The organism is Klebsiella sp. HMSC16C06 (genome assembly GCF_001808325.1).
In the GTDB taxonomy this organism is placed as follows: Bacteria; Pseudomonadota; Gammaproteobacteria; order Enterobacterales; family Enterobacteriaceae; genus Klebsiella; species Klebsiella variicola.
The window spans coordinates 617,095-663,390 of the sequence record NZ_KV793012.1 but is presented as its reverse complement, the minus strand read 5'-3'; the positions used below and the strand labels follow the sequence as shown (position 1 = coordinate 663,390).

39 protein-coding genes are annotated in these 46,296 nt (G+C 62.0%); 15 read left to right on the top strand and 24 right to left on the bottom strand.

All coding sequences use genetic code 11. The features are described 5' to 3' along the window. Positions 1 to 51 precede the first annotated feature (51 nt). The 5 genes from HMPREF3142_RS21975 to HMPREF3142_RS21955 all read right to left on the bottom strand — a co-directional run bounded on the left by HMPREF3142_RS21975 (position 52) and on the right by HMPREF3142_RS21955 (position 5,115). Positions 52 to 756, bottom strand: coding sequence for an ABC transporter ATP-binding protein (locus tag HMPREF3142_RS21975; protein ID WP_022064788.1), 705 nt, complete (start codon positions 754 to 756; stop codon positions 52 to 54). Beyond that, positions 743 to 1,579, bottom strand: a complete 837-nt coding sequence (locus HMPREF3142_RS21970; protein ID WP_060619275.1) for an ABC transporter ATP-binding protein — start codon at positions 1,577 to 1,579, stop codon at positions 743 to 745. The genes HMPREF3142_RS21975 and HMPREF3142_RS21970 overlap by 14 nt, the downstream gene beginning before the upstream one ends. Continuing rightward, on the bottom strand, positions 1,572 to 2,405 hold the full coding sequence (locus HMPREF3142_RS21965) for an ABC transporter permease (RefSeq protein ID WP_008805558.1): 834 nt from the start codon (positions 2,403 to 2,405) through the stop codon (positions 1,572 to 1,574). The genes HMPREF3142_RS21970 and HMPREF3142_RS21965 overlap by 8 nt, the downstream gene beginning before the upstream one ends. Then, positions 2,405 to 3,427 (bottom strand): ABC transporter permease, encoded by a 1,023-nt coding sequence (locus tag HMPREF3142_RS21960; RefSeq protein WP_008805559.1) that lies wholly within the window; start codon positions 3,425 to 3,427, stop codon positions 2,405 to 2,407. The genes HMPREF3142_RS21965 and HMPREF3142_RS21960 overlap by 1 nt, the downstream gene beginning before the upstream one ends. A gap of 119 nt (positions 3,428 to 3,546) precedes the next feature. Continuing rightward, positions 3,547 to 5,115, bottom strand: coding sequence for an ABC transporter substrate-binding protein (locus HMPREF3142_RS21955; protein WP_008805560.1), 1,569 nt, complete (start codon positions 5,113 to 5,115; stop codon positions 3,547 to 3,549). A gap of 205 nt (positions 5,116 to 5,320) precedes the next feature. Between HMPREF3142_RS21955 and HMPREF3142_RS21950 the strand changes: the two genes are divergently transcribed. Beyond that, positions 5,321 to 6,016: a GNAT family N-acetyltransferase gene (locus HMPREF3142_RS21950; protein ID WP_008805561.1), complete on the top strand. Its 696-nt coding sequence runs from the start codon at positions 5,321 to 5,323 to the stop codon at positions 6,014 to 6,016. A gap of 120 nt (positions 6,017 to 6,136) precedes the next feature. Here HMPREF3142_RS21950 and betA read toward each other — a convergent pair whose 3' ends face one another. From betA to betI, 3 genes are read right to left on the bottom strand one after another with little or no spacing between them, the layout of a single operon-like run. Beyond that, a complete protein-coding gene (gene betA, locus HMPREF3142_RS21945; RefSeq protein ID WP_048267632.1) occupies positions 6,137 to 7,801 on the bottom strand; it encodes a choline dehydrogenase in 1,665 nt (554 codons plus the stop codon). 13 nt (positions 7,802 to 7,814) lie between these two features. Continuing rightward, positions 7,815 to 9,287: a betaine-aldehyde dehydrogenase gene (betB, locus tag HMPREF3142_RS21940; protein ID WP_032729569.1), complete on the bottom strand. Its 1,473-nt coding sequence runs from the start codon at positions 9,285 to 9,287 to the stop codon at positions 7,815 to 7,817. A 13-nt stretch (positions 9,288 to 9,300) separates the two neighbouring features. After that, positions 9,301 to 9,888 carry a transcriptional regulator BetI gene (gene betI, locus HMPREF3142_RS21935; RefSeq protein WP_004151671.1) on the bottom strand — a complete coding sequence of 196 codons (588 nt, stop codon included), beginning with the start codon at positions 9,886 to 9,888 and terminating at the stop codon, positions 9,301 to 9,303. A gap of 128 nt (positions 9,889 to 10,016) precedes the next feature. Here betI and betT point away from each other — a divergent pair, with 128 nt between their 5' ends. Beyond that, entirely contained in the window at positions 10,017 to 12,050 is a 2,034-nt protein-coding gene (gene betT, locus HMPREF3142_RS21930; protein WP_008805564.1) for a choline BCCT transporter BetT, read from the top strand. A 46-nt stretch (positions 12,051 to 12,096) separates the two neighbouring features. Here betT and ivy read toward each other — a convergent pair whose 3' ends face one another. Next, positions 12,097 to 12,543 carry an Ivy family C-type lysozyme inhibitor gene (gene ivy / locus HMPREF3142_RS21925; RefSeq protein ID WP_023322205.1) on the bottom strand — a complete coding sequence of 149 codons (447 nt, stop codon included), beginning with the start codon at positions 12,541 to 12,543 and terminating at the stop codon, positions 12,097 to 12,099. A 224-nt stretch (positions 12,544 to 12,767) separates the two neighbouring features. On the opposite strand from ivy, the gene HMPREF3142_RS21920 reads away from it, so the two are divergent. Beyond that, positions 12,768 to 14,024, top strand: coding sequence for a mechanosensitive ion channel family protein (locus HMPREF3142_RS21920; protein WP_008805566.1), 1,257 nt, complete (start codon positions 12,768 to 12,770; stop codon positions 14,022 to 14,024). On the opposite strand, the gene HMPREF3142_RS21915 is transcribed toward HMPREF3142_RS21920, so the two are convergent. Continuing rightward, a complete protein-coding gene (locus HMPREF3142_RS21915) occupies positions 14,021 to 14,914 on the bottom strand; it encodes a LysR substrate-binding domain-containing protein (protein ID WP_023322206.1) in 894 nt (297 codons plus the stop codon). The genes HMPREF3142_RS21920 and HMPREF3142_RS21915 overlap by 4 nt on opposite strands. A 253-nt stretch (positions 14,915 to 15,167) precedes the next feature. On the opposite strand from HMPREF3142_RS21915, the gene HMPREF3142_RS21910 reads away from it, so the two are divergent. Next, on the top strand, positions 15,168 to 15,773 hold the full coding sequence (locus tag HMPREF3142_RS21910) for a glutathione S-transferase family protein (protein WP_048267636.1): 606 nt from the start codon (positions 15,168 to 15,170) through the stop codon (positions 15,771 to 15,773). Positions 15,774 to 15,825: 52 nt separating this feature from the next. Here HMPREF3142_RS21910 and HMPREF3142_RS21905 read toward each other — a convergent pair whose 3' ends face one another. The 8 genes from HMPREF3142_RS21905 to HMPREF3142_RS21870 form a co-directional block, all read right to left on the bottom strand. Further along, positions 15,826 to 16,611 carry an SDR family oxidoreductase gene (locus HMPREF3142_RS21905; protein ID WP_047666056.1) on the bottom strand — a complete coding sequence of 262 codons (786 nt, stop codon included), beginning with the start codon at positions 16,609 to 16,611 and terminating at the stop codon, positions 15,826 to 15,828. A 201-nt stretch (positions 16,612 to 16,812) separates the two neighbouring features. Further along, positions 16,813 to 17,610: an SDR family oxidoreductase gene (locus HMPREF3142_RS21900; protein WP_002893589.1), complete on the bottom strand. Its 798-nt coding sequence runs from the start codon at positions 17,608 to 17,610 to the stop codon at positions 16,813 to 16,815. Between the two features lie 60 nt (positions 17,611 to 17,670). Further along, positions 17,671 to 18,738, bottom strand: coding sequence for an ABC transporter permease (locus tag HMPREF3142_RS21895; RefSeq protein ID WP_002893591.1), 1,068 nt, complete (start codon positions 18,736 to 18,738; stop codon positions 17,671 to 17,673). Between the two features lie 17 nt (positions 18,739 to 18,755). Next, positions 18,756 to 20,300 (bottom strand): sugar ABC transporter ATP-binding protein, encoded by a 1,545-nt coding sequence (locus HMPREF3142_RS21890; RefSeq protein WP_070612586.1) that lies wholly within the window; start codon positions 20,298 to 20,300, stop codon positions 18,756 to 18,758. 1 nt (position 20,301) lies between these two features. Further along, entirely contained in the window at positions 20,302 to 20,922 is a 621-nt protein-coding gene (locus HMPREF3142_RS21885; protein WP_004176927.1) for a DUF2291 family protein, read from the bottom strand. Positions 20,923 to 20,965: 43 nt separating this feature from the next. Further along, positions 20,966 to 21,901, bottom strand: a complete 936-nt coding sequence (locus tag HMPREF3142_RS21880; protein WP_004176926.1) for a D-ribose ABC transporter substrate-binding protein — start codon at positions 21,899 to 21,901, stop codon at positions 20,966 to 20,968. Between the two features lie 159 nt (positions 21,902 to 22,060). Continuing rightward, positions 22,061 to 23,581, bottom strand: a complete 1,521-nt coding sequence (locus HMPREF3142_RS21875) for an FGGY family carbohydrate kinase (RefSeq protein ID WP_070612568.1) — start codon at positions 23,579 to 23,581, stop codon at positions 22,061 to 22,063. 349 nt (positions 23,582 to 23,930) lie between these two features. Next, positions 23,931 to 24,881, bottom strand: a complete 951-nt coding sequence (locus HMPREF3142_RS21870) for a sugar-binding transcriptional regulator (protein WP_002893602.1) — start codon at positions 24,879 to 24,881, stop codon at positions 23,931 to 23,933. A 374-nt stretch (positions 24,882 to 25,255) separates the two neighbouring features. On the opposite strand from HMPREF3142_RS21870, the gene HMPREF3142_RS21865 reads away from it, so the two are divergent. Together HMPREF3142_RS21865 and HMPREF3142_RS21860 are read left to right on the top strand one after the other, a co-directional pair. Continuing rightward, a complete protein-coding gene (locus HMPREF3142_RS21865; RefSeq protein WP_008805574.1) occupies positions 25,256 to 26,086 on the top strand; it encodes a transketolase in 831 nt (276 codons plus the stop codon). Further along, the gene (locus tag HMPREF3142_RS21860) at positions 26,079 to 27,014 is read left to right on the top strand and encodes a transketolase family protein (RefSeq protein WP_070612566.1); all 936 of its coding nucleotides are present in this window, start codon (positions 26,079 to 26,081) and stop codon (positions 27,012 to 27,014) included. The genes HMPREF3142_RS21865 and HMPREF3142_RS21860 overlap by 8 nt, the downstream gene beginning before the upstream one ends. 36 nt (positions 27,015 to 27,050) lie before the next feature. Here the strand turns inward: HMPREF3142_RS21860 and entD are convergent, their stop codons facing one another. Together entD and fepA are read right to left on the bottom strand one after the other, a co-directional pair. After that, a complete protein-coding gene (entD, locus tag HMPREF3142_RS21855) occupies positions 27,051 to 27,680 on the bottom strand; it encodes an enterobactin synthase subunit EntD (protein WP_070612564.1) in 630 nt (209 codons plus the stop codon). Between the two features lie 66 nt (positions 27,681 to 27,746). Beyond that, positions 27,747 to 29,975, bottom strand: coding sequence for a siderophore enterobactin receptor FepA (gene fepA / locus HMPREF3142_RS21850; protein ID WP_070612562.1), 2,229 nt, complete (start codon positions 29,973 to 29,975; stop codon positions 27,747 to 27,749). 259 nt (positions 29,976 to 30,234) lie between these two features. Between fepA and fes the strand changes: the two genes are divergently transcribed. From fes to entF, 3 genes are read left to right on the top strand one after another with little or no spacing between them, the layout of a single operon-like run. After that, entirely contained in the window at positions 30,235 to 31,443 is a 1,209-nt protein-coding gene (gene fes / locus HMPREF3142_RS21845; protein WP_016160464.1) for an enterochelin esterase, read from the top strand. A gap of 27 nt (positions 31,444 to 31,470) precedes the next feature. Then, positions 31,471 to 31,674, top strand: a complete 204-nt coding sequence (locus HMPREF3142_RS21840; RefSeq protein ID WP_004178967.1) for an MbtH family protein — start codon at positions 31,471 to 31,473, stop codon at positions 31,672 to 31,674. A 10-nt stretch (positions 31,675 to 31,684) separates the two neighbouring features. Continuing rightward, positions 31,685 to 35,566 (top strand): enterobactin non-ribosomal peptide synthetase EntF, encoded by a 3,882-nt coding sequence (gene entF / locus HMPREF3142_RS21835; RefSeq protein ID WP_070612559.1) that lies wholly within the window; start codon positions 31,685 to 31,687, stop codon positions 35,564 to 35,566. 64 nt (positions 35,567 to 35,630) lie between these two features. Here the strand turns inward: entF and fepC are convergent, their stop codons facing one another. From fepC to fepD, 3 genes are read right to left on the bottom strand one after another with little or no spacing between them, the layout of a single operon-like run. Continuing rightward, positions 35,631 to 36,425, bottom strand: a complete 795-nt coding sequence (gene fepC, locus HMPREF3142_RS21830; RefSeq protein WP_012542491.1) for an iron-enterobactin ABC transporter ATP-binding protein — start codon at positions 36,423 to 36,425, stop codon at positions 35,631 to 35,633. Then, on the bottom strand, positions 36,422 to 37,414 hold the full coding sequence (fepG, locus tag HMPREF3142_RS21825; RefSeq protein WP_040973839.1) for an iron-enterobactin ABC transporter permease: 993 nt from the start codon (positions 37,412 to 37,414) through the stop codon (positions 36,422 to 36,424). The genes fepC and fepG overlap by 4 nt, the downstream gene beginning before the upstream one ends. Continuing rightward, a complete protein-coding gene (fepD, locus tag HMPREF3142_RS21820) occupies positions 37,411 to 38,418 on the bottom strand; it encodes a Fe(3+)-siderophore ABC transporter permease (protein ID WP_023297205.1) in 1,008 nt (335 codons plus the stop codon). Before fepD ends, fepG begins: the two co-directional genes overlap by 4 nt. A gap of 112 nt (positions 38,419 to 38,530) precedes the next feature. Between fepD and entS the strand changes: the two genes are divergently transcribed. Then, the gene (entS, locus tag HMPREF3142_RS21815) at positions 38,531 to 39,772 is read left to right on the top strand and encodes an enterobactin transporter EntS (protein WP_008805583.1); all 1,242 of its coding nucleotides are present in this window, start codon (positions 38,531 to 38,533) and stop codon (positions 39,770 to 39,772) included. A 237-nt stretch (positions 39,773 to 40,009) separates the two neighbouring features. On the opposite strand, the gene fepB is transcribed toward entS, so the two are convergent. After that, positions 40,010 to 40,969: a Fe2+-enterobactin ABC transporter substrate-binding protein gene (fepB, locus tag HMPREF3142_RS21810; RefSeq protein ID WP_012542488.1), complete on the bottom strand. Its 960-nt coding sequence runs from the start codon at positions 40,967 to 40,969 to the stop codon at positions 40,010 to 40,012. A gap of 187 nt (positions 40,970 to 41,156) precedes the next feature. On the opposite strand from fepB, the gene entC reads away from it, so the two are divergent. The 5 genes from entC to entH are packed head-to-tail and all read left to right on the top strand — an operon-like array spanning position 41,157 to position 45,983. Continuing rightward, positions 41,157 to 42,332, top strand: coding sequence for an isochorismate synthase EntC (entC, locus tag HMPREF3142_RS21805; RefSeq protein ID WP_008805585.1), 1,176 nt, complete (start codon positions 41,157 to 41,159; stop codon positions 42,330 to 42,332). A gap of 9 nt (positions 42,333 to 42,341) precedes the next feature. Then, a complete protein-coding gene (entE, locus tag HMPREF3142_RS21800; protein WP_070612557.1) occupies positions 42,342 to 43,949 on the top strand; it encodes a (2,3-dihydroxybenzoyl)adenylate synthase EntE in 1,608 nt (535 codons plus the stop codon). Between the two features lie 13 nt (positions 43,950 to 43,962). Continuing rightward, positions 43,963 to 44,814 carry an enterobactin biosynthesis bifunctional isochorismatase/aryl carrier protein EntB gene (gene entB, locus HMPREF3142_RS21795; protein ID WP_012968725.1) on the top strand — a complete coding sequence of 284 codons (852 nt, stop codon included), beginning with the start codon at positions 43,963 to 43,965 and terminating at the stop codon, positions 44,812 to 44,814. After that, positions 44,814 to 45,569, top strand: a complete 756-nt coding sequence (gene entA, locus HMPREF3142_RS21790) for a 2,3-dihydro-2,3-dihydroxybenzoate dehydrogenase EntA (RefSeq protein ID WP_012068428.1) — start codon at positions 44,814 to 44,816, stop codon at positions 45,567 to 45,569. The genes entB and entA overlap by 1 nt, the downstream gene beginning before the upstream one ends. After that, a complete protein-coding gene (gene entH / locus HMPREF3142_RS21785) occupies positions 45,570 to 45,983 on the top strand; it encodes a proofreading thioesterase EntH (RefSeq protein ID WP_008805589.1) in 414 nt (137 codons plus the stop codon). It begins immediately after the preceding gene. Positions 45,984 to 46,296 lie beyond the last annotated feature (313 nt).

Below are 46,296 nucleotides of genomic sequence, written 5' to 3'. Positions count from 1 at the left end.
AGGTCGGGTAAGCGAAGCGCCACCCGACAAAACAGCGGGCATCCGCTGGCCTCACCTCATCCGGTGTTCTCCGTTGACCAGCGCTTCGCGATCGAAAAAGCGCTGGATCACACCCTCCGCCATAAACGCCGCCCGATCGGACATATGGGCGATGACGTCGGCATCGTGGCTCACCAGCAGATAGGTCATGCCGTGCTCCTGTTTCAGGCGGTTAAGCAGATTGAGAATTTCCGCCTGCACTGACATATCCAGCGCCGAGGTCGGCTCATCCAGCAGCAGGATCTGCGGGCGCAGCAGCAGGGCGCGGGCAATGGCCACGCGCTGCCGTTGCCCGCCGGAGAGCTGGTGTGGATAGCGGCGCACGGCGTCGGCGGCCAGACCCACCTGCTCAAGGGCGGTGGTCACCCTCGGGGCAACGTCGCGGATGCCGTGGATCTGCAGCGGCTCCGCCAGGGTGCGCCACAGAGTATGGTTGGGATGCAGCGAGGCGTACGGATCCTGAAACACCATCTGCACGTTGCGCCGCAGCTCGCCCTGAAAGCGGGCGCCCGGCGCGATGCCCTGGCCCAGCAGTTCTACGCTGCCGCGCCATTCGCGCTGTAATCCGGCGAGCACGCGCAAAATCGTCGATTTACCGCAGCCGGAGGCGCCGATCAGGCTGAAGGTTTCCCCGGCGTCGACACAGAAACTGGCGGCAGAGACCGCCGTCTTCGCGCCGAAAGTTACCTGCAAATCCTGAAGATTAACGATCGCCATGGGCCGTCTCCGTAAAGTCCTGGGTTCTGTCGAGGGTCGGCAGCATCTGGCCGTAGGTGTGCGCATTTGGCCGGCAGGTCCACAGGGTGCGGGTATAAGGGTGCGTCGCGCTCGGTAGCGCCCGCGCCGGCATCTCATCGACCTGTCTCCCCCGGTACATTACCAGCACGCGATCGCAATGCGCGGCCACCAGCGGCAGATCGTGGCTGATCAGTAGCATGGCCATCTGCCGCTGCGCGCACTGCTCCACCAGCAGCTCGAGGATCTGGTTACGCAGACGGGCGTCGAGGGCTGAGGTCGGCTCGTCGGCAATCAGCACTTTCGGGTTATTAAGCAGCGCGAGGGCGATCATCACCCGCTGCCCCATCCCGCCGGAGAGCTCGCCGGGATAGCGGCTGAGGACCGGCAGATCCAGACCGACGGCGGCGATGGCGTCTTTTACCGCCTCGGCGCGCGCGCGGCGGCTGAGACGCTGATGCAGGGTTAACGCCTCTTCCAGCTGCGTCTGAATGGACTGCACAGGATTTAGCGCATAGCGCGGATCCTGCAGCACCATAGCGATATCGTTGCCGCGCAGCGCGCGCCAGCCGCGGGCGCTGAGGGTTAGCACATCGCGCCCCAGCACCTCCAGCCGTTCGGCGCTCACCACCCCGGGCTTGCGCACCAGGCCCATCAGCGCCCGGGCGGTCATCGATTTGCCGGAGCCGGATTCGCCCACCAGCGCCAGCCGCTCGTTGCCGAGGGTGAAGCTGACGTTGTCCACCACCCGGGCGGTGGGGTAGTCGACGGCGAGTCCCTGGACGGTCAGTCGGATGTCAGTCATGTTGCGGCTCCAGAATATCGCGCAGGCCATCGCCCAGCAGGTTAAACGCCAGGCTGGCGAGCAGGATCGCCGCGCCGGGGATGGCAGCGATCCACCACTGGTCGAAAATCACCTGCATCCCGTCGGCAATCATCGCTCCCCACTCCGCCATCGGCGGGCGGGCGCCCAGGCCGAGAAAGCCGAGCCCGGCGGCGGCGAGGATAATGCCCGCCAGATCGAGCGCCAGCCGGACAATCGCCGACGGCAGACACAGCGGCAGAATATGGCCGATCAGCAGCCGCCAGCCGCGAATGCCCAGCATCTCCGCCGCGGCGAGGTAATCGCTATGGCGCAGGCGCTGAATTTCGCTGCGCGCCTGACGGGCGTAGGCCGGCCAGGTGGTCAGGGCTAACGCCAGCGCGCCGTTGACCAGCCCCGGGCCGAGCATCGCCACGAACGCGAAGGCGAGGATCAGCCGCGGCATCGACATCACCACGTCGGTAAACCGCATCAGTATCCGCTCCAGCCACCCGCCATAGTAACCGGAGAGGATACCTACCAGCAGCCCGACGGGCAGGGTAATGGCGGTCACCAGCGCCACCAGACCCAGCGCCGGGCGGGTGCCGTAGAGCAGGCGCGACAGCAGGTCGCGGCCGTAGCTGTCGGTGCCGAGCCAGTGTCCCGCCCCCGGCCCCTGCAGGCGGGCGGCGGCATCCTGCCAGTTGGGATCGTGCGGCGCCAGCCACGGGGCGAACAGCGCCGTCAGTACCAGCAGGATCACCAGGGTCAGGCCACTGAAGGCGGCGGGTGAGCGGCGCAGACGGCGTAAAAACAGATAAGTCGGCATCAGCGCACCCTCGGATCGGTTAACCGCACCAGCAGGTCGGTCAGGTTATTGATCAGCACAAAACTCACGCCAATCAGCAGCGTGCCGCCCATGATCGCCGTGGTATCCCCGGCGAACAGCGCGGTGGTGAGGTAGCGGCCGATCCCCGGCCACGAGAAGACGGTTTCGGTGAGCACCGCCCCTTCGAGCATGGAGGTCCAGGCGAGAGCGGTCACCGTCAGCAGAGTGCCGCGGATATTGGGCAGGACGTGGCGCAGCAAAATCGTCATCTCTCCGGCCCCTTTGGCCCGCGCCAGCAGAATGTACTCTTTGTTCATCTCGCTCAGGCAGGCGGAGCGGGTCAGGCGGGTGATGCTCGCCAGCGAGTAATAGGCCAGCACCAGCACCGGCAGCGCCAGATGGCCGATGGCATTTTTAAACGCCGCGGTATCGCCGGAGAGCCAGGTGTCGATCAGCGCAAAACCGCTGCGCGGCTCGACGGTATACTGATAAATATCGTCGAGTCGACCCGGGCCCGGCGCCCACTGCAGCCGGGCGTAGAACAGGGCCAGCATCAGCAGGCCGAGCCAGAATATCGGCACCGAGTTGCCCAACAGGGTAAAGGTGCGCACCGCAAGATCCCACGGCGAACCGGCGTAACGCGCGCACAGCACCCCGGCGACGATGCCCAGTACCGCGCCGACGATCAGCGCCAGGGTCGCCAGCTCAAGGGTCGCCGGGAAGACCGCCAGCAGATCGTGGAGCACCGGCTGGCCGGTGGCGCTGGCGATGCCAAGATCGCCATGAGCCAGGTTGACCAGGTAGTGCCAGAACTGCACCGGCAGCGGCTGGTCGAGACCCAGCTGATGGCGAACCTGGTCATAGGTCGACTGGCTGGCATGGTCGCCGACGATCTGCAGTACGCGGTCGACGGGCGACAGCGCGGAGAGCGAGAAGGTGACCAGCAACAGCCCGAACAGCGTGAGCAGCAGCGTCAACAGCCCCTGCAGCAGGCGGGTAAGGTGAGTGGAAAACGATGGCATGGAAAATGGAAATTCCTGGTATATCAACATGATTCCCGGCGGCGCGACGCCCGCCGGGCCCGGGTGGCGAAACGGTCATCCGGGCAGGCGAGGACGCTGTGCCCGGTGACATAACCCGCTTACTTGGTGACGTTATCGTACCAGACCATATCGGCGTTTAGCCCCTGCTGATAGCCCTTCACGTTGTCGCGCACCACGATCTGGGTTTTCCCCTGGTCAATAAAGACGTATGGCGAATGCTGCAGCAGGGATTCCTGCATCGTTTTGTACAGGTCGAGGCGCTTCGCCGGGTCCGGCTCCGCCACCGCGGCGAGGGTGGCTTTATTCAGCTCAGGGATCTGCCAGCCGTTGAGCCCGGCCACGGTGCTGGATTTACCATCGTTCCAGGCAAAAGCGCTGGCGTTGGAATGCGCATCAAAGTAGTCCGGGATCCACAGGCGGATCGCCGCCTGATGCTGTTTCGCGCGTACCCGGGCATAGACCTGGCTGCCGGCGGCCGGCAGCAGATCCACTTTCACCCCGCCCTGGGCAAAGCTGGCCTGCAGCGACTGGGCGATGGTGATAAACGGCGGTTTGTTCTCCACGTCGAGGGTGAAGTGGGCATCCTTAATGCCCGCTTTATCGAGGATAGCCTTAGCTTTTTGCGGGTCGAAGGTGAACGGATTGGTCTCCAGCGCCCCCGGCAGGCCGGCCGGCAGGAAGCTTTGGTGAATAAAGTACTGGCCTTTCAGCAGGTTTTTGGTGATGCCCTCATAATCGACCAGCCAGCGCGCCGCCTCCCAGAAGGCCGGATTATTCAGCAGCGGGTTGGCGCTGTTGGCGGTATTAAACACCAGATAGTTCTGCTCGGCGGACGGGATGCTCAGCACCTTCACGCCGGGTTTATCCTGCAGGGCGGCAATCTGGTCAGCGCCGAGATCGCGGGCCACGTCGGCATCCCCCTGCTGGATCAGCAGGCGGCGGGAAGCCGGGTCGGGGACGTTTTTAATAATGATGCTCTTGATCTTCGGCGCGCCGGTGGGGGAGCTGGCGTTGGCTTCCAGCACGATGGCCTGATGCGGCTGGTAGACGCGCATTTTATAGGCCCCGCTGCCCGCCGAGTGCATCTTCAGCCAGTCGTTGCCGAAGTCATTATTTTTCGCGTTCGGCGCCACCTGTTTTTCATCAACGATGGAGGCGATAGGGGTGGAGAGAATATTCAGCGCCACCGCCGGGCTGACGTCGGCGGTCCAGTGCAGCGTCAGGGTATGGTCATCAATCTTTTTCAGCTGGCTGGCGATGTTGTCCGGCTGCCAGCCGAGCACGTTGAGAATAAACGCCGGCGATTTATTCAGCGTCACCGCACGGGTGTAAGAGAAAATCACATCTTCCGGGCGCAGCGGATTACCGGAGGCGAATTTAGCATCCGGCTTCAGTTTGATGGTCAGGGTTTTCGCCGCCGGATCGGCCTGCCAGCTTTCGGCGAGGATCGGTACGATTTTTTCAGGGTTGTTGCGGTCCGGCTGCACCAGACGCTGATAGAGGCTGGGGACCGTCTGAATGCTGGAGAGTTCGTTCGCTTCCGCCGGGTCGAGGCTGACGATATCGTCGAGACCCTGGGCGACCACCAGCGTGTTGGGCGGTGTAGCGGCATGCGCGGCGGCGGTGAGCGCCGTCAATACCAGTAAAGGCAACAGTTTTTTGGTCATGTGCAATCCCTGAAAAATGGTTGTTTTAATTTTTTATGCCTCGCTACGTTAGGCCGCTTGCCAAAAGGCGTAAAGTCAAAATAAGGATATCCTTATGCTAAAAACGCATATTCAAGAACGACAGGTTATTGCCGGCCGCGCAGAAGCGTCTTTCTCCGCTTCTGGCTTCTTGCTATAACAAATCGTCTATTGCAAGGAGGTGGGTGTGCCGGAAATCAATGAGTTTGGCCAGCAGGTGAACGACCTTGTTCCTGGCTGGCAGGGGGCGCAAGTCCTGCGGCGGACGGCGTTAAATGGCCGTTTTTGTCGACTGGAGCCGCTGGACGTTGACCGTCATGCGGCGGATCTGTTTGCCGCCTATGCGCTCGGCGACAACAGCGACTGGACGTGGCTGGCGTCTACGCGGCCGGAGAGCGTGGCGGCGACCGCCCACTGGATCGCGGGTAAGGTGAATGATGATGCTCTGGTGCCGTATGCGGTGGTTGACCTGCGTAGCGAGCAGGCGGTGGGCATCGTCAGCTATATGGCGATCGAGCGGGAAATGGGCACGGTTGAGATCGGCCATGTCACCTGGTCGCGACGGATGAAAAACACCCCGCTGGGTACCGAAGCGGTCTGGCTGTTGCTGAAGAACGGCTTTGACCACGGCTATCGTCGGCTGGAGTGGAAATGCGATTCGATGAATGTCGCCTCGCGCCGGGCCGCCGAGCGGCTGGGCTTTAGCTGGGAAGGACGTCTGCGGCAGAGGCTGGTGCGTAAAGGGCGGACGCGCGACAGCGATATGCTGTCCATCATCGACGGCGAGTGGCCTGCGCGCGATGCGGCGCTGCGGGCATGGCTGGCGGCGGAGAACTTTACTGCCGACGGGCAGCAGATCAAACGCCTTGAGGCATTTCGCTAACATCAACCTATGTGGTCAAACCCCGGAACGGCACCCCGGTCGCGCTGCGCTTACCGGGGCTACGTTACATTGCCTCAGGGTAGGCCGGGCAAGGCGTAGCCGCCGCCCGGCATTGACCCGTTAACGGCGAACCGGCGCGTCGCCAGCGACATAATACGCCGCGGTGCTGCGCGGCAGCGGCTGGCGGCCACGGATAGCGTCAGCCATCTTCTCGCCGATCATAATGGTGGTGGCGTTGAGGTTGCCGGTGATGATCTGCGGCATAATCGAGGCATCGACCACCCGCACGCCTTCCAGACCGTGGACGCGGCCCTCGCCATCGACCACCGCCATCTCGTCGTAACCCATCTTACAGGTCCCGCACGGGTGGAACGCGGTCTCGGCGTGGTTGCGCACAAACTCATCCAGCTCGGCATCGCTCTGGCATTCTGTTCCCGGACTGATTTCGCGGCCGCGATACTTATCCAGCGCCGGCTGGTTCATGATTTCGCGGGTAATGCGGATGGCGTCGCGGAACTCCTGCCAGTCCTGCTCATGGGACATATAGTTAAACAGGATCGCCGGATGGGCGTGCGGATCGCGCGACTTCAGGCGCACGTGGCCGCGGCTGGGCGAACGCATTGAACCGACGTGGCACTGGAAGCCGTGCTCTTTCACCGCGTTGGAGCCATTGTAGTTAATCGCCACCGGCAGGAAGTGGTATTGAATATTTGGCCAGGCAAATTCTGCGCGGCTGCGGATAAAACCGCCCGCTTCGAACTGGTTGCTGGCGCCAATGCCGGTGCCGCCGAACAGCCACTCGGCGCCAATCTTCGGCTGGTTCCACCACTGCAGCGCCGGGTAGAGCGACACCGGCTCTTTGCATTCATATTGCAGATACATCTCCAGATGGTCCTGCAGGTTCTCACCCACGCCGGGGAGATCGTGCACCACCGGGATATCGAACTGCCTGAGCAGCTCCGGGTTACCCACGCCGGAGCGCTGCAGAATCTGCGGCGAGGCAATCGCCCCGGCGCACAGCAGCACCTCTTTGTTGGCCGTCGCTTTTGACGGGATCGTGCTTTCTCCCTCCAGCCACTCGACGCCCACCGCGCGCTTGCCGGCAAAAATAATGTGATCGGTCAGCGCATGGGTGCGGATGGTCAGGTTCGGGCGCCCTCGCGCCTGGTCGAGATAGCCGCGGGCGGTACTGGCGCGACGGCCCTGCGGCGTCACGGTGCGGTCCATCGGGCCAAAGCCTTCCTGCTGGTAGCCGTTGAGATCGTCGGTACGCGGATAGCCCGCCTGCACCCCGGCTTCAACCATCGCCTCGAAGAGCGGATTATTGCCCGGCTTCGGTGTCGTCACGCTCACCGGGCCATCGCCGCCGTGGTAGTCGTTAGGCCCGATATCGCGGGTTTCCGCTTTCCGGTAGTAGGGCAGGCAGTCGAGATAGCTCCAGTGTTCCAGACCCGGCTCTTTGGCCCAGTTATCCAGATCCATCGCGTTACCGCGAATGTAGCACATGCCGTTGATCAGCGAGGAGCCGCCGAGCCCTTTGCCGCGTCCGCACTCCATGCGGCGATGGTTCATGTACGGCTCAGGTTCGGTTTCGTAGGCCCAGTTGTAGCGTTTGCCCTGCAGCGGGTAAGCCAGCGCGGCGGGCATCTGGGTGCGGAAATCGAACCGGTAGTCCGGGCCGCCGGCTTCCAGCAGCAGGACGGTGGTGTTTGGATTTTCAGTCAGTCGTGTTGCCAGAACGTTGCCGGCGGAGCCGGCACCAATAATGATGTAGTCAAATTGCAAAAAAACCTCCCGGTTAAAATATGGACTGGAATTTACCCATCTCAACCTGGATGGACTTCACCTGGGTGTAACTCTGCAGCGTCATGACGCCATTCTCGCGGCCAATGCCGGAGTGCTTATAGCCGCCAACCGGCATCTCCGCCGGGGATTCACCCCAGCTGTTGATCCAGCAGATGCCGGCTTCCAGCTGGTGGATAAGACGGTGGGCACGGTTGAGGTTGGGCGTCACCACGCCGGCGGCGAGGCCGTATTCGGTGGCGTTGGCGCGGCGAATGACCTCCGCTTCGTCGGTATAGCTGAGGATCGACATCACCGGGCCGAAGATCTCTTCGCGCACGATGGTCATCTCGTCGTTACAGTCGGTAAACACCGTCGGGGCGACCCACGCGCCGTTATCGAAACCGTCGCCTTTCAGCGCCTCGCCGCCGCACAGCAGGCGCGCGCCTTCGCGTTTGCCGCTCTCGATATAGCGCAGAACGTTGTCGCGATGGGGGAAGCTGACCAGCGGGCCGAAGTTGGTGTCATCGGCAAACAGATCGCCGGGGCGGATGCGGCCCACGCGTTCGAGGATCTTGTGCTCGAATTCCGCCTTCTGTTTCGCCGGGACAAACACCCGGGTGCCGTTGGTGCACACCTGACCGGAGCTGTAGAAGTTGGCCATCATGGCGATATCGGCGGCGAGGTCGAGGTCGGCATCGTCGGCGATAATCAGCGGCGATTTACCGCCCAGCTCCATGGTGACCTCTTTCAGCGACGATGCCGCGGAGTTGGCCATCACTTTTTTGCCGCTGGCGACGCCGCCGGTGAAGGAGATTTTGGCGATACCCGGATGTTCAGTCAGGTACTGGCCGGTCTCCGCGCCGATCCCTGGCAGGACGTTAAACACCCCGTCCGGCAGGCCCGCTTCGCTGTAAATTTCCGCCAGCTTGAGGGCGGTCAGCGGGGTGACTTCGCTCGGTTTGAAAATCATCGCATTGCCAGCGGCCAGCGCCGGCGCCGATTTCCACAGGGCGATCTGGATCGGATAGTTCCACGCGCCGATCCCGGCTACCACCCCCAGCGGTTCGCGACGGGTATAGACGAAGGAACTATCGCGCAGCGGGATCTGGCTACCTTCCAGCGCCGGGATCAGCCCCGCGTAATACTCCAGCACGTCGGCGCCGGTGACGATATCGACGGCGGCGGTTTCGCTGAGGGGTTTCCCGGTATCCAGCGTCTCCAGCCGCGCCAGCTCATCGTTGCGCTGGCGCAGAAGGTCGACGGCGCGACGCAGGATGCGCGAGCGTTCCATGGCGGTCATCGCCGCCCAGATTTTTTGCCCACGCTGCGCGCTTTCAACGGCGCGGTCGACATCCTCGCGTCCGGCAGCCTGAACGGTCGCCAGCACCTCGCCAGTGGCAGGGTTGATGGTCTCGAAGGTACGACCGCTGGTGGCCGATGTATAACCACCATTAATATAAAGCTGCTGTTCTGCCATTCGGGACATAACGCCTCCTCGGTTATGGGTTCGGTAAATGCTGACGAATAAAGTGGCTGGTCAGCGACTGCGCCAGCGTCTTATCCAGCGGTTTTCCGCTGAGCGCCGCCCGCAGCCACAGGCCGTCTATCAGCGCCGCCAGCCCGTAGCCGGCCTCCTGCGCCTGCTCGCGCGGCAGCTCGCGGCGGAATTCGTACACCAGGTTCGACAGCAGCCGACGGCTGCTGACCTGCTGTAACCGATAAAGCATCGGCTGGTGCATGCTGCTGGCCCAAAAGGCCAGCCAGGCCTTCATCGCCGCGCTGCTGATCTGCGTCTCATCAAAGTTGCCGCCGACAATCGCCTGCAGGCGCTGGCTGGCGCTGCCGTCCGGCAGGGCGTGCAGACGGTTGAGTACCGCGTCGCGCAGCTGGCTGGTGATGTCGCGCATGGTCGCTTCCAGCAGACCATTTTTGTCTTTGAAATAGTGACTGATGATCCCCGTCGATACGCCCGCCCGTCGGGCGATCTGCGCGATGGTCGCGTCGTGCATTCCGACCTCATTTATTGCGTCCAGCGTGGCGTCGATCAGTTGCCTGCGCCGGATTGGCTGCATCCCCAGTTTGGGCATTTTTGCCACTCCATTCATCAGCGTTGGTTAACTATTAAAGCGGTTTTTGATTGGACGTTCAATATAAAATGTGTCTTAATTGTTACGTTATTGAATTTTAATAGTTACAAAAACAGTGGGGATACTGGATGACAGATCTTTCGCAAAACAGAGAAAAGGACAAAATCAATCCGGTGGTTTTTTATACCTCGGCCGGACTGATTTTGTTGTTTTCCCTGATGACGATCTTTTTTCGCGATTTTTCTGCCGAGTGGATTGGGCGCACCCTCAACTGGGTGTCGAAAACCTTCGGCTGGTACTATCTGCTGGCGGCGACGCTGTATATCGTCTTTGTCGTCTGCATTGCCTGCTCGCGCTTCGGCTCGGTGAAGCTCGGCCCGGAGCAGTCCAAGCCCGAGTTCAGCTTGCTGAGCTGGGCGGCGATGCTGTTTGCCGCCGGGATCGGTATCGACCTGATGTTCTTCTCGGTCGCCGAGCCGGTGACGCAATATATGCAGCCGCCGGAAGGGGCGGGGCAGACCATCGAGGCGGCGCGCCAGGCGATGGTCTGGACGCTGTTTCACTATGGCTTAACCGGTTGGTCAATGTATGCCCTGATGGGCATGGCGCTGGGATACTTTAGCTATCGTTATAATTTGCCGCTCACCATCCGCTCGGCGCTGTACCCGATTTTTGGCAAACGGATCAATGGACCCATCGGCCACAGCGTCGATATTGCGGCGGTGATCGGCACCATCTTCGGCATCGCCACCACCCTCGGTATCGGCGTCGTGCAGCTCAACTACGGTCTGAGCGTGCTGTTCGATATTCCGGACTCGCTGGCGGCGAAAGCGGCGCTGATTGCGCTGTCGGTGATCATCGCCACCATCTCGGTCACCTCCGGGGTGGACAAGGGCATCCGCGTGCTCTCCGAGCTGAACGTCGCCCTCGCGCTGGGGCTGATCCTGTTCGTGCTGTTCATGGGCGATACCTCCTTCCTGCTCAATGCGTTAGTGCTGAACGTCGGCGACTACGTCAATCGCTTTATGGGGATGACGCTGAACAGCTTCGCCTTCGACCGGCCGGTGGAATGGATGAATAACTGGACGCTCTTTTTCTGGGCGTGGTGGGTGGCCTGGTCGCCGTTTGTGGGCCTGTTCCTGGCGCGCATTTCGCGCGGGCGCACCATCCGCCAGTTTGTGATGGGCACCCTGATTATTCCCTTCACCTTTACCCTGCTGTGGCTATCGGTGTTCGGCAACAGCGCGCTGTATGAGATTATTCACGGCGACGCGGCCTTTGCCGAGGAGGCGATGGTCCACCCGGAACGCGGATTCTACAGCCTGCTGGCGCAGTACCCGGCGTTTACCTTTAGCGCGTCGGTGGCGACCATTACCGGTCTGCTGTTCTACGTCACCTCCGCCGACTCCGGCGCGCTGGTGCTGGGGAACTTCACCTCGAAGCTGAAGGACATCAACAGCGACGCCCCGAACTGGCTGCGCATCTTCTGGTCGGTGGCCATCGGTCTGTTGACCCTCGGGATGCTGATGACCAACGGCATCTCGGCGCTGCAGAACACCACGGTGATCATGGGTCTGCCGTTCAGCTTTGTGATTTTCTTCGTGATGGCCGGACTGTATAAATCCCTGAAAGTGGAAGATTACCGCCGGGTCAGCGCCAGTCGCGACACCGCCCCGCGTCCGATGGGCCTCCAGGATCGTCTGAGCTGGAAGAAGCGCCTGTCGCGGCTGATGAATTACCCGGGCACGCGCTATACCAAACAGATGATGGAGACGGTGTGCTACCCGGCGATGGAGGAGGTAGCCCAGGAGCTGCGGCTGCGCGGCGCCGCGGTGGAACTGAAGAGCCTGCCGCCGGAAGAGGGCGAGAACCTGGGCCACCTCGATCTGCTGGTGCACATGGGCGACGAGCAGAACTTTATCTACAAGATCTGGCCGCAGCAGTACTCGGTGCCGGGCTTTACCTATCGGGCGCGCAGCGGGAAATCCACCTATTACCGGCTGGAGACCTTCCTGCTGGAGGGCAGTCAGGGTAACGACCTGATGGACTACAGCAAAGAGCAGGTGATCACCGATATTCTCGACCAGTACGAGCGGCACCTGAACTTTATCCATCTGCATCGGGAAGCGCCGGGGAACAGCGTGATGTTCCCGGATGGCTAATCAGGGGAGCCCCCGTCGGGGAAAGGCTGACGGGGGCGACGGGCGGTTACGGGTAGTTAAAGGCGTCCGGATGGTTGTCGAGGCTGCCGCTGAGGGCGGCAAACAGCACGGTTTTGCCATCGATGGACAGGGCATCGCTGACGTTAAGCCAGGTCAGCTTCTCCTGGTCGGTTTTTTCATCGACCACCGAGTACACGCCGGACATCTGTTTGCTTTTCTCCGACCAGATCACCGCGATACGTTCATGACCGCAGTCGTGGGGTTTGCAGGCGCTTAACACCTGCCAGGATTCGCTACCCAGCTTCACCGTCTGCGCCGGTGAACCGGTGCCGCCGGTGGTTACCCAGGCGGGTAGCTGATGGCCTTTGACCATCTGGTTAAACGACGCCCGGGTGGCGGCATCGTGGGCCAGACTGTTCAACGTGACATCGCCTTGCGCCATGACGCTGGCGGAGGCGGCTAAGGTGATGATAGCGGTAAGCGCTTTAAACATGTTTCCTCCTGGACTTATTCCGTCCTCATAACAAGCCTCTTTATAGTGAGCGTAGGGAATGATTAATGCAAACTCTGACATATTTTCTGTGAATGATTAGAAGCGGTGCGCGCATGGACGTTACGCTAAGCGATATGCCATGATGCGGATAGATTTATTTTCCAAATATATGCCCTTGTGATAAAGCAGTCAGCGAAATGGCATAGTTATTCAGGCGATAAAGCATGGCGTATGTGAATCATCTACTGACGTTTATTGAGAGTAATCCGGCGCTGGCGGTGGGGTTTAATCTTATTCTGCTGCTGGTCTCCGGCATATTTGCCCATCTTTTATGCAAGTTCTTGCTGATTAAAGTGGTGCGTAAGGTCTTCTTTAGTAGCCACAAACAGGATGTGCCGCTGGAGAAGGATCGACGCATCGCCGAAAAACTGTCCAATTTCATTCCGGTTATTATCGTCTATTACGTCCTGCAGTTTATGCCGGCGATGCCGGCATCACTGGTGACGGCGATTAATACCATCTGCGGGATCTTGTTTTTTATTTTTATGTCGGTGTTTTTCAACGAGATGCTGGATATTGTCAACAGCTCTTATCTGCGAAAGACCAAACGTAAAAATCATTCCATTAAGGGCTATATCCAGATAGGCAAAATCTTAGTTCACATCCTGGCGGCGATTATGATCCTCGCCGTGATGTCGAACAAATCGCCGATCATTATTATCTCCAGTCTGGGGGCCGTGGCGGCGGTGCTGATGATCGTGTTCCAGCATACCCTGCTGTCGCTGGTGGCGAACGTTCAGTTGTCGTCTAACGACGTTCTCCAGCTGGGGGACTGGATTGAAATGCCTGACAAGAACCTCAGCGGTGAAGTGACGGATATCGCGCTGCACACCATTACCATCCGCAACTGGGACAATACCATCTCCCGCATCCCGACGAAGAATTTCCTCACCGAGACCTATACCAACTGGCAGGCGATGTTCTCCTCCGGGGCGCGGCGGATCATGCGCAGTATCGCCATCGATCAGCACTCGGTGCGTTTTCTCGACCAGGAGATGCTCTCCTCGATGCTAACCATCCGCGGGGTGAGTGAGCCTTTGGGCACGCTGCTTGACGGCCGGGATCCCGGCGGCGTGGCCGACCGCTGGTTTGTCGATAACGGGCTGACCAACCTGACCCTGTTTCGCCACTATCTGATGCACTATCTCGCCGAGCGACCGGATATTATTAAGGAGATGTACATTGTGGCGAGAACGCTGAAACCGTCGCCGTCGGGCATCCCGCTGGAGATTTACTGCTTCACCTCCTCGACGCTGTGGAAAGACTACGAAAACACCCAGTCGGCGATATTTGAGTACATTACCGCGGTGGCCGGACAGTTTTCCCTGCGACTTTATCAGTATCCCGCCGGGCACGATTTCTGGCGTCTCTCCCAGGAGCACGCCGCCCGGACGGGCCTGCCGCCGTCGGCCGAAGGCTAAGCGCTGATTTGCTGGCGCCAGAGGGCGATCTCCTCCCCCAGCCAGGCGATGAACCGGGCGACTTCCGGCCGGTTCTCCGCCTGCGGGGAGACGGTTAGCCAGTAGTGCCAGGGGTAGGGGACGGTGACGGCGGTGAGCTGCACCAGCTCGCCGCGGGCTATCGCCCCCGCCACCAGCGAGCGCCGCTCCAGCGCTACGCCGGCCCCCAGGCGGACCGCCTCCAGCACCAGATTGGAGTCGTTCAGACGCAGGCCCGCGGGGACGATCGGCTTTTCCAGTCCCGCCTGGCTGCACCAGGCATGCCAGGACTCCATGGAAAAAATAATATCGCTGGCGGCGATCGCCTGCGGGGTGGTCGGCAGGTCGCCGCTGCGATAGTGCGGCGCGGCCACCACCAGTTGTTCATCGGCAAACAGATGCCGGCTTTCCATCCCCTCCCAGTCGCCTTGCCCCATGCGAATGGCCAGATCAATACCCTCCTGTTGCAGGTTAACCACCGCCAGGCTGGTCAGCAGGCGCACCGCGATCTGCGGATGCCGCGCCTGAAAGCGCGCCAGCCGCGGCAGCAGCCAGTGGCAGCCAAAGGAGGGGAGCGTCGCCAGGGTCACTTCCAGGGTGCGGGGTTTGATCTGCACCATGCGCGTGGCGTCGGCGATGTGCTGTAACGCCTCGCGGATTTGCAGGGCATAGAGCCGTCCTTCTTCCGTGATGCGCACCCCGCGGCCGTGGCGGATAAAGAGCGTGACGCCGACCAGCGCTTCCAGCTGTTTGATGTGCTGGCTGACCGCCGAATGGGTCACGCTCAACTCGTGGGCGGCCTGCGTCACGCTGCCGAGGCGCGCCACCGCCTCAAAGCTGCGCAGGCTGGCGACAGGGGGAAAATCTGCCATGGTGGTTTCTCTGTCAGTGAGTCGATACGTTAACGTTACTACCGGGTTAGCGGTTTTTAAAGCCGCTGCAAACAGGCTGAAAAGGAGCCAAATGCTGCCTCAGTCGGTATAGCACAAGGGGAACTGGAGGGCTACCGCGAATCGCCAATCTGTTAGTTTGACTAACCATTGCGGTAAGTATCCCGTGATATTCGCGGCCTCGGTTTTCCAGTAAGGTAAAGCCGCAACCCCTTTATCGCAGGCAGGAGTGACGATGAAACTCATTGGTATGATGGATTCACCTTATGTAAGACGCGTGGCGGTTTCTCTGGCGCTCTATGGCGTGGAATTCGAGAGCCTGCCGCTCTCGGTCTTTAGCGGCTTTGACGAATTTTCCCGCATTAATCCGGTGGTCAAGGCGCCGACGGTGGTGCTCGATGACGGGACGCAGCTGATGGACTCCACGCTGATCCTCCATTATTTCGAAACGACCAATCCGACCGGGCGCCGGCTGCTTCCCGCGCAGCCTGACGCGCTGGCCCGCGATCTGCACCTGCTGGGGGTGATCCTCGCCGCCAGTGAAAAAGCGGTCCAGCATGTTTATGAGCACCGTCTGCGGCCGGAAGAGAAGCAGCATCAGCCGTGGATAGCCCGGGTGACCGGCCAACTGCTCGCCGCCTGTCGGGAATGGGACGCCCGGCTGGCAGACCGCGCCGCCGCCGCGCAGCCGGATCAGGTGCTGGTCACCAGCACGGTGGTCTGGTCCTTTATCCAGTTGATGATCCCGGCGGTGGTGTCGGCAGCGGCGTTTCCTCATATCCGCGCGCTGGCGGAGAAGGGGGAGGCGCTGCCGGCGTTTCAACAGTATCCGCTGGCTTAACGGCGGGGATGGAGAGGGGCGCCGCAGCGTGGCGCCCTGAAGCAGGAGAGGATCACCAGCAGACAAACCCGCCGTCGACCACCAGGTCTACGCCGGTGCAGAACGAGGCGGCGTCGCTGGCGAGGAACAGCGCCGGGCCGGCGATCTCTTCCACCTTCGCCATCCGCTGCATCGGCGTCTGGCTTTCAAACTCGCGGGTCTGGTGCACCATCTCCGGACGGGTATTCATCGGCGTGGCGGTATATCCCGGGCTGATGGAATTGACGCGGATCCCTTTGCCCACCCACTCCATCGCCAGGCTTTTCGACAGATGGATCACGCCGGCTTTGGAGCAGTTGTAATGTGCCTGGTCGAGGCCGCGGTTAACGATAATCCCCGACATCGAGGCGATATTGATAATCGACCCGCCGCCGGACTCCAGCATCAGTTCCGCTTCCGCTTTGCAGGAGTTCCATACGCCGGTGAGATTAATATCGATCACCCGCTGCCATTGCTCGCTCTCCATCTCCAGCGCCGGATTGGCGTTGGCGATCCCGGCGGCGTTGACGGCGATGTCGAGGCGGCCAAAGCGGTTTTTGGCCAGCGCGACGGCGGCGCGCAGGTCGGCAATCTGGCGGACATCGCCGGTATAAGAACAAGCCTGACCGCCGATGGATTCAATATGGCTGACCGTTTCCGCCAGCCCGCCGTCGTCGCGAAGATCAAAACAGACTACCCGCGCACCCGCGCTGGCGAGGCTGCAGGCGATGGTCTGGCCGATACCGCTGCCGGCGCCGGTGACGAAGGCGACGCGCCCCTGCAGGTTAAACAGCTGCTGTGCAAAATCTTTACCGATCATAATGTTTACTCTCTTCAATATAGTGTCGAACGTCGGGAGCCCTGTTTCCCGAATGGCGGCGCGTAGCGCCTTATCCGGGCAACCTTTCGGCGGTGTTACGTAGCCCCGGTAAGCGAAGCGCCACCGGGGGGCCGTCCCGGCGTGGTGGCGCCAATGCGGGACGCCTTATTCGGGCGATGGGGCCCGCTAACCCGCGGGGGATTACGACATAATCAAACCGCCATCGATATTGATGGTCTGCCCGGTGAGATAGCGCGCGTCGTCGGAGGCGAGGAAGGCCACCAGCCCGGCCACGTCTTCCGGTTTACCGGCGCGTTTCATCGGAATGCCCTCGACCCACTCGGCCATCAGTTCGCCCTTGCCGTAGCGCTTCTGCTCGGTGCTGAGAATTTCGCCCCACACGCGATCGTTGTAATCCCACATTTCGCTTTCAATAATGCCCGGGCAGAAGGCGTTGACGGTGATATTCCACGGCGCCAGCTCGTGAGCCAGGCTTTGGGTAATGCCGATCACGCCCATTTTGCTGGCGGCATAATGCGGCGTGTAGATAAAGCCCTGTCGCCCCTGGCCGGAAGAGGTATTGATCAGGCTGCCGTGATTCTGTTTCACCATATATTTGGCCGCCTCGCGGCAGCACAGCCACACGCCGGTGGTGTTGACCGCCAGCACTTTTTCGAAATCGGCTTTTGGCATCCGGTCGTAGTAATCGATGGTGATCACCCCGGCGTTCTGAATGGAGACGTCAATGGTGCCGAAGCGCGCGGCGGCCTGCTCATATAGCCCCTGAACCTGGGCTTCATCGGTGACATCGACCTGCAGCGATAAAATATCCGCCTGATAGCGCTGACGCAGGGTTTCGGCGGTCTCGTGAACGCGCTCGGCGTTGGAGACCATCACCAGATTCGCGCCGTCGCGGGCAAAGCGCTCCGCAATACCTGCGCCGATGCCGCGGCAGGCGCCGGTGATCACCACCGTTTTGTTCTGGAAATCTCGTTGCATATTTTTTCCCTTTCGCTGAGCCGGGCACCAGGCCCGGCGGAAGATGTGAATCGTTGCCGGTTAGCTGGAGGTGGCGCCGTTGGGGGGGATGGCGGCCAGTTTCTCCTCGTGGCGGCGCATCAGGATGACCTTGCTCTGCAGCTTCTGCTGGAACTGGTCGACGACCACAGCGGTGACGATCACCACGCCTTTAATCACCATCTGCCAGAAGTCGCTAACGCCCATCATCACCATGCCGTCGGCAAGGAAGACGATGACGAAGGCGCCGATAATGGACCCGGTTACCCGGCCGCGGCCGCCGGCCAGCGCAGTGCCGCCGAGCACGGTGGCGCCGATGGCGTCCATCTCAAACATGTTGCCGGTCATCGGGTGCGCGGTTTGCAGCTGTGATGCGACGATCAGGCCGACAAACGCCGCGCACAGGCCGGAGAAGGCATAGACGAATATTTTCGCTTTCACGATCGGCACGCCGGCGAGGCGGGCGGCAGACTCATTGCCGCCGATGGCGTAGATGTAGCGGCCAAGCGGCGTTTTGGTGGTCAGCCAGTAGCCCAGCACGAGGAAGCCGATCATCAGCCAGATCGGCAGATAGACGCCGAGCAGGGTGCCGGAGCCGAGGGTGGCGAAACCGGTGTTGCCCAGCGCTTCCATGCCGTTGAGATTCGGGTAGGTGCTCCCGTCGTTAAACAGCAGCGCGGAGCCGCGGGCGACGTACATCATGCCTAAGGTGCAGATAAACGGCGCCACGCCGAAGCGGGTGATCACCGCGCCGTTGACCAGACCGACCAGCACACCGAAGATCGCCACGCAGAGGATCACCTCCGGGACATTAAAGAAGAGGATATCGCCGTTCCACAGCGGCAGGCCGTTGGTCAGCAGCGCACCCGCCACCATGCCGCAGATCCCCGCCACCGCGCCGACGGACAAATCAATGCCGCCGGTGAGAATGACCAGCGTCATGCCGATGGCCAGCAGGCCGGTGATCGCCACGTGCTGGGTCATGATCAGCAGGTTAGAGGCGGTCAGGAAGTTGGGTACCATCACGCTGAAGAACGCGATCACCAGCAGGAGGGCGATAAAGGTGCGGGCCTTCAGCAGGTACATATAAATCATATATTTCTGGTTCATGATGGATTCCAGCCTGATTAATCTTGAGGTGTTGAAGCCGCGATTAACTGTTCGCGGGTCACCGCGTGACGCGGTAGATCGGCGGTAATGCGGCCATCGGCCATCACCAGGATGCGGTCGGCAAGGGCCATCACCTCATCCAGTTCCGAAGATGAGAACATCACCGCCAGCCCCTGCTGAGCCATTTTGCCGATCAGGTGATAGACGTCGGTTTTCGCGCCGACGTCGATGCCGCGCGTCGGTTCGTCGAGGAACACCACCTGCGGCTGGGTCATCAGCGCTTTACCCAGCACCACTTTTTGTTGATTGCCGCCGCTCAGCGAGGTGATGGGCAATGTGGCGTCGCTGACCTTGATCGCCAGCTGCTGGATCATCTCTTTCACGCAGGACTCTTCTTTCTGCAGATTCAACCAGCGCCAGGCGCGGCGGAACCCCTGCAGGCTGAAATCAGAGAGCGTCATGTTGGCCTGAATCGACATCATCTGCACCACGCCTTCGCCCTGACGGTCCTCCGGCACCAGCGCCAGCCCCTTTTTCAGGCGCTGTTGAAAGCGAGATTTGCCGATGCTTTCGCCGTTAAGATGCACCTCGCCGCGCTGGCAGGGCATCAAGCCCACCAGACCTTTAAACAGCTCGGTGCGTCCGGCGCCCAGCAGGCCGTAAATACCGATCACTTCGCCTTTGCTGAGGGTGAAGGTGACGTCATTGAGCTTGTAGCCGCCGCTCGGATGCAGCGCGGTCAGCCCCTTGACGTCAAGCACTGCGTCGCCTTTCGGCGCCGGTTGATAATCAAAGTGTTTTTTCTTATCACCGACCATCTGCTCGATGATCCACGGTACGCTGGCGTCGCTGACGTGACGCTCGCTGATAAAACGGCCGTCGCGGAAAATGGTGATGTTGTCGCCAATCTCCATCAGCTCTTCGAGGCGATGCGAGATATAGATGATGGTCACGCCGCGGCGTTTAAGCTGCGCGATCACCTTGAACAGCACTTTGACCTCAGACTGGCTCAGCGCCGAGGTGGGCTCGTCCATGATCAGCACCCGGGTGTCTTTCGACAGGGCGCGGGCAATCTCGACTAACTGCTGGTGGCCGATACCGAGTTCACCCAGCGGAGCGTAAGGATCGACATCCAGCTCCAGCCGTTCCAGCAGCGATTTGGCCAGCGCGTACTGGTATTTTTCGTTAATGCGTCCTTTCTGAAAGAATTCATTCGCCATGAAGATGTTGTCCATCACATTCATATTGGGGAATAAATTCAGTTCCTGAAAAATAATACTGATGCCCAGTTTTTCTGCCTGATGCGTCGACTGTAATGAAACCGCTTCGCCATCGAGAATAATTTGCCCGGAAGAGGGCGTTTCCACACCGGCAAGCATTTTCATCATGGTGGATTTACCCGCACCATTTTCTCCGATCAGCACGTTGACCTTATTTCGATAGACCCGGTAATTGACATTATCCAGGGCGGTCACGCCGGGATAGACGCGCGACAGGCCGCGGGTTTCGATAATCACTTCGGACTCAACGGGCTGGGGAGCGACGAGATCGTGCGGCGCCATATTATTGTCCCCCCGCATGAATGATTTTCGCCGGGGTAATTTCCGGGAGAGTTTGCGGAATATCCCAGGCCGAGAAGACGCCGTACACCTCCACGCTGTCGCCGGTTTTGACGTTGGCTGTCTGAATCATTTTGACCGCCTGACTGTTGATATTCTTGCTGTACTCGCCGAACAGCACCTGGTCATTAAAGTCCTGATAGCTGGCGCCGCTGTAGCCGTCGCGCAGCTGGGTGCCGCGCAGGGTAGGGCCAATCTGCACCGTCACCTTGCCGACGCTGGCGTCGGACAGGGTCATTTTGCCGCTGCGCGAGGCGGTATCGAGTTTGCTGACGGTGCCTGAAACCTTGACGTAGAAGATGCAGGGGTTTTCATCCTGCGCACGGTAGCCGAGGGTTTTACAGGCGCTATCAATGTCTTTTGCCGCCTTGAGCGCGCTCATCAGTTCCGCCGCCGGACGCGCTTTCGTCACCACCTGCGGTACGATGCTCTGCTGCCAGGTTTTATCCATATTCGCCATATGCGGGTTGGGCGGGGATTTCAGGTCTGCCAGCTCCTGCTGCGAGACGATGCGACAGCCCCCTAGCGCCAGTACGGCCAGCGTCAGACAGGTTTTCTTAAACATAATGCTCTCCTCTGCGCCCCCGCGGGGGCGCAACCACCCGAACTCAGGACTTAATGTTGAAATCCTGGACTTTATCGGCGTTATCCTGGGTAATCAGAATGCCGCGGAACATCACGCGCTGCTTCGCCGGCTTCTCGCCTTTTTGCAGGTAGTTATCCAGATCGGTGACGCCCTGAGCGGCGATGGCCTGCGCCTGCAGCATCACGGTTGCCTGCAGGGTGCCGGCTTTCACGGCGTCGCGCTCATCGTTGCTGCCGTCGATGCCGACGACGATCACATCGCTACGGTTGGCTGCTTTCAGCGCCGCAATCGCGCCGAGGGCTACCGGCCCGTTGCCACAGATGACGCCTTTCACGTCGGGGTGAGCCTGCAGGATGCTGTCCATGATGCGTTTGCCGTCGATCAGGGTGCCTTTGGCATCCTGTTTCGCCACGCTGACCATATCCGGATACTGGTCAATGACCTGATGGAAAGATTTAGAACGGGTGACGCAGTTATTATCGGCGAGGTTGCAGGTCAGCTCGGCGTATTTGCCTTTCTCCGCCATTTTTTCCACGAAGACGTTGGCGACCTCAGAGCCGGCCTGGAAGTTATTGTGGGTAATTTGTTCCAGCGCCACATCATCAACCGGAATTTCGCGGTTAATTAAGACCACCGGAATGCCGGCTTTTTTGGCTTTTTCAATGGCGGCGACGCTGGCGGTGGAATCAGCGTTATCGAGAATAATGCCCTGCACTTTTTTACCAATCGCGGTGTCGATAAGCTCATTCTGCTTTTTGACATCTTCGCCATGGGACAGCACGGTAGTTTTATAGCCGAGCGCCTGGGCTTTTTCGCTGGCGCCTTTGGCTTCCGAGGCGTAATACGGGTTATCCAGCGAGTTGACCATGATCATAATGGTGCCTTTCTCCGCGGCGTGCGCGGCAAAGGAGAAGGCGGTCAGGGTAGCAGCGGTTAAAAGGGTTATACGTAATTTCATGACTCTGTTCCTGTATTTTTATATTCGAACAAATGAGCCCCTGAGCGGGCAGGCTTTTACGGTCTGAAATTTCCCCTGATGTATTCAGGGATAGCGATATCGTTATGGGCCGGGTTTCTCCTGTGATAAGTGAATGCGTGTCGTCGCGCAGTCTGGCGGTCAGGCTGGCGAGTCCGGTTTCCATAATGTTCGGTCGACCGCATGGCGCCACTCCTGCCAGCGCGTTTGTAAACGCTGGTGGCGGGCCATGTCGGGCTGAAAGGTGCTGTGTTCGGTTAAGAAGGCCTGCAGATCGGCGGTCGACCCAGGATGGAGCGCTTTGCGCGCCAGCAACGCCGCGCCGATGGCGGACAGCTCCGGCACGTCGCTGCGCATCACCGGGCAGCCGAGCAGATCGGCCTGGTATTGCATCAGCCAGTCATTGTTGGTCGGCCCGCCGTCCACCATCAACGCCGTCAGGGTGAACTCCTCATGCTGACGCATCGCTACCACCACGTCGGCTATCTGATAGGTGATGGACTCCAGCGCCGCACGGATCAGATGCGCGCGTTTCACCCCGCGACTCAGGCCGCAAATCAAGCCGCGGGCGCTGTCGTCCCACCAGGGCGCGCCAAGACCGGTCAGCGCCGGCACGAAGTAGACCCCGAGGGTTGAGTCGACGGAGGCGGGGAGGGTATTCAGCTCATGGGCCAGCTCGGCGGCAGAGAGTTCGCTCAGTCCGGTGCTGTCCGCCATCCAGGCGACGGCATCGCCGGTGTGGGGAATATTCCCTTCCAGGCCCCACACCAGCTGGTCGCCATCGTGCCAGGCTACAGTGGTCGCCAGCGCGTCGATATCGCACTGGGCCGATTTGACTGGGGCCATGACCGAAGAGCCGGTGCCGTAGGTGGCTTTGACGCAGCCTGCCTCGCCGAGCGCGTGGCCGAACAGTGCCGCGTGGGAGTCGCCGATCATCGCCATGATCGGAATACCGTCCGGAATGGCGGCCAGTCCTCTGGTATGGCCGAAGAGGCCGCTCGACGGTTTAATGTCCGGCAACGCCGCGCGCGGAATGCCGAACAGCGCCAGCATCTCGTCGTCCCACTCGCCGCGGTGCAGGTTCAGCAGCTGGGTGCGGGCGGCATTGGAGTAGTCGCAGCAGAAGGCTTCTCCAGCGGTCAGATTCCACAGCAGCCAGCTGTCGATGGTGCCGAGGCAAATCTCACCGCGTTCGGCGCGCAGGTGGCCATCGACAGTCGCATCCAGCAGCCAGCGCATTTTGGAGGCCGAGAACAGCGGGGCGATTGGCAGGCCGGTGGCACGCTTAATGTGCTGTTCCTGACGATCGTGACGCAGTGTGTCGCAGAACGCGGCGCTGCGGGTGCATTGCCAGGTAATGGCCGCGTTAATCGGTTCGCCGCTGTCGCGATACCAGCCGATGGCGGTTTCCCGCTGGTTGCTGATGGCCAGCGCGGCGACGTTTTCCGCGCCAACGTGGGCCACCGCGCTGGCGATCACCGTCAGTGAGGCGGTCACCAGCGCTTCGCCCGATTGCTCCACCCAGCCGTCGCGCGGCGTTTGGATCGCCAGCGGCTGCGAGAATTTGACGATAACTTTGCCCCGGCTATCCAGCACCACCGCTTTGGCGTTGGTGGTGCCTTCATCCAGGGCAATGATGAACTCTTTTGCTGTCGCCTGCATCGTGCTCTCCTCGGTCACTCGGTGTCCTGGAACCGCGAAGACGAGGAATATCTCCCACCGTCTCCTGCGTCTGTGCAGGCCATGTTGTGACATTTCGTTATCATCTTTTTAATCACTGAATATATATTCGATAGTGATTATTTATTTGATACCTTAAGCCACAAACCCGGTGACGGGCTACCGGAAAAATCATCAATTGTGCTGGCAATCACATTTCGCCGATCGGCGAAAGCGGCAGTTGGCGGCTGGAGTGGCTGATTAACTGATTGAATTTAAATGTATTAATAGAGTCAGCCCTGAAGTTAAAAAAGCACGTCAGGGCGGCAGTGAGGAAAAGCAGCGCGGCAGGTTAGTCGCTAACCAGCATGCGAGCGGTAGGATAATCGGTGATTAAAACATCAATGTAGCCGCCGGTGAGGGCGCCTTTGATGGCCGCGACTTTATCGGTACCGCCGGCCAGCGCGACCACGTTCGGGCATTTTTTGACCTTCTCCAGCGCCATACCGATCACCGGATCTTCATCATCGCGTAACACCGGATGGCCGTTTTTGTCGTAGTAGTGCAGGCAGATATCACCCACCGCGCCGCGCGCCGCCAGCACCTGCAGCATATCTTCGTGATAGTAGTTACCGGAGGTTTTCAGCAGTTGGGAGGGTTCGAGAATGCCGATGCCGACGATGGCGATATCCACTTCATCAAAGCGCGACACCACGTCAGCGACATCTTTGCTGGCCAGCAGCCGGTTGCGCTCCTCCATGGATCCCTCGATGCTCTGTGACGGCAGCAGCCAGGCGTCGCAATTCAGGCGCTGGGCGAGGGTCTGGGTAAGAATCGTCGCCTGCACGTTACCGTTTGGCCCGACGCCGCCCAGCAGCTGGATCACGCCGCTGGCTTTCAGGTTTTGCGCATGAACTTCATCGACCATCGCGCGAATGGTTGAGCTCCACGAGGAGACGCCAATCAGATCTTTTGGCCGCAGCCGGGTTTCCAGATAGTGGGCGGCAGCGGAGCCAATCGCCCGCTTGATGGTATGATCGCTGGCCTCTTCCTCGGTATCCACCACCACCGCCTGCTTAAGGCCGTAGCGATCCTCAAGCCCTTTTTCGAGCTTCAGAAAGATGTTGGACGGCTGAACGACGCTGATCTTGACGACGCCTTCTTTCTGGCAGCGGGTAATGGCGCGGGAGACAAATGACTGAGACAGCGAGAGAAGTTGGGCGATATCAGACTGCTTTCGTCCTTCCAGATAGTAAAGCGTGGCAATCTTAACCAATAGCCGTTGTTCATCCTGCTTAGCCATATTAATCCTCGAAAATCATTTATCGCCTTTCTTCAGGCGGTTAGCTGCAGCCATTATCGTAGTGACTTTTATCATACGCGAAAAAAAATCAGACTTAAGTGTGACAGGCGTCTAACTTTTGCCAATCCTCAAAATCGACTATGGACAAAAACAAAACAGCCAGGCCATAATCGAATAAAGAATCATTATTGAATATATATTCAAGACGATTTCGAGTCAATGTGTTTATCCGGGCTTCGCCTGGAGCGGGAGGCAGAATGTTCCTGAGTAGGGCGCTGTGGCAGAAGGCTTACCACCCGGCATGGGGATATCTGGTTTTTTTAGTCCTTGCTGGAATAAATATTCCATGCTGAAAATAAATTCAGAGGTGTGAAATGAATCCCTACAGATATGATATTCAGACGCTGGAGCGTAAAGCCCGCGCGGTGCGGCGCCATATTGTGCGCTTAAACGCCAATAGTCCGGCCGGCGGCCACACCGGGGCTGACCTTTCGCAGGTCGAACTGTTAACCGCGCTCTATTTCCGCGTTCTTAACGTCGCGCCGGACCGGCTCGACGACCCGCAGCGCGATATCTACATCCAGTCGAAAGGCCACGCCGTGGGGTGCTATTACTGCGTCCTGGCGGAAGCCGGTTTCTTCCCGGTTGAGTGGCTGGAGACCTACCAGCATGCCAATTCCCATCTCCCTGGCCACCCGGTGCGGCAGAAAACGCCGGGCATCGAGCTGAACACCGGCGCGCTGGGTCACGGTTTGCCTGTTGCGGTGGGGCTGGCGCTGGCCGCGAAGAAAAGCAACAGCACCCGCCGCATTTTTTTGATCACCGGCGACGGCGAGCTGGCGGAGGGGAGCAACTGGGAAGCCGCCCTGGCGGCGGCGCACTACGGTCTGGATAACCTGGTCATTATTAATGATAAGAACAACCTCCAGCTGGCCGGGCCGACGCGCGAAATCATGAATACCGATCCGCTGGCCGATAAATGGCGCGCCTTCGGTATGGAAGTCAGCGAGTGCCAGGGTAACGACATGGCCTCGGTGGTCGCGGCCATCGAGGGGCTACAGCAGAACGGTAAACCGAACGTTATTATTGCCAACACCACGAAAGGCGCGGGGATCTCCTTTATCCAGGGGCGCCCGGAGTGGCACCACCGGGTGCCGAAAGGCGAAGAGATCGCTCTGGCGCTGGAGGAACTGAAAGATGAGTAATACAGAACACCTGGCTAACGTCATGGTCGAGGCCTTTATCGCCGCCGTGGAAAGCGGTGTCGATCTGGTGCCGGTGGTGGCCGACTCCACGTCGACGGCTAAAATCGCCCCCTTTATTAAGCAGTTTCCCGGTCGGCTGGTGAACGTCGGCATCGCTGAGCAGAGCATGGTCGGCACCGCCGCCGGTCTGGCGCTGGGCGGCAAAGTGGCGGTGACCTGTAACGCCGCGCCGTTTCTTATCTCGCGGGCCAATGAGCAAATCAAAGTGGATGTCTGCTACAACAACACCAACGTCAAGCTGTTCGGCCTTAACGCCGGAGCCAGCTACGGCCCGCTGGCCAGCACCCACCATGCCATTGACGATCTGGCGGTGATGCGCGGCTTTGGCAATATCCAGATCTTCGCCCCCTCCACGCCGCGCGAATGTCGGCAGATCATCGACTATGCTCTTGCTTATCAGGGCCCGGTCTATATTCGTCTCGATGGCAAGGCGCTGCCGGAGCTGCTTGACGAGTCTTATCGCTTTGTTCCCGGCGCCGTGTTGACCCTGCGCGAAGGCGAGGACGTCGCGCTGGTGGCCACCGGTTCGACGGTGCATGAGGTGGTGGAGGCGGCGCAGCAGCTTGCCGACCTCGGTATCCAGGCAAAAGTGGTCAGCGTGCCGTCGATCCGACCCTGCGATACCGCGGCGCTGCTGGCGGCGCTCCGGCCGTGCGGCTCAGTGATCACCGTCGAAGAGCATAACGTCAACGGCGGGCTGGGCAGCCTGGTGGCGGAGGTGCTGGCGGAAGCGGGGGTGGGCATTGCCCTGCAGCGGTTGGGGATCCCGGACGGGGAGTACGCCGCCGCCGCCGATCGCGGCTGGATGCGCCAGTATCACAGGTTTGATGCCGCCGCCATCGTTGCCCTGGTGCAAAAACGGGGCTGATGGCCTGAACGCCCGTCGCGTGAAGCGTGCGGGCGTTTACTGCTGCAATGCGCAAAGCGTGATGACCTGCTCCTCCGACGCTATCCAGTGCAAGGGATAGCGTTGCTCCGCAAACTTAAGCGCTAAGGTGCTTGACGTTATTTCCACGATCTGAAAATCGGCGAACCCCAGCGCGCGCTGATTTGCCGCAGGCGTCGCTTTAAACCCACTCTCTTTTGCCGAAAACGCCAGCGTCAGCGCCAGCGGGAAGGGCAGGCCGCTGCGCAGCAGCGCTGTTTTTTCCGCCGGACTGATAATGCTGTCCTCCAGCTCCGCCGCCATCTGGGGGGTAAACCGGCGCTCAATATCGACGCCCACCGGCCGATCGGCGATCACCGCCAGCGCGCGCTGGGCGCAGTGGCTGATGCTACCGAACCAGGGCGTGGGCCACAGCGGCTGGCGCTGGTCGCTGATGGCGGGAGGCTGTTTCTCCCCCACCTCGCGCAGGGCGTATACCGCGGCGATGCGTCCTGCCAGGTGCTCCGCCTGCCGCTTGCGGCCCCAGCCGGTCAGGCTGGCGTGATAGGCCAGCCAGAACAGATCTTCAGGCTGGAAAGTCGCCGGGTCGAATTCGACCTGCTGGATGGTATAGCCGGCCAGCGGCAAAGCGGTGTGATGGTGGCGCATAGGGTAAGGTTACCGCGGTTGGCCCCGCCCTTTGTCCAGCAAGGGCGGGGGAGGGAGAAGCCGCTATCAGAAGTGGGTGTTGACGCTCATATACCAGGTGCGGCCCGATTCGTTATAGGTCTCGGCGCCGGCACCGTACATCGTACCGGTGGCGCCCCCGGTGGTCTGGGCGTTGCCCGCGCGCCAGTGGCGCTTGTCGAAGACGTTATCCACGCCGCCGGTCAGACTGACATATTTGGTGACGTCCCAGGTCGCGCTCAGGCCGAGGATGCTGTAGGGGCTGACCTCGTTCTTCTCGCTGCCGGTGACCGGTTGACCCTTGTAGTTGTACTTCTTCGGCTCCTGCTTGCCGTACCAGGTGAAGGTCGACTGCAGCGAAACGTCATCGCGAACCTGCCAGCTCAGGGTGGAGTTCAGCGTGTATTCCGGGATAATCGACAGACGATCGCCGGTCTCTTTGTTCTTACTCTGCAGCATATAGGTGATGTTGTTGGTCCAGTTCACGGTCTCGCTCACCGGCACGTTCAACGTCCCCTCCAGGCCTTCCACCACCGCTTTCGGCACGTTTTCCCACTGGTAGAGATCGGTACCTTTATTGTTTTGATAGACCGGGGCATAGCCCGCTTCAATTTTGTTGCGGTAGTCGTTGCGGAACCAGGTGACGCCCGCCAGCCAGCCGTCGCGTTTAAACTCGAGGCCAATCTCTTTGTTGATGCTGGTCTCGGCTTTTAAATCTTCATTCCCCTGCAGATAGCAGCCGTCTTTACTGGCGTAGCAGCCCTGGCCTTTACTGTAGAGAATGTAGTTCGGGTTGGTCTGATACAGGCTCGGCGCTTTATAGGCGCGGGCGATGCCCATCTTCAGTGTGAAGTCGTCCCACAGGCCCTGCGACAGGTTGAGGGACGGGCTCCAGTTATTGCCGACGATGCTGTGGTGATCGAAACGCAGCGCCGGGGTCAGCATGGTGGTGTCGGTCAGCTCCATGTTGTTCTCAGCGAACAGCGAGAAGATTTCCGCCTGCGAGTACGGGCTGCGGCCAGTGCTGTCGTAGCCCGGGATGGTGCCGCCCGACAGCGCCTGGGTGTTGGAGGCGTTATCCTTCATCCGCTGCTGGTTCCACTCGCTGCCCAGCGTCAGGTTCTGATTAACCAGATAGTCGAACGGGATGCTGACTTCGCTGTGCAGCATCACATCCGCCAGATCGATATCCGTGAACTGGTTGCTGTTAAAGATCCCCTCGGTGCCCCCGGCCAGGCCTTCGCCTTTGCGCGAGTTGCGTGTGCGCTCGTACTGCGCCCAGTTGCTGGTGGTCACCCCGTTGTCCCAGGCGCCGTTCCAGGTGACCGAGTAGGTGTTACGGTACAGACGGTTGGTCTCTTTACCGTAGTTCTCTTTCACCAGGTCGTTGGAGTTGGTGTTCTGGGTGTCGCCGGCGTAGAGGTTGCCCTGGCGGCTGTAGCCGGCTTCAAACTCCAGCGACTGCATCGGGGCGAATTCCCAGCGCACCAGACCATCGATGTTTTTATTTTGTACCCCTTCGCGCCCGGCAGGCAGGGTGTCGGCATAGATCCCGGTACGTTCGGACTGATGGCCCTGGTTGATATCCCAGGCGTCGGCCTGCGTTTTGTCCAGGTTACCGAACAGACGGAAGCTGAAATCGCCGCCCAGCGGGCCGCTGAGGCTGAAGTTAGTGCGTTTGGTGGAGCCTTCATCCTTGTGCTCCGGAGCGTTCATATAGGTGTTCCATGAGCCGTGCCACTCATCGCCGGTTTTTTTGGTGATGATATTCACCCCCCCGCCGGCGGCGCCGTTGCCGTAGCGGGCGGCGGCCGGGCCGCGGATCACTTCGATGCGTTCGATCATCTCCGGCGGCACCCAGCTGGTGTCGCCGCGGGTGTCGCGCTCGCCGCGCCAGCCAAGGCGCACGGAATTGCGGCTGGTGACCGGCTTGCCATCGATCAGGATCAGGGTGTTTTCCGGACCCATGCCGCGGATATCAATCTGGCGGTTATTGCCGCGCTGGCCGCTGGTGGAGTTGCCGGTCAGGTTGACCCCCGGCATGGTGCGAATGATCTCCGAGACGTCGCGCGCTGGCGGGCGTTTGCGGATCTCATCGGCGGTGATGGTGGAGACGCCCGGCGCCTGCAGATTCTGCTCGGCGGCGGTGACCACCATGGTCTCTTCAGCAGCGCTGTTTTTATCGTCGGTGGCGGTTTCCGCTGCGCTTAACGGAAAAGCAACCCCGTAAATTCCCAGATTGACCAGCAAGGCCAGGGATTTGATCCTGTTATTCATTGTTATTCCTGCTCTTTAGTCGCCACGTTCCCCAAACGCCCCTTCCCACCGGGAGGGGAGGCGGCATAAATGTTGCCGGAAGAGGGCAAAGGCACTCCGTCGCTAGCTGAATAAGCTCTCTTCGACATGTTTTGTGAAAGACGCGCTTCCCACGGCGCGCTAATACGCTATTGCAAATGCAAATAGTTATCAATAATATTATCAATAAAGAATTACAATTAATTAAAAAAGTCACGCTATACATAGGGTTAATGACAGAATGTTAAGGACAGGAAGCGAGGAGTGGTGGCAAACCCTGCAGGGGCCGCAGTGCCGCGCAGTGGATGGCGCCATCGAGGTGACGTTCTGGTGGCGGGATCCGGCGGGGGATGAAACGCACTCTCCGCGCCGTCGGGTATGGCTCTATATCACCGGCGTGACCGACCACCATCAGAATGCGCGGCCGCAATCGCTGACGCGTCTGCCCGGGACCGACGCCTGGTCCTGGCGAACCACCCTGTCGCCGACCTGGCGCGGTAGCTACTGTTTTATTCCCTCCGACCGTGACGATGATTTTTCCCCTGAGGTGTTCAGCGCTGACGCGCCCGACCGCGCGCTGCTGCGCGAAGGCTGGCGCAAACTGCTGCCGCGGGCGATAGCCGATCCGCTAAACCCGCACAGCTGGCAGGGCGGACGCGGCCATGGCGTGTCGGCCCTGGAGATGCCGCAGGCGCCCGCGCAGCCCGGCTGGGACCAGTTTAATGAGGCGCATCCTCCCGCCCGATGCCTTGAGTGGCGCAGCGCGCGTCTGGGCAACCATCGCCGGGTCTGGATCTACACCACCGGCGAGGCCGTCGACCCGCAAACGCGGCCCCTGGCGATCCTGCTCGACGGCCAGTTCTGGGCCGAGAGCATGCCGGTGTGGTCGCCGCTGGCCGCGCTGACCAACGAGGGGAGTCTGCCGCCGGCGGTCTACCTGCTGATCGATGCGATCGACAACCAGCGCCGCGGGGTTGAGCTGCCCTGTCACCGCGATTTCTGGCTGGCGGTGCAGGAGGAGCTCCTGCCGCTGATCCGCGGCCATGCCCCGTTCAGCGACCGCCCGGAGCGGACAGTGGTGGCCGGGCAAAGCTTCGGCGGCCTGGCGGCGATGTTCGCCGCCCTCAACTGGCCGCAGCGCTTTGGCTGCGTACTCAGCCAGTCAGGCTCGTACTGGTGGCCGCACCGTGATGGCCGCGGGACGGGCTTTATCGGCGAACAGCTTCGCCAGGGTGAGGTGTCCGCGGCCGGGCTGCGCATCTGGCTGGAAGCTGGCCAGCGTGAACCGATTATTTTTCGCGCCAACCAGGCGCTGTTGGCGCAACTCACTACGACACAGCAGACGATTTTCTGGCGTCAGGTTGACGGCGGGCATGATGCGCTTTGCTGGCGCGGCGGGCTGACGGCAGGGCTTATCCAGCTCTGGCAGCCTCTGCTGTCGCACCCTTAGCACCGCGCTTTACGACAGGAGTTTGATATGCAATTCAGTAACCCCTTCGACAATCCGCAAGGGCAGTTTTACATTCTGCGCAATGATCAGCAGCAGTACAGCCTGTGGCCGGCGCACTGCGACCTGCCTGCCGGCTGGGCGGTGGTGTGCCCCCCGCAGTCGGCCGAGGCCTGCAACGCCTGGCTGGCGGCCAACTGGTCAACCCTGACCCCCGCCCATCATGCGTCATAAGGAGCTGACAATGACCACTCGTTTACCGCTGGTTGCCGCGCAGCCGGGGATCTGGATGGCCGAGCGCCTCTCCACTCTGCCAGGCGCCTGGAGCGTGGCCCACTATGTTGAACTGCGGGGCGCGCTCGACCCGGCGCTGCTGGGTAAGGCGATTGTCGCCGGTCTGCAGCAGGCGGACACTCTCAGCCTGCGCTTTGAGGAAGAGGAGGGGGAAGTCTGGCAGTGGGTGGCGGCCGACCGCACCTTTGGCGAACCGTCGATCATTGACCTGCGTACGGCGCCGGATCCGCATCGCGCCGCCACGGAGCGGATGCAGGCGGACCTGGCGCAGGATCTGCGTGTCGACGGCGGCAACCCGCTGGTGTGCCATCAGCTGCTGCGCGTCGGCGACGACCGCTGGTACTGGTATCAGCGATATCACCACTTGCTGGTGGATGGCTTCAGCTTCCCGGCGATAACCCGGCAGATCGCCGCCATTTACCGCGCCTGGCAGCGTGGGGAAGCCACTCCTGAGTCGCCTTTCACCCCCTTCGCCGAGGTGGTGGACGAGTACCAGCGCTACGCCGGCAGCGAGGCCTGGCAGCGGGATAAAGCCTTCTGGCAGGCTCAGCGCCAGGCGTTACCGGCGCCAGCCTCACTCTCTGCCGCGCCGCTGGGCGGACGCGCCGCCGGGAGCGATATCTGGCGGATGAAGCTGGAGATGAACGCCGACGCCTTCCGCCGTCTGGCTGGCTATGCGCCGCAGTGTCAGCCCGCTGACCTGGCGCTGGCGCTCACCACGCTGTGGCTGGGCCGCCTGTGCAACCGGATGGACTACGCGGCGGGCTTTATCTTTATGCGCCGGATGGGTTCAGCCGCGCTGACCTCGACGGGGCCGGTGCTCAATGTCCTGCCTCTGGCGGTGCATATTGACGCCCAGGAGACGCTGGCAGACCTGGCGATGCGCCTCGCCGCTCAGTTGAAAAAGATGCGCCGCCATCAGCGCTATGACGCCGAACAGATCGTTCGCGACAGCGGTAAAGCGGCAGGGGACGAACCACTGTTCGGTCCGGTGCTGAACGTCAAAGTCTTTGATTACCAGCTGGATATCGATGGTGTGCAGGCACTGACCCACACCCTCGCCACCGGCCCGGTCAACGATCTCGAGCTGGCGCTGTTCCCGGATGAGACCGGCGGGCTGTCGCTGGAGATCCTCGCCAACAAGGCCCGGTACGACGAAGCCGAGCTCCGTCGCCATGTGGCGAGACTGACCGCGCTGCTGGCGCAGTTCGCCGCCGATCCGGCGCTGCGCTGCGGCGAAGCAGAGATGCTCTCCGCCGACGAGCTGGCCCGGCTGGCGGCGGTCAACGATACCGCTGTGCCGCTGCCTGCCACCACCCTCAGCGCGCTGGTGGCCGACCAGGCGCGGAAGACCCCGGATGCCCCGGCGCTGGCGGACGCCCACTGGCAGTTCAGCTATCGCGAGATGCGTCAGCAGGTGGTGGCGCTCGCGCAGCTGCTGCGTCAGCGCGGCGTGAAGCCGGGCGACAGCGTGGCGGTGGCCCTGCCGCGCTCGGTGTTCCTGACCCTGGCGCTGCATGGCATTGTCGAAGCGGGGGCCGCCTGGCTGCCGCTGGACACCGGTTACCCGGACGACCGCCTGCGGATGATGCTGGAAGACGCCCGGCCGTCGCTGCTGATCACCTCGGAGGATCAACTGGCCCGCTTCAGCGATATTCCGGGGCTGGAAAGCCTCTGCTATCAGCAGCCGCTGGCCGCCGGGGATGACGCGCCGCTGGCGCTGTCAAAACCGGACCATACCGCCTACATCATCTTTACCTCTGGCTCCACCGGGCGGCCGAAAGGGGTGATGGTCGGCCAGACCGCCATCGTCAACCGCCTGCTGTGGATGCAGGATCGCTATCCGTTATCTGCCGACGACGTGGTGGCGCAGAAAACGCCGTGCAGTTTCGACGTGTCGGTGTGGGAGTTCTGGTGGCCGTTTATCGCCGGCGCGCAGCTGGTGATGGCCGAGCCGGAGGCGCACCGCGACCCGCAGGCGATGCAGCAGTTCTTCGCCCGCTACGGCGTGACCACCACCCACTTTGTGCCGTCGATGCTGGCGGCGTTTGTCGCCTCGCTGGATGCCGACAGCGTCGCTGCCTGCCGCACGCTGCGGCGGGTATTCTGCAGCGGCGAAGCGCTGCCGACGGAATTGTGCCGCGAGTGGGAGCGCTTAACCGGCGCGCCGCTGCATAACCTGTACGGCCCGACGGAGGCGGCGGTGGACGTCAGCTGGTATCCGGCCTGCGGGCCTGAGCTGGCGGCGGTGACCGGCAGCAGCGTGCCGATTGGCTGGCCGGTGTGGAACACCGGGCTGCGCATTCTCGATGCCGCGATGCGCCCGGTGCCGCCGGGGGTGGCGGGGGATCTTTATCTCACCGGCATCCAGCTGGCGCAGGGCTATCTGGGACGTCCGGACCTCACCGCCAGCCGCTTTATCGCCGACCCGTTTGCCCCCGGTGAGCGGATGTATCGCACCGGCGACGTGGCGCGCTGGCTGACGAACGGCGCGGTGGAGTATCTTGGCCGCAGCGACGACCAGCTGAAGATCCGCGGGCAGCGCATCGAGCTTGGCGAGATTGACCGGGTGATGTCGGCCCTGCCGGACGTGGCGCAGGCGGTGAGTCACGCCTGCGTCTTCAATCAGGCGGCGGCGACCGGCGGCGATGCCCGACAGCTGGTGGGCTATCTGGTCTCTGACTCCGGCCTGCCGCTGGATACCGCGGCGCTGAAAGCGCGGCTGGCGGAACAGCTGCCGCCGCATATGGTGCCGGTGGTGCTGATGCAGCTCGCCGACCTGCCGCTCAGCGCCAACGGCAAACTGGACCGCAAAGCGCTGCCGTTGCCGACCCTCGGCGGGGAGCGCAGCGGTCGGCCGCCGGAGCCCGGGATGGAAACCCTTGTCGCCACGGCCTTCAGCCAGCTGCTGGGCTGCGAGGTGAACGATATCGACGCCGATTTCTTCGCCCTCGGCGGTCATTCTCTGCTGGCGATGCGTCTGGCGGCACAGCTCAGCCGCCAGCTGGCGCGGCAGGTGACCCCGGGGCAGGTGATGGTGGCCTCGACGGTGGGCAAACTGAGCGCGCTGCTGGCTGCCGATCTCAGCGATGAGCAGGCCCGGCGCCTGGGGCTGGATACGCTTCTGCCGCTGCGCGAGAGCGACGGCCCGACGCTGTTCTGCTTCCATCCGGCCTCCGGCTTCGCCTGGCAGTTCAGCGTGCTGGCGCGCTATCTCAGCCCGCGCTGGTCAATAACCGGTATTCAGTCGCCGCGCCCGCAGGGGCCGATGGCCAGCGCCGCCAGCCTCGACGAGGTGTGCGAGCACCATCTGCGCACGCTGCTGGCGCAGCAGTCGCACGGCCCTTATTACCTGTTTGGGTATTCGCTGGGCGGCACCTTAGCCCAGGGGATTGCCGCCCGCTTGCGCCAGCGCGGCGAAGCGGTGGCCTTCCTCGGCCTGCTGGATACCTGGCCGCCGGAGACGCAAAACTGGGCAGAGAAAGAGGCCAACGGGCTGGATCCCGAGGTACTGGCGGAGATCGACCGCGAGCGCGAAGCGTTCCTCGCCGCCCAGCAAGGGCAAGCCTCCGGCGAGCTGTTCAGCGCTATCGAAGGTAACTATGCCGATGCGGTGCGGCTGTTAACCACCGCCCACAGCGCGAAGTTTGACGGCAAGGCGACGCTTTTCGTGGCGGAGAAGACGCGGCAGGCGGGGATGGATCCGCAGGTCGTATGGGGCCCGTGGGTGGCGGAACTGGAGGTGTTCAGCCAGAACTGCGCACACGTCGACATTATCTCCCCGCAGGCCTTTGAAGCCATCGGCCCGGTGGTCAGGGAGATTCTGGGGTAACGGTTGAGTTCGGGCTACAGCAGGTAGCCCGGCTCAGCGTAGCGCAAGCCGGCGAAAGAGGAGATTACCGGCGGCCCAGCGGGACCACCAGCGGCGTATGCGCCACCGGATCTTCAATGATCGTGCAGCGCAGACCGTAAATCCGTTCAATCAGATCGGCGGTGACGATCTCCTTCGGCGCCCCCTCGGCGACGATCTTGCCGTCGCGCAGGGCGATCAGGTGGGTGGCGTAGCGGCAGGCCTGGTTAAGATCGTGCAGCACCGCCGCCAGGGTATAGCCCTTCTCGCGATTCAGCTCACTCAATAGCTCCAGCAGATCGATCTGATGGCTGATGTCCAGCCAGGTGGTTGGCTCATCAAGCAGCATAATCGCCGTCTCCTGGGCCAGCACCATCGCAATCCACGCCCGCTGCCGCTGGCCGCCGGAAAGCGTGTCGACGCTCTGCAGCGCCAGATCGCTGATCCCGGTCGCCCGCATCGCCTTGTTCACCGCCTCTTCATCTTCTTTGCGCCAGCGGGTAAACAGCGGCTGGTGCGGATAGCGCCCACGGGCCACCAGCTCCTGCACCGTGATATCGCCAGGAGTGGTGGCATTCTGCGCCAGCAGCCCGATGCGGCGGGCAACCTCTTTACTGGCGTACTGCTGGATCTGCGCGCCGTCGAGCCAGACGTGGCCGCTGGCGGGCGTCATCAGGCGACTGAGGGTGCGCAATAGCGTCGACTTGCCGCAGCCGTTGGGGCCGATAATGGCGGTGAAGTGACCGTCAGGGATGGTCACGTTCAGCGACTCGGCGATGGTCTTGTTACCGTAGGCCAGGGTTAACTGCTCGCCGCGCAAACGGGAGGGGACAGCACTCATTTTTTGCGGGACTCCTGAATCAACAATGCAATAAGGTAAATACCGCCGAGGCTGACGGTTAACACGCCAACCGGCAGCTGCCACGGCATAAACAGCCGCTGGGCGCCGTAATCGGCCAGCGCCAGCAGCAGCGCGCCGCACAGGGCCGATTGGGTCAGTCCCCAGCGGGCCGTGCCGCTCAGGCGGCGGGCGATATGCGGCGCCACCAGCGCAATAAATGAGATCGGCCCGGCCAGCGCCGTCGAGGCGGCGGTGAGCACCACCGCCACCAGCATCAGCAGCAGGCGCGAACGCTCGACCTGCACACCCAGCGCGCAGGCGGTATCGTCGCCCATCTCCAGCAGTCGCATCCGGCGAACCAGCAGGGCGCTGCTCACCAGCATCAGCAGGATCAGCGGCGCCGACGGCCAGGTTTTACCCCAGGTCAGGCCGTTAAGCGATCCGGCGTTCCACAGGCCCGCAGAAAGGGCGGTCTCCAGCGAGGCGCGTAGCAGCAGCCAGGTATTGAATGCCACCAGCATGGCGCGCACGCCGATGCCGATAATGATCAGGCGGAAGGTCTCGATCCCGTTGCGCCAGGCCAGCAGCCAGACCACCAGCGAGGTCAGCACCCCGCCGGCCATCGCCGCCAGGGCAATCGCCGTCAGGTTCTGGCCGAAGAGGACCATCGCCACCAGCACGCCGCTCCAGGCGCCGGTGTTAAAGCCCATCACGTCCGGGCTGCCGAGCGGGTTGCGGGTCAGCGACTGGAAAATGGCGCCGCTGACGCCGAGCGCGGCGCCGATGAGCAGCGCCATTAACACCCGCGGCAGCCGCCATTCGTTCACCACCATCGCGACGTTGCGCGGCGCATCGCCGAACAGCGCCGAGAACACCTGGTCAATCGTCAGGGGCACCGGGCCTTGCGCCAGCCCGAGCAGGGAAATCAGCAGGCTGGCGGCCATCAGCACCAGGCAACTGGCTATCAGGCGGCGGGACGGGGCAATCACAGGCCACCTCCCCGCGGCTGGCGGCGCACCAGCCAGATCAGCACCGGCGCGCCGAGAAAGGCGCTCACCACCGATACCCGCAGTTCGCCGGGCACCAGCAGGCGGCCAATCACGTCGGCAAACAGCAGCAGGGCCGGGGTGGCGAGCAGGGTGACCGGCAGCGACCAGCGATGATCGGCCCCCACCAGCCAGCGCGCCATATGCGGCATCATCAGGCCGATAAAGGCGATGGGGCCGACGACGGCGGTGGCGCTGCCGCACAGGACGGTGATGACGATCAGGCCGATCAGCTGGGTGCGGGCGACGCGGCTGCCGAGGGCGGTGGCGGTATCGTTGCCGAGGCTCAGGCTGTTAAGCGCCCGGCTCAGCAGCAGGGCGGCGATCCCCGCTATCACCACCGGCAGCAGGACAATTTTCAGCGTCTGCAGGGTGCGGATATCCAGCGAACCGGCCTGCCAGAAGCGCAGCTGATCGTAGACGTCCGGGTTGAGCAGGGCGATGCCGTTGGACAGCCCCTCCAGCACCGCCGCAAGGGCGACCCCGGCGAGGGTGAGGCGCACCGGGCTCAGCTGGCCGCCGCCCTGACTGCCGGTAAAGGCCACCAGCAGCGAGGCGCAGAGCGCGCCGCAAAACGCCAGCAGCAGTTGCTCCTGCGGGGAGGTGATCCCGAACAGCGCCGCGCCGAGGACGATGGCGAAGCTGGCGCCGGAGTTGACCCCCAGCAGGCCGGGGTCGGCCAGCGGGTTGCGGGTGAGCGTCTGCATCAGCGCGCCGGCGAGACCGAGGGCGACGCCGGCCAGCAGACCGGCCAGGGTACGCGGCAGGCGCGCGTCCAGCACGATGGTGCAGTCGGCGCTTTGACAGGTTCCGCTGAAGGCGGTGAATACCGTGCCGATCGGCAACGATTTGGCGCCGATGGTCAGGCTAAGCGCGGCGGCTAAGGCGAGTAATAGCAACAATCCGGGCACGGCGACAGAGCGTACCGCGGTCGTAGAAAACGACATAACTGACATCCCTGATATGATAATGATAGTAATTATCGTTATCGATTTTATTCAGCTATGGTAGCATGACCCACAGTAAAAAGGGTATTAAAAATAACGACAAGGCGCTGTAATGAACCGACAATCCTGGCTGCTCAATCTCAGCCTGCTGAAAACTCACCCGGCGTTTCGCGCCGTTTTTATCGCTCGCTTTATCTCTATTCTGTCGCTTGGCCTGCTGGGCGTGGCCATTCCGGTCCAGATCCAGATGATGACCCATTCGACCTGGCAGGTCGGGCTGTCGGTGACGCTGACCGGCGCGTCGATGTTTGTTGGCTTGATGGTGGGGGGCGTGCTGGCTGACCGCTATGAACGTAAACGCCTGATCCTGCTGGCGCGCGGCACCTGCGGCGTGGGCTTTGTCGGTCTGTGTCTGAACGCCCTGCTGCCGGAGCCGTCGCTGGCGGCGATCTACCTGCTGGGGATCTGGGACGGGTTCTTCGCCTCGTTGGGGGTGACCGCGCTGCTGGCGGCGACCCCGGCGCTGGTGGGGCGGGAAAACCTGATGCAGGCCGGGGCCATCACCATGTTGACGGTGCGCCTTGGCTCGGTGATTTCGCCGATGATCGGCGGCCTGCTGCTGGCCACCGGCGGCGTGGCCTGGAACTTCGGCCTGGCGGCGGCGGGGACCTTTATCACCACCTTAACCCTGCTGCGTCTGCCGCAGCTGCCGCCGCCTCCGCAGCCGCGCGAGCATCCGCTGCGATCTCTGCTGGCGGGGCTGACCTTCCTCTGTCAGAGCCCGCTTATCGGCGGGATTGCGCTGCTTGGCGGTCTGCTGACCATGGCCAGCGCGGTGCGGGTGCTCTATCCGGCGCTGGCCGGGAGCTGGCAGATGTCGGCCGGACAGATTGGCCTGCTGTACGCCGCTATTCCGCTCGGTGCGGCGCTGGGGGCGTTGACCAGCGGCCAACTGGCCCAGACGGTGCGGCCGGGTGCGCTGATGCTGGCGACCACGGTGGGATCGTTTGTCGCCATTGCGCTGTTCAGCCTGATGCCGCACTGGGCGTTGGGCGCGCTGTGCCTGGCGCTGTTTGGCTGGCTGAGCGCTATTAGCTCGCTGCTGCAGTACACCCTGATCCAGACCCAGACGCCGGAAAATATGCTTGGGCGGATTAATGGTCTGTGGACCGCGCAAAACGTCACCGGCGACGCCATCGGCGCGGCGCTGCTCGGCGGATTAGGGGCGGTGATGACCCCGGCGGCATCCGCCAGCGCCAGCGGCTGGGCGCTGGCGCTCGTCGGCGTGCTGTTGGTGGGGCTGCTACGCGAGCTGCGCCGTTTCCAGCGCCCGGAAATCGTCAACGAAAGTTAAGTAGGGTGCACTTGCCCGGTGGCGGCTACGCCTTACCGGGCCTACAGTCTCGGGCATTGTAGGCCGGTGCAAGCGCCGCGCCGCCCGGCAAAGAGTTCAGGTTGCGTACCCGTCCTGATGCCCGGTGGCGGCTACGCCTTACCGGGCCTACGGTCTCGGGTATCGTAGGCCGGGCAAGCGGAGCGCCGCCCGGCAAGGAGTTCAGGCCGCGTTCCCGTCCTGATGGCACAGCCCGCGTTAGCCGAACAGGCTGGAGAGACGCTGGAGCACCAGCAGGGCGCTGTAGTAGTCAAGACGGAAGGTCTCGGTGCCCAGCGGGTAGACGCGTTTGCCTGCGACCGCCGGGAGATGCGCCAGCAGCGGGTTGGCGTAGATGGCATCCGCATCTTTCTGGTCGCCGGCGAACAGGAACAGGCTCTGGCCGTTCAGACCGGCCGCGAGGTTCTCCCCGCCCAGCTGCACGATATCGTGGCGTTTACCCTGGCTATGGCTGGCGGGCAGGCCGCCCGGCAGCGTCGCCAGGCTAAAGCCCAGCTGTTCGAGCATCTGCCCCTGGGCCGATGCCGGCGTCCAGATATTGGCGCTGTGCGCGGCGGCGGTATAGACCAGGGCGGTCACCGGCTGCGGCGGCAGTTTCATTTTTTCTTTTAACGAAACGAGCTGTTTATTGAAGTCGGCAATGCGCGCGCTGGCCTGCTGCTCATGGCCGGTGATCTGCCCCAGTTGGGTGAGCAAGGTTTGCCAGCTTTTATCGTCATAGTTGATGACCAGCGTCGGGGCGATCGTTTTGAGCTGATCGTACAGCGGCAGGGCAGAGTCGCCGCCGGTGGCGCTCACCAGGATCAGATCCGGCATCTGGGCGGCCACCGCTTCCGCGCTTGGTTCGCCGATGTACAGCCGTGCCAGCTTGCGGGCTTTGGCGACCTCGCTCCACTGACGCAGAAAGCCCTGACTATCGGCGACGCGGTTGTTCGGCGTGGTCGCGCCGCTGGCGACCACCGGGGCGTCAATCGCCAGCAGCGAGCCGGTGAGGGTCACGCTGGTGGAGACAATGCGCAGCGGCTGGCTCGGCAGGGTGTGTGTCCCGTAGCTGTCGGTGACCTGGCGCGGCCAGTCCGCCGCCTGGGCTGAGGTAATTCCTAAAAGCAACAGCATGCCGGTCAGCGCACCGCGGCGGCAGAAAGAAAAGAAGTTCACGTCATCGCATCCTGATTCGAAAGGTAATAAATGCGTCTCATTTTCAACTTTGCGTCAGCAGGATGCAAGCCAAAGTGGCGCGCAATGACGTAACGCGGTTGACATGGCGGGCAATACCTTTTAGGTTAGCCAACCAAAATACAAATGATAATTATTCGTAATATATTTATCGTTTTTGGAGGATGATATGGAAACGTCACTGGCTGAGGATGTACAGAAACACACCCAGACCCTGTCTCCGGACAGCTTCTTCTTTATGTCGCCGTACCGCAGTTTTAGCACCTCCGGCTGCTTCCGCCGCTTCTCACAGCCCGCTGTCGGCGGCGATGCGCTGAACGGCGAGTTCCAGCAGCAGCTGGCCGCCGCTTTTGCCGACGCCCGCGCGGCGGGGATCCGCAAGCCGGTGATGGTGGGGGCTATCCCGTTCGACACCTGTCAGCCTTCCGAGCTCTATATCCCCGAGCGCTGGGAAGCGTTCTCCCGCCCGGAAAAACAGCGTTCCGCCCGCTACGCCGCGCCGCTGGAGACAATGGAAGTGGTGGAGCGCCGGGAGATCCCGGAGCAGGACGCGTTTTTAGCCATGGTGGAACGCGCTGCCGCGCTGACCGCCACCCCGGAAGTGGACAAGGTGGTGCTCTCAAGGCTTATCGATATTACCACCCGCGACCGCGTCGATAGCGGCGCGTTGATGGAGCGACTGATCGCCCAGAACCCGGCGAGCTTTAACTTCCATGTGCCGCTCTCCGACGGCGGCGTGCTGCTGGGCGCCAGCCCGGAGCTGCTGCTGCGTAAAGACGGGCCGCGCTTCAGCTCATTGCCGCTGGCTGGCTCCGCCCGTCGTCAACCGGACGATGTGCTGGATCGGGAAGCGGGCAACAGGCTGCTGGCATCCGGCAAAGATCGCCACGAGCACGAGCTGGTGACCCAGGCGATGAAGAGCGTGCTGGGCCCGCGCAGCAGCCAGCTGTCGCTGCCGGCATCGCCGCAGTTGATTACCACCCCAACGCTCTGGCACCTGGCAACGCCAATCGAAGGCACCGCGCTGGCGCAAGAAAACGCCATGTCGCTGGCCTGTCTGCTGCACCCGACCCCGGCGCTGAGCGGCTTCCCACACCAGGTGGCGAAGCGCCTGATTGCCGAACTGGAACCCTTCGACCGTCAGCTGTTCGGCGGCATCGTCGGCTGGTGTGACGATGAAGGCAACGGCGAATGGGTGGTGACCATCCGCTGCGCGCGTCTGCAGCAGCGTACGCTGCGCCTGTTTGCCGGCGCGGGAATCGTTCCGGCCTCCTCGCCGCTGGGCGAATGGCGCGAAACCGGCGTCAAACTGACCACCATGCTTAACGTATTTGGCTTGAATTAAGAGGCAAGGATGATTGCATTTACCCGTTGGCCGGAAGAGTTTGCGGCCCGCTATCGTCAAAAAGGCTACTGGCAGGATCTGCCGTTAACCAATCTGATCACCCGTCACGCGGAAAACGACGCCGTGGCGATTATCGATGGCGAACGGCAGATTAGCTACCGCCAGTTTAATCAGCTGGTGGACAACCTTGCCTGCTCGCTGCAGTGCCAGGGACTGAAGCGCGGGGAAACCGCGCTGGTGCAGTTGGGCAACGTCGCCGAGTTTTACATCACCTTCTTTGCGCTGCTGCGCATCGGCGTCGCGCCAGTGAACGCGCTGTTCAGCCATCAGCGCAGCGAGCTTAACGCCTACGCCGCGCAGATTAAACCGGCGCTGCTGATTGCCGATCGCGAGCACGCGCTGTTTGCTGACGATAGCTTCCTCCATGCGTTTATCGCTGAGCATCCTTCCCTGCGCGTCGCACTGTTGCGTAACGACGGCGGCGAGCGCGATCTGGCGACGGAGATTAACCGCCCGGCGGATAACTTTGTCGCCAATCCAACCCCTGCCGACGAAGTGGCCTTTTTCCAGCTCTCCGGCGGCAGCACCGGGACGCCGAAGCTGATCCCGCGCACCCATAACGATTACGACTACAGCATCCGCCGCAGCAACGAGATCTGCGGGATCAACGCGGAGACGCGCTACCTCAACGCGCTGCCGGCGGCGCATAACTATGCGATGAGTTCCCCGGGTTCGCTCGGCGTCTTCCTCGCCGGCGGGCGGGTGATCCTCGCCGCCGACCCGAGCGCCACCCTCTGTTTCCCGCTGATTGAACAACATCAGATCAACGTTGCCTCGCTGGTGCCGCCGGCGGTCAGCCTGTGGCTGCAGGCGATCCATGAATGGGGCAGCAATGCGCAACTGCAATCGCTGGAGCTGCTGCAGGTCGGCGGCGCGCGCCTGTCGGCGACCCTCGCCGCGCGCATTCCGGCGGAAATCGGCTGCCAGCTGCAGCAGGTGTTCGGCATGGCGGAGGGGCTGGTGAATTACACCCGCCTTAACGACAGCCCGGAGCGGATCATCCATACCCAGGGCTGCCCGATGTGCCCGGACGATGAAGTGTGGGTAGCGGATGCCGATGGCAACCCGCTGCCGCGCGGCGAAGTGGGCCGCCTGATGACCCGCGGGCCGTATACCTTCCGCGGCTACTACAACAGCCCGCAGCATAACGCGGAAGCCTTTGACGCCGAGGGGTTTTACTGCTCCGGCGATCTGATTTCGATCGATGAAGACGGGTATATCACCGTCCAGGGCCGGGAAAAAGATCAGATCAACCGCGGCGGCGAGAAGATCGCCGCCGAAGAGATCGAAAACCTGCTGCTGCGCCATGAGGCGGTGATCCACGCCGCGCTGGTCAGCATCGAAGACAACCTGCTGGGCGAGAAAAGCTGCGCTTATCTGGTGGTGACCTCGCCGCTGCGCGCCGTCGCGGTGCGCCGCTTCCTGCGCGAGCAGGGGGTGGCTGAATTTAAACTGCCGGATCGCGTGGAGTGCGTTGCCGCGCTGCCGCTGACGCCGGTGGGCAAAGTCGATAAAAAACAATTACGTCAGTGGCTGGCCGAAGGCAAGCTGGGCTGAAGGAGAACAGAGAATGGCAATCCCTAAATTACAGGCATATGCGCTGCCGGAAGCCAGCGATATCCCGGCGAACAAAGTCAACTGGGCCTTTGAGCCGTCGCGCGCCGCGCTGCTGATCCACGATATGCAGGAGTATTTCCTCAACTTCTGGGGCGAAAACAGCGCGATGATGGAGAAAGTGGTGGCCAATATCGCCGCCCTGCGCGACTTCTGCAAACAGAACGGCATTCCGGTGTACTACACCGCCCAGCCGAAAGAGCAGAGTGATGAAGATCGGGCGTTGCTGAATGATATGTGGGGGCCGGGCCTGACCCGCTCGCCGGAGCAGCAGCAGGTGATTGCCGCGCTGGCGCCGGATGAAGACGATACCGTGCTGGTGAAATGGCGTTACAGCGCATTTCATCGCTCGCCGCTGGAGGAGATGTTGAAAGAGGCCGGCCGCGACCAGCTGATCATCACCGGCGTTTATGCTCATATCGGCTGCATGACCACCGCCACCGATGCTTTCATGCGCGATATCAAACCGTTCTTTGTCGCCGACGCCCTGGCGGACTTCAGCCGTGAAGAGCACCTGATGGCGCTGAAATACGTCGCTGGCCGCTCCGGCCGCGTGGTGATGACCGAAGAGCTGCTGCCGCTGCCGGCCTCCAAAGCGGCGCTGCGCGCGCTGATCCTGCCGCTGCTCGACGAATCCGACGAACCGCTGGATGATGAAAATCTGATCGACTACGGTCTGGATTCGGTGCGGATGATGGCCCTGGCCGCCCGCTGGCGCAAAGTGCACGGCGATATCGACTTCGTGATGCTGGCGAAGAACCCGACCATCGACGCCTGGTGGGCGCTGCTCTCCCGTGAGGTGAAATAATGGCGGCGCTGGATTTCCACGGTCAGACCGTGTGGGTGACCGGCGCAGGTAAAGGGATTGGCTATGCCACCGCGCTGGCTTTCGTCGAGGCCGGGGCCAACGTTACCGGTTTCGACCTTGCCTTTGACGGCGAAGGTTATCCGTTTGCCACCGAAACGCTGGACGTCGCCGATGCCGGTCAGGTACGCGACGTGTGCGCGCGGCTGCTCAACAACATCGAACGACTGGACGTGCTGGTGAACGCCGCCGGGATCCTGCGCATGGGCGCCACCGACCAGCTGAGCGCGGAAGACTGGCAGCAAACCTTCGCGGTCAACGTTGGCGGCGCGTTTAATCTGTTTCAGCAGACGATGGCCCAGTTCCGCCGTCAGCGGGGCGGGGCGATCGTCACCGTCGCCTCCGATGCCGCGCATACGCCGCGTATCGGCATGAGCGCCTATGGCGCCTCGAAAGCGGCGCTGAAAAGCCTGGCGTTAACCGTCGGACTTGAGCTGGCAGGCAGCGGCGTGCGCTGCAACCTCGTGTCGCCGGGCTCCACCGACACCGATATGCAGCGCACCCTGTGGGTCAGCGACGATGCCGAGCAGCAGCGGATCCGCGGCTTCGGCGAGCAGTTTAAGCTCGGCATCCCGCTGGGCAAAATCGCCCGCCCGCAGGAGATCGCCAATACCATTCTGTTCCTCGCCTCTTCTCACGCCAGCCATATTACGCTGCAGGATATTGTGGTCGATGGCGGCTCGACGCTGGGGGCGTAAATGGCCTGGAAGCGAGAGCTCACGCTGGCGGCGCTGAACGCCAGCAGCGAAAACACCATGGTGGCGCATCTTGGCATCATCTACACCCGACTGGAAGCGGGGCTGCTGGAGGCGGAGATGCCGGTGGATGCGCGCACCCATCAGCCGTTTGGTCTGCTGCACGGCGGCGCCTCCGCGGCGCTGGCGGAGACGCTGGGCTCGATGGCCGGTTGGCTGATGACCGAAGAAGGGCAGTGCGTGGTGGGCACCGAGCTTAACGCTACCCACCATCGTCCGGTCTCCAGCGGGAAAGTGCGCGGCGAATGCCGACCGCTGCATCTTGGCCGCCAGAGCCAGAGCTGGGAGATAGTGGTGTATGACGAGAAGGGGCGGCGCTGCTGCACCTGTCGTCTGGGCACCGCGGTGCTGGGCTAAGAAGCCGCTGTTTCCCCGGCTTGCGCTACGCTTAGCCGGGCTACGTATCGGCGCAATGGGTAGCCGGGATAAGGCGCAGCGCGCTGCCATCCGGGAATTTCCCTGCTCGCGCTGCGCTTAGCAGGGCTACGTATCGGCGCAATGGGTAGCCCGGATAAGGCGCAGCGCGCCGCCATCCGGGAATTTCCCTGCTCGCGCTGTACTTAGCAGGGCTACGGTTTCTGGGCCAGGAAGCCGCTATTTCCCCGGCTTGCGCTACGCTTGGCCGGGCTACGGATCTGTAGGTCGGGTAAGGCGTTAGCCGCCACCCGAC

Excerpts from the sequence above, each read along its gene's own strand:
- entE (WP_070612557.1), top strand. The coding sequence starts at position 42,342 with ATGATTGCATTTACCCGTTGGCCGGAAGAGTTTGCGGCCCGCTATCGT.
- HMPREF3142_RS21860 (WP_070612566.1), top strand. The coding sequence starts at position 26,079 with ATGAGTAATACAGAACACCTGGCTAACGTCATGGTCGAGGCCTTTATC.
- HMPREF3142_RS21955 (WP_008805560.1), bottom strand. The coding sequence starts at position 5,115 with ATGACCAAAAAACTGTTGCCTTTACTGGTATTGACGGCGCTCACCGCC.
- HMPREF3142_RS21895 (WP_002893591.1), bottom strand. The coding sequence starts at position 18,738 with ATGAACCAGAAATATATGATTTATATGTACCTGCTGAAGGCCCGCACC.
- betI (WP_004151671.1), bottom strand. The coding sequence starts at position 9,888 with ATGCCCAAACTGGGGATGCAGCCAATCCGGCGCAGGCAACTGATCGAC.
- fepD (WP_023297205.1), bottom strand. The coding sequence starts at position 38,418 with ATGTCGTTTTCTACGACCGCGGTACGCTCTGTCGCCGTGCCCGGATTG.
- HMPREF3142_RS21880 (WP_004176926.1), bottom strand. The coding sequence starts at position 21,901 with ATGAAATTACGTATAACCCTTTTAACCGCTGCTACCCTGACCGCCTTC.
- HMPREF3142_RS21890 (WP_070612586.1), bottom strand. The coding sequence starts at position 20,300 with ATGGCGCCGCACGATCTCGTCGCTCCCCAGCCCGTTGAGTCCGAAGTG.
- entS (WP_008805583.1), top strand. The coding sequence starts at position 38,531 with ATGAACCGACAATCCTGGCTGCTCAATCTCAGCCTGCTGAAAACTCAC.
- HMPREF3142_RS21840 (WP_004178967.1), top strand. The coding sequence starts at position 31,471 with ATGCAATTCAGTAACCCCTTCGACAATCCGCAAGGGCAGTTTTACATT.
- HMPREF3142_RS21885 (WP_004176927.1), bottom strand. The coding sequence starts at position 20,922 with ATGTTTAAGAAAACCTGTCTGACGCTGGCCGTACTGGCGCTAGGGGGC.
- HMPREF3142_RS21970 (WP_060619275.1), bottom strand. The coding sequence starts at position 1,579 with ATGACTGACATCCGACTGACCGTCCAGGGACTCGCCGTCGACTACCCC.
- HMPREF3142_RS21915 (WP_023322206.1), bottom strand. The coding sequence starts at position 14,914 with ATGGCAGATTTTCCCCCTGTCGCCAGCCTGCGCAGCTTTGAGGCGGTG.
- entF (WP_070612559.1), top strand. The coding sequence starts at position 31,685 with ATGACCACTCGTTTACCGCTGGTTGCCGCGCAGCCGGGGATCTGGATG.
- HMPREF3142_RS21900 (WP_002893589.1), bottom strand. The coding sequence starts at position 17,610 with ATGCAACGAGATTTCCAGAACAAAACGGTGGTGATCACCGGCGCCTGC.
- HMPREF3142_RS21865 (WP_008805574.1), top strand. The coding sequence starts at position 25,256 with ATGAATCCCTACAGATATGATATTCAGACGCTGGAGCGTAAAGCCCGC.
- fes (WP_016160464.1), top strand. The coding sequence starts at position 30,235 with ATGTTAAGGACAGGAAGCGAGGAGTGGTGGCAAACCCTGCAGGGGCCG.
- betB (WP_032729569.1), bottom strand. The coding sequence starts at position 9,287 with ATGTCCCGAATGGCAGAACAGCAGCTTTATATTAATGGTGGTTATACA.
- betT (WP_008805564.1), top strand. The coding sequence starts at position 10,017 with ATGACAGATCTTTCGCAAAACAGAGAAAAGGACAAAATCAATCCGGTG.
- entB (WP_012968725.1), top strand. The coding sequence starts at position 43,963 with ATGGCAATCCCTAAATTACAGGCATATGCGCTGCCGGAAGCCAGCGAT.
- ivy (WP_023322205.1), bottom strand. The coding sequence starts at position 12,543 with ATGTTTAAAGCGCTTACCGCTATCATCACCTTAGCCGCCTCCGCCAGC.
- HMPREF3142_RS21975 (WP_022064788.1), bottom strand. The coding sequence starts at position 756 with ATGGCGATCGTTAATCTTCAGGATTTGCAGGTAACTTTCGGCGCGAAG.
- HMPREF3142_RS21910 (WP_048267636.1), top strand. The coding sequence starts at position 15,168 with ATGAAACTCATTGGTATGATGGATTCACCTTATGTAAGACGCGTGGCG.
- HMPREF3142_RS21905 (WP_047666056.1), bottom strand. The coding sequence starts at position 16,611 with ATGATCGGTAAAGATTTTGCACAGCAGCTGTTTAACCTGCAGGGGCGC.
- HMPREF3142_RS21870 (WP_002893602.1), bottom strand. The coding sequence starts at position 24,881 with ATGGCTAAGCAGGATGAACAACGGCTATTGGTTAAGATTGCCACGCTT.
- entH (WP_008805589.1), top strand. The coding sequence starts at position 45,570 with ATGGCCTGGAAGCGAGAGCTCACGCTGGCGGCGCTGAACGCCAGCAGC.
- HMPREF3142_RS21965 (WP_008805558.1), bottom strand. The coding sequence starts at position 2,405 with ATGCCGACTTATCTGTTTTTACGCCGTCTGCGCCGCTCACCCGCCGCC.
- entC (WP_008805585.1), top strand. The coding sequence starts at position 41,157 with ATGGAAACGTCACTGGCTGAGGATGTACAGAAACACACCCAGACCCTG.
- HMPREF3142_RS21875 (WP_070612568.1), bottom strand. The coding sequence starts at position 23,581 with ATGCAGGCGACAGCAAAAGAGTTCATCATTGCCCTGGATGAAGGCACC.
- fepA (WP_070612562.1), bottom strand. The coding sequence starts at position 29,975 with ATGAATAACAGGATCAAATCCCTGGCCTTGCTGGTCAATCTGGGAATT.
- HMPREF3142_RS21960 (WP_008805559.1), bottom strand. The coding sequence starts at position 3,427 with ATGCCATCGTTTTCCACTCACCTTACCCGCCTGCTGCAGGGGCTGTTG.
- fepC (WP_012542491.1), bottom strand. The coding sequence starts at position 36,425 with ATGAGTGCTGTCCCCTCCCGTTTGCGCGGCGAGCAGTTAACCCTGGCC.
- entA (WP_012068428.1), top strand. The coding sequence starts at position 44,814 with ATGGCGGCGCTGGATTTCCACGGTCAGACCGTGTGGGTGACCGGCGCA.
- HMPREF3142_RS21920 (WP_008805566.1), top strand. The coding sequence starts at position 12,768 with ATGGCGTATGTGAATCATCTACTGACGTTTATTGAGAGTAATCCGGCG.
- entD (WP_070612564.1), bottom strand. The coding sequence starts at position 27,680 with ATGCGCCACCATCACACCGCTTTGCCGCTGGCCGGCTATACCATCCAG.